A 55918-nucleotide genomic window follows, 5' to 3' on the forward strand; every position below is an offset into this window, starting at 1 on the left:
TTTTCACCTTTGCCGCACCCTGCAGACGTCGCTGCAGGCGCTGGCGATCGCGCAGCGTCAGCGCATCAAGCCGGGCCCAGAGTGGTGCTAAAGGTGATTCAATGGATGATGACATAAGGATGGATTACCTGTTAGTGCAGCACGGCGAAAACACGCGCGGCGCCGGGACGCTTTCCCGGCAGATTCAATCAATTACCGGACGCCATGATAGCATATTCTCAGCCTGCTGGCTGAGCCGCTCCGGCTGGCTTATTCAATTAATTCGAACATTGGCCTCGAATTATTACGCTTTTACGCTGCCGGTGAACGCCGTAGAGTATGACGCATTGAGCGGGAAGCCCGCCGCATAACCACAGGAACCTATTATGAGCCACGTATTAATTCTGAAGTCCAGTATCCTTGCCGGTTATTCACAGTCAGGTCAGCTGGCTGATTTTTACGCTGAAGAAGCGCGCGCCAACGGCGACAGCGTAACCGTACGCGACCTGGCTGCCGATCCGGTACCGGTACTGGATGGTGAACTGGTGGGTGCTCTGCGTCCTTCAGATGCGCCACTTTCTCCACGTCAGCAGGAGGCGCTGGCGCTCTCTGATGCGCTGATCGCTGAGCTGCAGGCGCATGACACCATTGTTATTGCGGCACCGATGTACAATTTCAACATCCCGACGCAGCTGAAAAACTACTTTGACCTGATTGCCCGCGCGGGCGTGACTTTCCGCTACACCGAAGCGGGTCCGGAAGGTCTGGTTAAAGGCAAACGTGCGGTGATCCTGAGCAGCCGTGGCGGTATCCACAAAGATACCCCAACCGATCTGCTGACGCCGTATGTGAAGCTGTTCCTCGGCTTTATCGGTATCACTGACGTTGAGTTTGTCTTCGCGGAAGGTATCGCCTACGGTCCGGAAGTGGCAACCAAAGCGACCACTGATGCGAAAGATGCGATTAAACAGCGCGTCTCTGCCTGATTAATAAAAAAAGATATTCTGCTTCATTTTACCGGGCCTGAGCGCCCGGTTTTTTATTTTAACGTCAATATATCTTTGCTTCCCGGCGGCTGCCCGCTTTTTTAATTTACACTGCAGTATCACTCTCTCATTCTGCTTTACGATTTCAACCCTGTTATTGACAACCCGCGCCCGCATTTTAATTAAAGCGCAGCACCGCCCGACTTTTAATAAAAATCGAAATACGAAAGTTTTCTCACCAGTAACGTGGCACGATTAATCCGCAATCAAATCCAGCCGTGCAGGCTGTAACTACATTTGAACTTTTACTCAAATAATAATTTTTTTACCAGGAGAATAATATGGCCTTACTGTTATGCTATATCCATGTAAGCGATACGCTGCCCGGACAAACTGCAACCGTTAACTCTTTTTCGGGTGTGAGCGACAAGATTAAAATGTTTGAGATGCCCATTAAAAGAACGGGTAACTATGACGCACAGTTGAATGCCAATGTTAAAAACACACGCGAAATCGCTGTAATTGAAGCTAAAAAGAAGGTTTCGCAGCTGACATCAGCTTTTGAAAAACTTCATAGTACGGGCAACCGCACGCCATCTTCTTCCGTAACACGCCCTATCGCTGCACCGGTTATAGCGACGGCTGTAGCAGCGCCAGTTGCGAGAGTACAGGATATCTCTATCGCCCGACCGAGTGTGTCAGCATCTTCTCTGGCAGAAGCAAAACCTGACCCTGTCACTACTCAGGCAAAAACTACAGCCGGGCATAAAGGCGCGCCCTCATTGCTAACCCAAATTAAGCATCAATTTGCGCAGTTCTGGTCATCGATAAAAAGTTATATTTCGTCACTGACAGATACATTCCGGCAGCAACATAGCGAAAAAATAGCACACTTTGAAAATACCGCCAGAACCAAATCTGAAGGCTGTAAATCAATGACTGAAATAATAAACGCATATGACAATAGTCCTTCCAATGCTCTCTTTCTTTATAACGCAGCAAAACAGGAGCTAATATTTAATGCTATAAGTGACATCATTGATCAGGCAGAAAAAGAAAATAAAGAAATCGATCTGCGTAAGCTATGCGATCAGGCTAATCGCTATGCGGTTAATTCAGGCGCTAACGCCAGATTTTTCACGCTATCAAAAAATAACACTATCGGGCACAATATAAAATATGGCGTACCGACTATGCAGCAGCGCGTCAGTCGGGTAGAGGAAGACATTGGAAGTAAAAACGCAACCTCCGCAACCTTACGTCGTAATTCGCAGAGCTTAAGTGGGCGCCAGCGTGCTAACTCAGTACAGTCAATAACCCGGAGGATGGTTAATGACGCCTATTCAAAACTGTTTAATGATATACACAATGACAAAAGAAATATTTATGGTACACGCCACAGCTTCGACCGTAACGAAATGCGTGCCGCGCTGCTTGAAGGGCAGCCGGCGCTGGCAGTCTTACGTACCAGCAGTGCAGCGTAATGCCTGACAGCAGCAGATCCTTCGCAAGCCACACCCGGTGGCGGGAAAGCGCTGAGCCTCCCGCCACCGGTTACTTCTGCAGCCACTGGCCGTTGATGCCGCGCACATATTCCCCTGCGCTGGCCCGGCTCACCAGCTTCTCTCCGGCAATCCGCGCGACGTCGCTGGTTGTGAGTTTGTTTTCTCCGGCAATGCGCTGATACGCCATCCGGCGGCCCTCATTGATACGACTCACCAGCGCCAGCGTGACCTCATCCTGCTGCCGTGCAGCAACATAGCCGCTCAGCGTTTCCCCGACCCGCCCTTGCTGCCGCGCCTCATCAAGCGTCAGCGCATGGGCAGACCCGGCCAGCAAAACCAGCAGCAGCGCAACGGCGCGTATTGTTCGGTTGCGGGCCATCAGAACAGCCCGCTCTGATTCTGCAGCAGCGCCTCGACATCTTTATCCACCTTGATGTGGATCTCATGTTCAATTTTCACGTTCATATTTATCGTAATCGGCGCATCAGGAGCGGCCACTTCAATCCGCGGTACGCATCCTGCCAGCACAACGCTGCCTGCCAGCAGCGCACCTCTTAACCTCATCATCAGGGATCCCTCTTTGATGGCAGGGTGGCGTTCTGCTCCACCCAGGATTGTAAATTATCGCCAAAGCGCAGGCTGCGCCATAGCTGGAACAGATTCTCCTGATGACGATAGTTGAGATTGATTGTCTGGCGCCGGTTGCTGAACTGGCTGACGCCGGTGACCTGCGACTGCATCACCAGATTACCGGTATTATCCAGATCGAGTGTGGCCCAGGAGCGCGAAATCTCCAGATAACGCAGCCAGCTCAGCGCTGCCCCGGCGGCGACATTGTCTTTTACAATCGCGTCTGCCGTATCCTTATCCAGCCGAAACGTGAGCGGCCCGCTGTTAGCGATCCAGCCATTTCTGATCAGCCACTGCGGATTACTGAGCCAGAGCGGCAGCTCACCGTTAACCTTACCCGACATAGCAAACTGTTTGGGCTTGAGTGCCGTCACCAGCCGGCTGAGATCGATCTGGCGCAGCGAAATCCTGGCCGCTTCGCGCTGCGGCATGCGCAGCGCCGGCATACTGACGTGCCCGCCCAGTAAATCGAGCGTCACGTTACTCAGGGTAAGCGGCTGTCTCTCCTGCCAGGGATAGTAACCCTGCAGATCGGCCGTGATATTCTGCAGCGCAAACTGATTGTTAACCTCGCGGATACGCAGCGAAACCGGTCCGCGCCGTCCCAGCTGCCACTGCTGAGCGCGGTAGCGAAACGGCAGCGCAAAATCGATGCCGTTGATGTCACTGTCCGGCAGCTGCAGGCTGCCCTGCTGAACCGCAAAGAAGCCGCCTGCCTGAAATGCCTGGCTGGCTCCGGCTGAAAACGCGACCTGCGCCCGCAGCTCACCGCTGCGGATACGCATTTTTAAGTCGCTGCTGAGCAGCGGCTGGAACACGCGCAGCGACTGTGCCGGCCACCAGGCCTCCCCGCGTAGCCGCTCACCATCCCAGCGCCCGTGCACGCGCAGCGGGCCGATATCTTCAGCGCGCAGTTCACCGCGCCATAAAAACCGTGCCGGATCGCGACCTTTCACATCAAACGTCAGCCCTGCAGGCGGCAGCCAGCCGCCGTAGCTGAAGTGCGTTTGCCCCGCATCAAGACGAAAACTGCCTGCAAAACCGGGCTGCGTGCTATCCCGCTGCCAGCGCAGCGGCGCAGTGAGCCGGATACGCGGCCGGTCAATCTGCACCGGCCCCCACGCCAGCTGATTCAGGCCGGTATTGAGCGTATCCAGCGTAATACGCTGATCCAGCCAGCTGCCGGTGCCTGTAACATCCCACTCTGCGTTAAACGGCTGCAGTTTGCCGTCGCCCCAGTAGCGCCAGCGCCAGCTGCCGCTGTCTGGCCAGAACGCGGCAGCGCGGCCATCCAGATGCAGCGTAAAGTGACCATAGTCGCGCTTATGCGCCGTCAGAATCGCCTGCAGCCGGCCATCAATGCCCTGCGCTGAAAGTGAAACACCCGCCAGGGGCCAGCGCGCTTCATCCACTTCAGGGAGATCCAGCAGCTGGCCGCGCAGGCGCAGCAGTGCGCCTGGCTGGAACGTCAGCGTCGGCGCGCTGAGTGCACCGCGCAGCTCGCCGGGCAGGCTGCCATAGAGCTGCAGCCCGGCAAATTTACTCTCGCCGGTAATGCGCAGCGGCAGCGCGTTATCCGTTACGCGCAGCGGTCCCGGCCCTACGCTCAATACCACATTACCTTTACCGCCGCGCCCCTGCGTCAGCAGATTCAGCCGCCCCTGCACGCGCAGATTGTCCATCCCCTGCTGCCATCCGGTCAGGGTCAGCCCCACGCCGCCTGACAGCATCTGACTGGCCAGAGGCCAGCGCCAGCGCCCGTCGGCGATCTGAAACGTATCGCGGTCGCTCTGCCACGGCAGCTCAAGCAGCGGTGTCTCATCGCCCTGCTCCTGAACGATCAGCTTACCCTGCTGCTGCTGCCACTGCAGATCCAGCGTCAGCGGCTGCGGCCACTGAGCCACGCTTAGCTCACTCTGCAGTGCGCCGGTTACTGGCAAGCCATCCGCAAATGTGGGCAGCGCTACGCTGCCATGTAACGTCAGCGGTTGTGTCAGAAAAGGATGTTGTAACTTAAGAGAGTCGACCGTCAGCGTCTGGCCCTGCAGGCGTGCGTTCAGGCTGAGATTATCGCCGCGATAGCGCAGCTGCTGCTGTTCCGGTGCAAGCGTGAGATCGAGTTCACCGGCATAGTGCTGCCACGGCAGGACGGCCAGCCTGCGGATATGTACATCGGCCCCCGGCAGGCGCTGCTGCCAGTCGGCCAGCGTACGCGGTACGGCAGAAGCTGGCTGCGGCGGCAGCGACTGCCAGCAGGCGCTGTTAAGCGTGACGCGCTGTGCGCTAAGCTGCCAGCGCTGCTGTGAGCGGCCCAGCGCCACCTGCTCAACCTTAGCCAGCGTACAGCTGCCCGTCAGGTAACGCAGCTGCGGCAACGTCACTGCGCCCTGCTGCCAGCCCGGCCTGCCCTCAATTTCGATGCGCGTCTCATCCGGCAGCCAGATACCGGCCAGCCGTGGCAGCCACTGCGTCAGCGTCAGCAGCAGGCCCAGCAGCAGCAGAATCAGCGCCAGCAAGGCGGCAAGTAGTCGGCGAAGGCCACGCGTCATGGCGGGTAACTATCCTGTTGTTTATATTTTCCTGCCGAAATGATGGCACGTAATCATTCGCAAATGAAGGTGTTAGCCTGGCCTGCTGCGTGAAGAAAAGCAAAGTCGCGCAGAAACCGTTATCCTTTAATGATACCGACATGGCATTTTTCAGGAGCGAAACAATGAAAGTTGCGGTTTACAGCACCAAGCACTATGACCAGAAATATTTTGAACAGGTCAACGCCCGTTTTGGATTTGAGCTGGTGTTCTTTGATTTCCTGCTCAGCGAGGATACGGCAAAAAATGCTGCCGGCTGTGACGCGGTCTGTATTTTCGTAAATGACGACTGCGGCAGAGCGGTACTGGAAGAGCTGGCGGCATTGGGCATTAAGTATATTGCCCTGCGCTGTGCCGGATTCAATAACGTCGATCTGCAGGCGGCTGCTGAGCTGGGCATGGAGGTCGTACGCGTGCCCGCCTACTCCCCGGAAGCGGTGGCGGAACACACGGTGGGTATGATGTTGGCGCTGAATCGCCGCATTCATCGCGCTTATCAGCGCACCCGTGACGCAAACTTTTCGCTTGATGGCCTGACCGGCTTCAACATGCACAATAAAACCGCAGGCGTGGTCGGTACGGGGAAAATCGGTGTGGCTACGCTGCGGATCCTGAAAGGATTTGGCATGAAGCTGCTGGCCTGTGATCCCTACCCGAGCGACGCTGCGCTTGAGCTGGGTGCAGAATATGTCGATCTGAAAACGCTGTTTGCCCGCTCGGATGTGATTACGCTGCACTGCCCGATGACGCCGGAAAATCATCATATGCTTAACGCGCAGGCGTTCAGCGAAATGAAAGATGGCGTGATGATCATCAATACCAGCCGCGGCGGCCTGATCGATTCGCAGGCGGCTATTGAAGCGCTAAAACAGCAGAAGATCGGGTCGCTGGGAATGGACGTCTATGAAAATGAACGCGATCTGTTTTTTGAGGACAAATCGAACGACGTTATTCAGGACGACATTTTCCGCCGCCTCTCTGCCTGCCACAACGTGCTGTTTACCGGACATCAGGCGTTTCTGACCGCAGAAGCCCTGACCGCCATCTCAGAAACCACGCTGGGTAATCTGCAGCAGCTCGATCAAGGCGAAGCGTGCCCGAACCGGGTTAAGCCCTGAAATGGTGCGCCCGCATCAGCGGGCGCACGTGCCACCCATGAGCGCCTGTTCATCGCAGCGGCGGCCGTTTGACAGCTGACACATGCCGATACGTGAACCATCCAGCTGGCGGGAAAATGCCAGCGTGCCCCCGGCACCGCTGCAGCTGCTTTCTGCCATCGCGGACATTACGACGTGCGGCTGGACGTGAGCCGCGGTCGCCTGCTGCGGCGGTTCGTTATCAGGGGTACTGCTGCAGGCGGAGAGCAGCAGTGCTGCACCAGCCAGCAGTAAAGAGGCAGCTTTCATTAGTCGGACTCCGGGGACAGGGGACGAAAAGTGCTCACAGCATATGACAGCCTCTGCTGCGAATCGAGTGCGGACATAGCTTTTTACAAAATTTCAGACCTTTCATTGCAAGCAGAATTATCCTGAAGAGAAGATTTTTGCCGGTTATCTTCTAAAATAATCCGTTATTTCAATTGCTCAGGGGAAATTATGTTAACCGATATGCTGTTACGCATCGCGCTGGCCGGCGTTCTCGGCGGGCTTATCGGACTTGAGCGTCAGATGCGGGCAAAAGAGGCGGGTCTGCGTACCCATATTCTGGTGGGGATCGGCAGCGCCCTGTTTATGCTGGTCTCGAAATATGGCTTTGCCGATATGCTCAGCAGCGACCATGTGGGTCTTGATCCCAGCCGCATCGCGGCGCAGGTCGTCAGCGGTATGGGCTTTCTCGGGGCCGGTACCATCATTATTCAGAAGCAGATCGTAAAAGGCCTGACTACCGCAGCGGGCCTCTGGGTTACCGCCGCCATCGGTCTGGTTATCGGTAGCGGCATGTATGAAATTGGCATTTATGGCACGCTGCTGGCGCTGGTCGTGCTGGAGGTTTTTCGCCGCCTCAGCCACTGGCTGATTGGCCGCCATCATACGCTGATCGTGCATCTGAAAGCCAAAAGCGTCCCGCTGGTGTTACTGGTGCTGCAGCGTGAAGGGATCCGCTACGGGCATATCGCGGTGGTCAACCGTGACGAAGAGAGCGGCCTGTGTGAACTCAGCGTAGAGGTCACACTCTCCCGCCGGGCACCGCGCCACAGCCTTTATGAGAAGGTCATGGATATTAAAGGGGTGCAGTCACTGGAGATGGTATAGAGGCGCAGACAGAGCAAAATTATTAGCCACGGATGCGGCAACAGATTAAAAGCGTTCACGCGAGGCTGGTATTCGCGCGCGCAATCCGTACCATACGCATCCATAACTACAGGTTTATGACCGCCAATGCGGGTTTCAGCCGCCTGTTCTGTTCGCCGGCACTCTCAAGCGTGAAAATAATGTCAGAAAATCAAGACGTAACAAAAAAAGAGCAATACAACTTCAATAAACTGCAGAAGCGCCTGCGCCGCAACGTCGGCGAAGCGATTGCTGACTTCAACATGATTGAAGAAGGCGACCGCATCATGGTCTGTCTCTCAGGCGGTAAAGACAGCTATACCATGCTGGAGATCCTGCGCAGCCTGCAGCAGAGCGCGCCGGTGAATTTTTCGCTGGTGGCGGTCAATCTCGATCAGAAGCAGCCCGGCTTCCCGGCGCATATTCTGCCCGCTTATCTTGAGACGCTGGGCGTGGAGTATAAAATTGTCACCGAAGATACTTACTCTATTGTTAAAGAGAAGATCCCGGAAGGCAAAACCACCTGCTCACTCTGCTCGCGTCTGCGTCGCGGTATTCTCTATCGCACCGCCAGCGAACTGGGCTGTACTAAAATTGCGCTCGGCCATCATCGCGACGATATCCTGCAGACGCTGTTTCTTAATATGTTCTACGGCGGCAAAATGAAAGGCATGCCGCCCAAGCTGATGAGTGATGACGGCAAGCATATTGTTATCCGCCCTCTCGCCTACTGCCGTGAAAAAGATATTATCCGCTTTGCTGAAGCGCGCCAGTACCCGATTATCCCCTGCAACCTGTGCGGTTCGCAGCCCAACCTGCAGCGTCAGGTGGTGGCCGATATGCTGCGCGACTGGGATAAACGTTTTCCGGGCCGCATTGAAACCATGTTCAGCGCCATGCAGAACATTGTGCCTTCGCATATGGCGGATATCAGCCTGTTCGATTTCAAAGGCATCCGCCATGGCGATGAAGTGGTTGATGGTGGTGATATTGGCTTCGATCGCGAAACTCTGCCGATGCAGCCCGCGGGCTGGCAGCCGGATGAGGATGCAGCAGCCACCGCGGAGCTGCGGCTGGATGTATTAGAGATAAAGTAGTTCTGCTGAGAACTACAAAGGCGCGTATCCCGGCGGGAACGCGCCTTTTTTTATTGATGCGGCGGCGGATCGCTGATGGGTGGCACATCGGGATCGTGCGGCGGCTCCGGCTCCGGAATGGGCTGCGGCTGCGGAACAGGCTCCGGAATCGGCACCGGGTCGGTTGGGATCGGTTCACTGGCGTGGATAGCTTGCATCGCTTTCTCCTGTTGCGGAACGTACTTTAAGCGTAGGAAAGCTTTGCTGAACAAGCCAGCATAAAAAAAACCGGCCCTGGGGCCGGTGTCAGAGGAATTAACTGTGCTATGCAGTAATTCGCAAACAGGAAGTAAGACAATATGGAGTACAACGCCCATCGCCTGACGTTGCATTCACCTGCGAAAGAGAGTGTGCCGCGATTTTCCGCAGGGTGAGTTGATATCGATCAGCTTTTCCCGCTTTTGCTACAGCCATTTGCGTTTTTTCAGCCATACCGCCACGCCCCCGACCATCAGCAGCAGGATCAGACAAAACAGCAGAAAACCGTGCTGCCAGTTACCGCCCGGAATGCCACCGAGGTTGACGCCAAACAGTCCGGTAAGAAAGGTCGCAGGCAGAAAAATCATCGCCATCAGTGACATGGTATACGTCCGGCGGTTCATCGACTCCGCCAGCAGCGAGGCGACCTCGTCAGCGAGGATGCCGGTGCGCGCCACGCCGGCGTTGAGATCGTCCAGGCCGCGGCCCAGACGGTCCGCCACGTCCTGCATGCGTCGCCGGTCGTCGTCACTCATCCACGGGAGTTTCTCGCTGGCCAGTCGCGCATAGACATCACGCTGCGGTGCCATATAGCGGCGCATGACGATCAGCTGCTTGCGCAGCAGCGCCAGCTCGCCTCTGGCCGGCACCTGCTGATCCATCAGCGCATCTTCCAGCTCAATAATCTTGTCATGCATATCTTCAATGAATTCGCTGGCGTGATCGGTCAGCGCGTCGCAGACATCCACCAGCCAGCTGCCGCCGTCTGCCGGGCCATTACCATGCTGCAGCTCATTGAGCACTTCATCTATCGCGTTGACTTTGCGGCGGCGCGTAGAGACGATCAGTTTGTCATTGATGAATACGCGCATCGCCACCAGCTGATCGGGACGCGAGTCGGCGTTGTGGTTCACGCTGCGCAGCACAATCATAAAGCCGTCGCCAAGCCGCGTGACGCGCGGCCGCATACTGTCGCCTGCCAGCGCATCGCGCACGGCATCGGGGATCAGCGGCGTATTCTGCAGCCACTCCGCGCTCTGGCGCTGCGCGTAATTCAGATGCAGCCAGCAGTGGCGCTCGCAGTGGATGATATCGTCATCTTTAATCGCGATAACGCCACCTTTGCCATCAAACTGACAGGCAATAATGGCATCTGATACCTGTAATGCTTTCCCTTCAATAACGTTCACGTCCCCACTCCACGCTCTCAATCAACAGGCTACAGTCTAGCGCCGCGCCTTTCAGTTGCAATCGCGCCGGTGTATGCAAACGTGACGCAAGGTACTCAGTGCTTTTCAATCCACAACTCGCGGCTGTAAGCCACATCTTCCGGGTTGGTGATGGGATAGCCTTTTACCCACGGTTTTATCAGGCGGCCGTTTGTATATTGATATAGCGGTGCGATGGGTGCCTGGTCGGCAATGATCTGCTCCGCTTTGTTGTAATCTGCATTGCGCGCCTGCACGCTGGTTTCGGTACTCGCTTTCGCCAGTAGCGCGTCATACTCCGCGCTGTTAAAACGCGCAATATTCCCGCTGTGGCTGGCCGTCAGCAGACTGAGAAAGGTAGAGGGTTCGTTATAATCACCGACCCACGAGGCGCGGATCACATCAAAATTTCCGCTGTTGCGGCTGTCGATATAGGTTTTCCACTCCTGGTTTTGCAGCGTAACCTCTGCGCCCAGAGTCTTTTTCCACATCGAGGCGACGGCGATAGCAATTTTCTGATGGCTTTCTGAGGTGTTATAGAGCAGCGTCAGATGCAGCGGCTTAGCTGGACCGTAGCCCGCTGCCGCGAGCAGCGCTTTCGCCTGCGCATTCAGCTCCTGCTGGCTATGCTGCTGCAGATAGCTCTGCTGTGACGTAAAACCGGCCGTCACATCGGGAGTGAAATGCCACGCCGGCTTCTCGCCGGTCCCCAGCACCTTCTCCGCAATAATGCGGCGATCGATACTCCACGAAAGCGCTTTACGCACGCGCACATCAGCCGTCGGTCCTTTCTGCGTATTAAAGGCGTAGTAGTAGGTCCCGAGCTGGTCAGGGGTATAGACCTCACCCGGCAGACTCTTTTTCAATAGCGCAAACATATTTTTCGGGAATGATTCGGTGATATCGATATCCCCGGCGCGGTAGCGCTTGGTGGCGCTGGACTCTTCATTGATGGGCAGAAAGGTCACCTGCGTCAGCACTGAATGCTTGTCGTCCCAGTAATGTTTATTGCGCACCAGAACAATCTTTTCGTTTACGACCCGCGTTTGTAACTGATAGGCGCCATTTCCCACCAGCTTGCCCGGTGCGGTCCACGCGTCACCTTCAGCCTGGATAACTTTTTGCGGCACGGGAAACAGCGCGGCGTTGGCCATCATGGCTGGCAGCCACGGCACCGGTCGTGACAGCGTCACTTTCAGATGGGTGGCATCGGTGGCCGTTACGCCCAGTTTCTCCGGACTCATGCTGCCTTTGGTAATCGCTTCCGCATTTTCAATACCGCTCAGCGCCGCAAACCAGGCAAAAGGCGAACTGTTTTTCGGATCGACCAGACGCTGCCAGCTGTAGACAAAATCCTGCGCAGTGACCGGGCTGCCATCTGACCAGCGCGCATCTTTGCGCAGCGTAAACAGCCAGATTTTATTGTCATTACTGTTCCAGCTCTCAGCGACGCCGGGCACAATCTGGCCTTTTGCATCCTGACTGGTGAGGCCTTCAAACAGGTCGCGCATGACCTGAATTTCCGGCAATCCCACGGCTTTCATGGGATCAAGCGAGGCGGGTTCATCTTTGATGTGGCGAACAATTGTCTGCTGGCTGGCGAGCTGCGCGCCCGCCGGTATCTCAGCAGCAGTAGCCGGAAAAAACGTGCTGCTGACGATCAGCGCCAGCGCCGTGGGGAAAAACAGAGGCTTCATCATCACTCCTTAACAGAAAAAAGGGCGACCTGAAGTGCGTAATGTCGCCAGCAACTCCGGCAACTGTAACGCAAATTGCTGATTGGTATGTAGCTATTTCCCGGTTTGCTGTTTACCGTTAATGTAGTGCCGGACAGGCGCGCGCCCCGCTCGTTTGCAGAGCCGCTCACAGGAGAGCCTGATATGTCATTTCATCACCCGCGAACGCAGCGCGGTCAGCTTGATGCGGTCTGGCAGCAGTATGGTCGCTCGGCGCTCGGCGCCCCGCTGCTCTGGTTTCCGGCGCAGTCAGCCGATGAAGAGAGCGGACTGATCATCGCCGGCACTCACGGCGATGAGAACGCCGCAATCGCCACGCTTTCCGCCGCGTTGCGGACGCTGCCAGCCTCCCTGCGCCGCCATCATGTCATTCTGGCCGTGAATCCGGACGGCTGTCAGCTCGGGCTGCGCGCCAACGCGCGCGGCGTCGATCTCAACCGTAACTTTCCCGCCGCTAACTGGCAGCGGGGCGATACGCACTACCGCTGGAACAGCGCCGCTGACGCACGCGATGTGGTGCTCTCTACTGGTGAGAAGCCCGCCTCCGAACCCGAAACCAGCGCGCTGTGCCAGCTGATCCATCAGCTGCAGCCGCGCTGGGTGGTCTCATGGCATGAACCGCTGGCCTGTATCGACGATCCCCATCACAGCGCGCTGGCGCGCTGGCTGGGTGAGCAGACCGCATTGCCGGTGGTAAGCAGCGTGGGATACGCCACGCCGGGTTCTTTTGGGAGCTGGTGCGCCGATCTGGGGCTACTCTGCATTACGGCGGAAATGCCGCCGATTTCCGTTGATGAGGCGACCGAACGCTATCTTGAGGCGATGATTAATCTGCTGCGCTGGCAGGCGCCGCATTAAGTGTGCCATAGCTGAATGAGAGCGCGGGATCGACATCTGCTGCCAGCCAGGTCGGGCCATCCAGATCGGTGAAGGCGGCCTGTGAAACCAGCGGCAGCGCGGCCCGGATAGCGCGCGAGGTACAGAGCATACAGCCCAGCATCAGCGTAAATCCCTGCTCACGCGCGGTAGCGGCCAGCGCCAGCGCCTCTGTCAGGCCGCCGGTTTTATCCAGCTTGATATTGATCATCTCGTAGCGCCCCGCCAGTTCCGCCAGGCTGTCGCGCGTATGGCAACTCTCATCTGCGCAGATCGGCAGCGGATGGACAAAATTTGCCAGCGCAGCATCCTGCCCGGCGGGCAGCGGCTGCTCCAGCATCGCAATATTGAGATCCGCCAGCAGCTGACAGCGTGCCGCCAGCCCTTCCGCTTCCCAGGATTCATTTGCGTCGATAATCAGGGTCGCTTCCGGCACCGCGCTGCGGATCGCTACCAGCCGCTCACTGATCAGATGATTATCCATTTTCACTTTGAGCAGCTTTGCACCATGCTGCCACAGCGCCAGCGCGCTGCTGGCCATCGCTTCCGGCGTATCGATACTGATGGTGCGCGCCGTGGCTACCTGCCCGGCCAGAGGGCGATCGCACAGCGCGGCCAGCGTCTGCCCATGCTGCTGGCGTTCCAGATCCCAGAGCGCACAATCAATGGCATTGCGCGCCGCACCCGCCGGCATCGCCTGCTGCAGCGCGCTTCGGGTTAAGCCCTGCTGCAGCGCGGGCAGCTGAGCGGCAATCTGCGCCAGCACTGAGGCCTCGCTCTCACCATAACGGGCATACGGGGTCGCTTCTCCGGTGCCTTTAATACCATTCTCTTCAATTTCCACCACCACAACCTGCGCTTCCGTCCGGCTGCCGCGCGAGATAACGAACGGCGAATGCAGTGGCCAGGCTTCAGGATAACTCTTCACTGTTCTCATTTTTACACCTTAAAATTGTGCGCCTGATGTGAAGCTGAGCGATTATTGTAAGAAAGGTAATCGTAAACCCCTAAAAATTATGGCATAAACTTTAACGGTTTTCGTAAAGTCGCGCGCTGCGCTGACTTTTCATTTAAAAAGGAGATTGTATGTCACAGAACGTTCACTTTCAGGGTAATCCTGTTCCGGTTGCCGGCCACTTCCCGCAGGCAGGCGAGCAGGCGCAGCCTTTTACGCTGGTCACTAAAGATCTGGCTGATGTTTCGCTGGCAGACTATGCCGGAAAGCGCAAAGTGCTGAACATCTTCCCGAGTATCGATACCGGCGTCTGCGCCGCCTCGGTTCGCAAGTTTAACGAGCGCTCCGGTGATACCAGCAACACCGTAGTGCTCTGCATTTCAGCTGACCTGCCGTTTGCCCAGTCACGCTTCTGCGGCGCGGAGAACGTCGCCAATGTGGTCACGCTTTCCGCTATGCGCGGCTCTGAGTTCAAAGAGAATTATGGCGTCGCTATCTCTGACGGCCCGCTAAAAGGCCTGACCGCCCGTGCAGTAGTGGTGCTTGATGAGAATGACAAGGTGCTTTACAGCCAGCTGGTCAATGAGATCACCGAAGAGCCCGATTACGATGCAGCGCTGGCCGCGCTGAAGTAAGTTGCTCATAAAAAAACCGTCCTTACGGGACGGTTTTTACTGTTCAGAACAGGCCAGCGCAGCTACTCGCTCTCTCCGCGCTTCTGCCCTAATCCATATTCACGCAGTTTATTGGCAATCGCCGTGTGCGATACGCCCAGACGTTTGGCCAGCTTACGCGTGCTGGGATAGGAGAGATAGAGCCGGGTCAGTACCGAACGCTCAAAGCGGCCGGTGATCTCATCCAGCGATCCCTCCAGCGCCTCTTCACCCAGCGACACATCCAGCGCCTGCTCCGGCAGCACGATATCCTGCGGACGCAGCTCATAACCTTCCAGCTGCGTCATGGCCCGATAGAGCGTGTTTTTCAGCTGCCGGACATTGCCCGGCCAGCTGTAGCGCGTCAGGAACGGCAGCAGCTGCGGTGACAGGCGCGGGCGCGGCAGCCCCTGCTCATCGGCAAAACGCGCCACAAACATCTCTGTCAGCGGCAGAATATCAAGCGGACGCTCGCGCAGCGGCGGCAGATTCAGCGTCAGCACGTTGAGCCGGTAAAAGAGATCCTCGCGGAACTCCCCACGCTGTACCATCTCAATCAGGTTCTTTTGCGTGGCGCAGATCACCCGGACATCAACATGCACTTCATGATCTTCGCCTACGCGGCGAAAGGTCCCGTCGTTGAGAAAACGCAGCAGCTTGGTCTGCATACGCGGCGACATCTCACCGATTTCGTCCAGCAGCACCGAGCCGCCGCTGGCCTGCTCAAAAAAGCCCTTTTTCCCCTCCAGCGCGTTGGGATAGGCGCCGGCCGCGTGGCCAAACAGCTCGCTCTCCGCCACGTCGTCCGGAATCGAACCGCAGTTGAGCGCGAGAAACGGTTTTTTACCGCGTGCGCTGCGCAGGTGGCAGGCGCGCGCCAGCATATCTTTGCCGGTGCCGGTATCGCCCACAATCAGCAGCGGCGCATCGTGCATCGCCAGTTTACGCGCCTGCTCAATGACCTGACGCATTTTAGGCGTCACCGCCACGATATGGTCAAACTCGGACTCATCCGTGACGCTGAGATTCTGCAGCTGACGTCCCATACGCGCCGTGGACTTCAGCGTAATCATTGCGCCCACCGGGTTATCGCCCTGCTCATCGCTGTCTGCAAGGTAGATGGGTCGCGCTTCCAGCAGAAAGTCACGCCCCTGAATCACCACATGCTGGGTCTGCGCCTCTACCCGTTCGCTCTCCAGCCAGCGCTGAAAATTAACGCCGCCAATCAGTGACGCCACGCTGTGATTGCGGATTTTCTGCTCATCCAGCGCAAACAGATGCTGCGCCGCCGGATTGGCCAGCTCAATTTTGCCTTTAAGATCGATAGAGAAGACCGGCTCCGGCATCGCCACCAGCAGCGCGCTGAGCGCGCGATGTTCGCGCTCAGAGGGCAGATATGCCACGGTACGCACGTCGGTGACGCCGGGCGTGCGCCGGATCTCTGCCATCAAATTGCTGAAAGCGTCAAACTCCAGCGCAGAAAAGCTGAGATAGATGCGGCCCTGCGGGGCAATTTCGATGCCGCGTAAATCGATATTGCGGGCGACCAGCAGGTCGAGCAGTTCACGCGCCAGACCGATTCGGTCATGACAAAAAACTTCCAAACGCATGGCAGTAAGCCTTAGTCAGGTTTTGATTTCAGAGATAATACGCTAACTTGCAGCACCCCAGAAGGGCTGTGTCATGAAAAGTTGACAGTGCAGCACAGATTCCCCTTTTCGCCGGGTCAGACAGAGCTGCTTATGCCGGGAAGAAACGAAAAAGGCAACGTTTACGTTGCCTTTTAGCATGGGAGCAGAATGAAAGTGACAGGAACGTTGATTATTTAGCACTCTGCTCTGAGGCGGAGCTGCCTTTTGCCAGCGAGGTTTTAAGCTGGCTCACCAGGTCGCGGCGGAAGTCGCCAAGGCGGGGTTTATCCTCTTCCAGCCACGGCAGCGGACGGCACAGCTCCATCGCTTTTATGCCCAGCCGCGCGGTCAGCAACCCGGCACCGATACCCTGTGCGGCACGGGCTGAAAGACGCGCCGCGATATCCTGCGACATCCAGTCCATCCCCACTTCGCGCACCAGTTCGGACGCGCCGGCAAAGGCCATATTGAGCAGCACCAGACGAAACAGACGGATACGGCTGAAATAACCCAGTTCGATGCCGTAAATCGCGGCGATACGATTCACCAGCCGCAGATTACGCCAGGCGATAAACGCCATATCCACCAGCGCCAGCGGGCTGACGGCAATCATCAGGGTCGATTCCGCGGCGTGGCGGCTGATTTCACTGCGCGCCTGGCGATCGAGTACCGGCTGCACCAGCTGTGCGTAGAGCGTGACAATCTCGCGATCGTTATGCGTCTCATGCAGCGCAGCATACCAGCGCTGCAGCGCCGGATGCGCCTGATCGAGCCGCGCCTGCTGCGCAAGATTTTCACAAAAGGCGCGTGCTTTGCCGATGCCGTGACTCTGCAGCAGGTCACGCGCCACATCGCGCGATTCTGCGCGCTGGCGCAGCCGCCACAGACGCCGCCACTCCGCAATCAGTGCGCCGGCGCCAGCCAGCACAATCAGCCCGCCTGCCGCCCCGCTGCCCAGGGCAAACCAGTCGCGCGCCTGCCACGCATCGTGCATAAACTGTACGCCCTGAGCCAGCACGCTCACGGTGAACACCGCCACGCCCGCAGCGGCTATTTTACGCCACAGGCTGCGTTTAGGTCGCAGCGCCGCCTCCACCATCTTTTCACCGGCGCCTTCAGGCAGCGGATCTGCCCCGGTCGCTGCAACAAAATCGGCGGTTTTTACGTCAAAAGTCTGCGCAGCACGCAGCGGTGGCTGCGCATCGCTGCTGAGCGGACGGGCAAAATCGATTCGCGCTTTTAACGGCGTCTCATCACTCATCGCAATTTATCTCCCAGTAAAAATTCCAGCGCGGCATCCATGCGGATATGCGGCAGAGGCCGATCTATATCCAGCGATTGCGGCCGGAATTGCTCAAACTGAAACCCCTGCTGCTGCCAGAAGCTGTTCCCCGGCAAACGGGGCGGCACCTCACCCGGATAAACGGTGAGCGGCTCACCATCTGTCAGCCGCTCACCGCGCAGTGCCGGCAGCTTCTCGCCCCGGTGATCCACCAGGCCGCTTTCGGTAGCCTGTATGGCGGCCAGTCCGAGGCAATCCATGCTGATACCTTCAAATGCGGCGTTCTGCCAGGCATCCTGTACCAGCTGCTGCAGCAACGACACCATATTGGCGTGCTGATCGGCGGTGATGTGATCGGCTTTCGTCGCGGCAAACAGCAGCTTGTCTATCACCGGGGAGAAGAGGCGCCGGAACAGGGTCCGCTGACCGTAATGAAAACTCTGCATGAGCTGAGTCAGCGCCAGACGCATATCATTAAACGCCTGCGGCCCGCTGTTCAGCGGCTGCAGACAGTCCACCAGCACAATTTGCCGGTCAAAACGCAGAAAATAATTTTTATAGAAGCCTTTCACCACGTGCGAACAGTAGTAGTTATACCGCTGCTGCAGTACGGCAAAATTACTGCCGGCCGGCGCCTGTGCCAGTTTGCTCACAGCCTGCTCATCCGCATCGGGCCACGGGAAAAACTGCAGCGCCGGTGCGCCCGCCATCTCGCCCGGCAGCACAAAGCGGCCCGGCTGAATAAAGTGCAGCCCCTGGCTTTTGCAGTGGTGCAGATAATCTGTCCAGGCGGCGGCAATCTCTGCCAGCTGGTTTTCATTAGCGGGTGCCAGCGGATCGAGGTTATGGCAGAGCTCACGCCAGCGGGCTGACCATTTCTCTCTGTCGCCCTGCAGCAGCCCGCGCATCTGCCGCGACCAGCTGACATAATCCTGCGCCAGCATGGGCAGATCGAGCAGCCATTCACCGGGATAGTCAACGATCTCAAGATAGAGCGTGGCGGTATCTTTGAAGTGACGCAGCAGTGAGTTATCAGGCCGGTAGCGCAGCGCGAGGCACATTTCGCTGACGCCGCGCGTTGGGGTGGGCCATGCGGGTGGCGCGCCGTAGAGCTGAGCCAGCCCTTCATCATAGGTAAAGCGCGGCGTACCGAGCTCGCGCTGCGGCACGCGCTTGACGCCAAGTAAACGCTCTTCGCGTACCACTGAAAACAGCGGCAGGCGCGCGCCGTGATGGACGTTCAGCAGCTGATTGACCAGCGAGGTAATAAACGCGGTCTTGCCGCTGCGGCTCAGTCCGGTGACCGCCAGGCGCAGATGACGATCCACGCCGCGGTTCATCAACGCGACAAGTTCATTTTGCAGTTTTTTCATCGTTCTCCCTGATGAATCGCGCTGACAGACGGCGAAACGCCCTGCTCAGCAGCGGTTCCAGGGCGGCCGCCAGCAACAGGCGCAGCGGACGGCGCGCCACCGATTTAACAGCCCAGCCGGCGAGCCCGCCGGGACCATATGTTACCGCACTGATAATGATGAATTTTCCGGCCGACTTCAACGCAGGTGTTGCGCGACGGCGCAGAGCAGTCATTCGCTGAGTGTGCATAAAGCCCCTTATGAGTTGAGATGCGGACCCGCGAGGGTCCGGGGATCAGAGCTGACGAAAACGGCTGCGCACGCTGAAGGTTTCAGAGGTCACGTAACGCTCTACATCACGAACGCTGCGCTCATCCTGGCTCAGGGTCAGCGCCAGCTCATCCAGCAGTTCACGGGCCGTTGGCTGCTTCTGATCCGGCAGCGTGGCCGGTTTCTCATCCAGCACATAGCCGAGAATAAAATAGGCGGTCACGGTGATCATAAACAGGCCAAAGAACAGTGACAGCACGACGATGACGCGCAGCAGACGCACCGGTATGTCGAGATATTCCGCTACGCCGGCACACACGCCGCGTACTTTGCCCTGCTGCGGAATGCGCCAGAGTTTGCGATCGCCTGTCATGGCTGCCTCCAGTTTGGATGCTCCGCATCAAGAATCGCTTCCAGCGCCTGAACGCGTTCGCGCATACGTTGCGCCTCCTGCGTCAGCTGCTGCAGCCGCTGCATATCATTATTCGACAGTTCACCTGCGCTGCGCCGGTTGCTGTAATGCAGCCATAACCAGATGGGTGCGACAAATAGCACAAAAATCGTCAGGGGTATGGCAAGAAAAAGTGCGCTCATTGACTCTCCTTAATCATCTACACCGTTTCAGCCGGGCCCGAAAACGGGCCCGGACGCGATCACTCACCGCGGTTCATTCTGGCTTTCAGTGCGGCAAGCTGCTGGCTGATTTCATCATCAGCTTTCAGCTCAGCAAACTGCTGATCCAGCGTTTTTGATTTACCAAAGCGCTGGCTTTCCGCTTCAGCTTCCATATGGTCGATACGACGTTCAAAGGACTCAAAGCGCGCCATCGCATCATCAATTTTGCCGCTGTCGAGCTGACGACGAACATCGCGTGATGAGGAAGCCGCCTGATGGCGCAGCGTCAGCGCCTGCTGGCGGGCGCGGGTTTCACCGAGCTTATTTTCCAGCTCGCCGATCTCGCCTTTCATTCGCTCCAGCGTCTCATCCACCTGCGTTGATTCCTGCTGCAGCAGGCTAATCAGATCGGTGAGTTTCTGTTTTTCAATCAGCGCAGAGCGTGCCAGATCCTCTTTCTCTTTGCTGATAGCCAGCTCCGCTTTTTCCTGCCACTCCGACTGCTGGACCTCAGCCTGTTCAATACGGCGCAGCAGCTGCTTTTTCTCAGCCAGCGCGCGCGCTGAAGTTGAACGTACCTCAACCAGCGTGTCTTCCATTTCCTGAATCATCAGGCGTACCAGTTTCTGCGGATCTTCTGCGCGCTCAAGCAGCGAGTTAATGTTAGCGTTTACGATGTCAGCGAAACGAGAAAAAATACCCATAATGATGTTCCTCAATATTGTCATGTATATGGTCGGGACGCCTGTAGTGCTTACAAGATGCGTGCCAACTTTTAAGTTACTGATTTTATTAAGTGCGCTGGGTTTACATTCCTGCTGCGAAAGGCCAGGATGAGTAAATTACACAACTGTTGGTGAAATTCATCATGGCTAATGGCAACGATAACCTGCTAGGCGAGTCGAATAATTTTCTTGAGATGCTGGAGCAGGTGTCTCAGCTGGCACCGCTGGAAAAACCGGTGCTGGTCATTGGTGAGCGCGGCACCGGTAAAGAGCTGATCGCCAGCCGGCTGCACTATCTGTCTGAACGCTGGCAGGGCCCTTTTATCTCGCTTAACTGTGCAGCGCTTAATGAGAGCCTGCTCGACTCGGAACTCTTCGGGCATGAGGCGGGCGCTTTTACCGGCGCGCAGAAGCGTCATCTTGGCCGCTTTGAGCGCGCCGACGGCGGCACGCTGTTTCTTGATGAGCTGGCGACCGCACCGATGCTGGTTCAGGAGAAGCTACTGCGCGTAATCGAATATGGCCAGCTGGAGCGCGTTGGCGGTAATCACGCGCTGCAGGTTAGTGTACGCCTGGTCTGCGCCACCAATGAAGATCTGCCCGCGCTTGCTGCTGCCGGAAAATTCCGGGCGGACCTGCTGGATCGTCTCGCCTTTGATGTGGTGCAGCTGCCGCCGCTGCGCCAGCGACGCAGCGATATTCTGCTTATGGCGGAGCATTTTGCTATTCAGATGTGTCGCGAGCTGCGTCTGCCGCTGTTTCCCGGCTTCAGCGAACGTGCGCAGCGGGAGCTGCTGGCTTACCACTGGCCCGGCAACGTGCGCGAACTGAAGAATGTCGTGGAGCGTTCCGTGTATCGTCACCGCAGCACCGAAGAGCCGCTGGACACGATCATCATCAATCCGTTTGCTTCACGTGCCACAGATTCAGCAGAGCCGCAGCGCCCTGCCGAATCTGCAGTCCTGCCCGCGCTGCCGCTCGATTTGCGCCAGTGGCAGTATCAGCAGGAGCGCGCGCTGCTGGAAGTGAGCCTGCAACAGGCAAAGTTTAACCAGCGGCGCGCGGCCGGGCTGCTGGGTGTGACCTATCATCAGCTGCGGGCAATGATGAAAAAGCATGATATTCAGGTACGGGATGAGAGTGAGTAGTAAGGTGGCAGCAAGGCGGCAAGTGAAGCGGAGACCGGGAGCATACATCAGTATGTAACCGGTTCTGCTGAACGCGGCCAGTGCAGCTGCCGCAGACCAGACAGCCTTTTTTCAAACTGACTGGTGTGGCAGCAAGGCGGCAAGTGAAGCCGCGACCGGGAGCATACATCAGTATGTAACCGGTTCTGCTGAACGCGGCCAGTGCAGCTGCCGCAGACCAGACAGCCTTTTTTCAAACTGACTGGTGTGGCAGCAAGGCGGCAAGTGAAGCCGCGACCGGGAGCATACATCAGTATGTGACCGGTTCTGCTGAACGCAGCCAACGCCGCTGCCGCGCCAGTCAGGAAGAAAAAAAAAAGCCCGCACAGGGCGGGCAACATAATACTGGAAGCAATGTGAGCAATGTCGTGCTCTTCTCCGGCAGAGCCACCGGTGAAGCGCAAGTGAATAATAATCATTCCTATTATCATCTGTAAAGCTTTATTGAGAATTTTTCTCATTCCCACACAGTTACTGCGCCTGCTTTCTGGACGATATGGCTGTTATTGCTGCTGGCGTGCGGGGGAGTTTGGGAACTCTTACCGGTTTGCGATACACTCTGGCTATTGCCTCAGAATCGTTGAGTTCTATGCTAAAAATTCTCTTCTCGCTGCTGCTGAGTTTCAGCGCTTTGAGCGCGTCTGCTGCGCCTGCGGAATCGATCCGTCAGACCGGCTTTGTCTATTGTGTAAACGGCAGCGTTAACACTTTTAACCCGCAGATGGTCAGCAGCGGCCTGGTGGTTGATACCCTGGCCGCGCAGCTCTACGACAGACTGCTGGACGTTGACCCTTACACTTATCGTTTAATACCCGATCTGGCGCAGAGCTGGGAAGTGCGCGATAACGGCGCAACCTACCGGTTTCATCTGCGGCGGAATGTCTCTTTCCAGCATACCGCCAGCTTTACGCCCCGCCGCACGCTGAACGCCGATGATGTGGTATTCAGTTTTGCGCGGATGTTTGACCGGCATCATCCGTGGCATAATGTTAACGGCGGCAGCTATCCCTATTTTGACAGCCTGCAGTTTGCCGACTCCGTCCAGAGCGTCAAAAAGCTGGATCGCTATACCGTGGAGATCCGCCTGAACGCGCCTGACGCCTCTTTTTTATGGCATATCGCTACCCACTACGCGCCGGTACTGTCACAGGAGTATGCCGCGCAGCTGGATGCCAAAGGGCAGCAGGAGAAGCTGGATCGGGAACCGGTGGGCACCGGTCCCTATCAGCTGAGCGAGTATCGTACCGGGCAGTATCTGCGCCTGGCGCGTAATCCCTGGTACTGGAAGGGCGTACCGCGCCTGCAGCAGGTGGTGATTGACCTGGGCGTTGGCGGCACCGGCCGTCTGTCAAAACTGCTGACCGGCGAGTGTGACGTACTGGCTTATCCGGCGGCGAGCCAGCTCTCGATCCTGCGCGACGATCCGCGTTTGCGCATGACGCTGCGCCCCGGCATGAATATCGCTTATCTGGCGTTTAACACCCGCAAAGCGCCGCTGGACCGGCCTGAAGTGCGGCACGCGCTGGCGCTGGCAATCAATAATGAGCGCCTGATGGAGTCCATTTATTACGGCACGGCGGAAACTGCAGCGTCTATCCTGCCGCGCGCCTCGTGGGCCTATGACAGCGACGCCCGCGTAACGGAATATAATCCGGACAAATCGCGCGCGGCGCTGAAAGCCCTCGGCATCGAAAACCTGACGCTGCGTCTGGTGGTGCCAACCACCTCCATGTCCTGGAACCCCAGCCCGCTTAAAACCGCCGAGCTGCTGCAGGCGGATCTGGCGCAGGTCGGCGTTAACGTTATTATCACCCCGGTTGAGGGCCGCTTTCAGGAAGCGCAGCTGATGGCGATGAACCACGATTTAACCCTGAGCGGCTGGGCCACCGACAGCAACGATCCTGATAGCTTCTTCCGTCCGCTGCTCAGCTGTGCGGCGATCCGTTCCCAGACCAACTATGCTCACTGGTGTTCCCCGGCGTTCGATGAGTCTCTGCAGCGCGCCCTGCTCTCTCAGCAGCTCTCCGCGCGGATTGAAAGCTATGACCGTGCACAGCAGCTGCTTGCTCAGGAGCTGCCGGTATTGCCGCTCGCCTCTTCACTGCGCGTGCAGGCGTACCGGCACGATATTCAGGGGCTGGTACTGAGTCCGTTTGGCAACGCCTCTTTCGCCGGCGTACATCGTGATGAGCAGAGCGGAGAGTAACCGATGATTATCTATTTACTGCGCCGTTTGCTGCTGCTGGTGATCACCCTGTTTCTGCTGTCGCTGGTGAGCTTCAGCCTGAGCTATTTCACCCCAAACGCGCCGCTCGAAGGCGCGTCGCTTCTCGATGCGTGGTGGTTCTGGACCCAGGGTTTGCTGCAGTTTGATTTTGGCGTCTCCAGCATTAACGGGCTGCCGGTTGATCTGCAGCTGCGTGAAGTCTTCCCCGCCACGCTGGAGCTGTGCGTGCTCGCGTTTATGCTCGCGCTGCTGGCCGGTATTCCGCTCGGTATCTGTGCCGGGGTCATGCGTAAAAAATGGCCGGACAGAGCGATCAGCGCGCTGGCGCTGCTGGGCTTTTCCATGCCGGTATTCTGGCTGGCGCTGCTGTTTACCCTGTTTTTTTCACTAACGCTCGGCTGGCTGCCGGTATCGGGTCGATTCGACCTGCTTTATCCGGTGCAGAATGTCACCGGGTTTGCGCTGATCGACGCCTGGCTGAGTCCGTCGCGCTGGCGTCATGAGATGCTGCTGAGCGCGCTGTCACATATGGTGCTGCCGGTGATCGTGCTCGCCGTGGCACCCACCACCGAAGTGATCCGGCTGCTGCGCATCAGTACCAGTGAAGTGATGGATAAAAATTATGTTAAAGCGGCGGCTACCCGCGGCCTGTCGCGCTTCACCGTAATCCGCCGTCACGTGCTGCATAACGCCCTGCCACCGGTGATCCCGCGGCTGGGACTGCAATTTTCGACCATGCTGACGCTGGCGATGATCACCGAAGTCGTTTTCAACTGGCCGGGTCTGGGACGCTGGCTGATTAACGCCATCCGCCAGCAGGATTATGCGGCCATTTCCGCCGGCGTAATGGTGGCGGGCGGGCTGGTGATTATCGTCAGCGTTCTCTCTGATATTCTTGGCGCCGCCCTGAACCCGCTAAAGCACAAGGAGTGGTATGCCCATCGATAACGTTTACGCCGAGAAGCGGCTGCCAAGCACGCTGCGCCTCAGCTGGCATCACTTCTACCGCGATACGGGCGCGATGATCGGCCTGTATGGCTTTGGCACGCTGCTGCTGCTCTGCCTGTTTGGCCGGCTGATCGCGCCGTATGGCATCGATCAGCAGTTTCTGGGCTATCAGCTGCTGCCGCCCTCCTGGTCACGCTACGGCGACGTCTCATTTTTCCTCGGCACTGACGACCTGGGCCGTGATGTGCTGAGCCGCCTGCTGAGCGGCGTGGCACCGACGGTGGGTTCCGCGCTGGTGGTGACGCTGCTGGCCGCGCTGGCCGCGCTGCTGCTGGGTATTCTGGCGGGCATGACGCGCGGCGTGCGTTCCGCCGTGATGAACCACGTGCTGGATACGCTGCTGTCAATTCCGTCACTGCTGCTGGCGATTATCGTGGTTGCTTTTCTCGGGCCGCAGCTGGCGCACGCCATGCTGGCGGTGCTGCTGGCGCTGATCCCGCGGCTGGTACGGGAGATCTACACCGCCGTGCACGATGAGCTGGAGAAAGAGTATGTTGTGGCGCTGCGTCTGGACGGCGCCCGCAATCTCAGCATTCTCTGGAACGCGGTGCTGCCCAATATCCTGCCGCTGCTGATTGGTGAGTTTACCCGCTCACTGTCGATGGCAATCCTGGATATCGCCGCGCTGGGCTTCCTGGACCTGGGCGCACAGCTTCCTTCGCCGGAATGGGGAGCGATGCTGGGAGATGCGCTGGAGCTGATCTATGTTGCGCCCTGGACGGTGATGCTGCCGGGTGCGGCGCTGATGATAAGCGTCCTGATTGTTAACCTGCTGGGCGACGGTATCCGTCGCGCGGTTGAGGCGGGAGCTGAATAATGCCGCTACTGGATATCCGCAACCTGACGATTGAGTTTATGACGCCCGAAGGGCCGGTCAAGGCGGTGGACCGCATTAACCTGACGCTGAGCGAGGGAGAGATCCGCGGGCTGGTGGGGGAATCAGGCTCCGGAAAAAGCCTGGTGGCTAAAGCGATCTGCGGCGTAACGAAAGATAACTGGCGCGTTACCGCCGATCGTATGGTGTTTGACGACATCGATCTGCAGCGTCTTTCGCCGCGCGAACGGCGTAAAATCATGGGGCACAATGTCTCGATGATTTTTCAGGAGCCGCAATCCTGTCTCGATCCCTCGGAGAGCGTCGGCCGCCAGCTGATGCAGGCGATCCCACGCTGGACGCATAAGGGCCGCTGGTATCAGCGCCTGTGGTTCTGGCGCAAAGCACGCGCTATTGAATTACTGCATCGGGTAGGTATTCGCGATCACAAAGATATTATGCGCAGCTTTCCCTACGAACTTACCGAGGGCGAGTGTCAGAAAGTGATGATAGCGATTGCGCTGGCAAATCAGCCGCGCCTGCTGATTGCCGATGAGCCGACTAACGCCATGGAGCCTACCACCCAGGCGCAGATATTTCGCCTGCTGAGCCGCCTGAACCAGAATAACAACACCACGATTCTGCTGATCAGCCACGATCTGCGCACCATGAGCAAATGGGCTGACCGCATTAACGTGATGTATTGCGGACAGACGGTGGAGACCGCGCAGAGCGAAGAGCTGATGAGCACGCCGCACCACCCCTACACGCAGGCGCTGATCCGCGCGATGCCCGATTTTGGCAGCGCGCTACCGCACAAAAGCCGTCTGAACACGCTCTCCGGCGCGATTCCGTCGCTGGAGCATCTGCCGATTGGCTGCCGGCTTGGCCCGCGCTGCCCCTACGCGCAGCGCAAATGCGTTGAAACGCCGCGCCTGACCGGCAGTAAATCGCATCTGTTTGCCTGTCACTTTCCGCTTAACCGGGAGCGTCAGTAATGGAAACCCTGCTGGAAGTACGCAACCTGAGCAAAACCTATCGCTATCGCACCGGGCTGTTTCGTCGCCAGCACGTCGAGGCGGTAAAAAATGTCAGTTTTACGCTGCGTGAAAAGCAGACGCTGGCAATCATTGGCGAGAACGGCTCCGGCAAATCCACGCTGGCCAAGATGCTGAGCGGCATGGTTGCTCCGAGTGCCGGTGAAATGCTGATTGACGATCATCCGCTGAGCTATGGCGACTACGGCTATCGCAGCCAGCGCATCCGGATGATTTTTCAGGACCCGTCGACCTCGCTGAATCCGCGCCAGCGCGTCAGTCAGATCCTCGACCTGCCGCTGCGTCTGAACACGGAGCTGGATGATGAGGCGCGCGAGCAGCGTATTATCAGCACGCTGCGTCAGGTCGGGCTGCTGCGCGACCATGCAGGATACTATCCGCATATGCTGGCGCCGGGCCAGAAGCAGCGCCTGGCGCTGGCGCGGGCGCTGATCCTGCAGCCCAAGGTGATCGTGGCCGATGAGGCGCTCGCCTCGCTGGATATGACCATGCGCTCTCAGCTGGTTAACCTGATGCTGGAGCTGCAGGAGAAACATGGCATCGCCTATATCTACGTCACGCAGCATCTTGGCATGATGAAACATATCAGCGATCAGGTGCTGGTGATGCATCAGGGTGAAGTAGTTGAGCGCGGCGGCACCGCAGATGTTTTAGCCTCGCCGCTGCATGAGCTGACCAAAAGGCTCATCGCCAGCCACTTTGGTGAAGCGCTGACCGCTGAAGCCTGGCGGCGCGCGCTCTGAATGCCGCCCGTCTCGCGGAAAACGCGGTGCGGTTTACCGTATTTGACACAGACGTGCTAGAATCCGCACGTCGATTAACGTCGGTCGTATACTTTTTAATCATCGCGACCGCCAACAACAATGACCATAAGGATTACAGCTATGGGTTTTCTTTCCGGTAAGCGCATTCTGATTACTGGCGTTGCCAGTAAACTCTCCATCGCCTACGGTATTGCGCAGGCGATGCATAAGCAGGGCGCAGAACTGGCTTTCACCTACCAGAACGACAAACTGAAAGGTCGTGTGGAAGAGTTCGCTAAAGAATTGGGTTCAGACATTGTTCTGCCTTGCGATGTGGCAGAAGATGAGAGCATCACTGCCCTGTTCACTGAGCTGGCAAAAACCTGGCCAAAATTTGACGGTTTCGTGCACTCTATCGGCTTTGCCCCGGGCGATCAGCTGGATGGTGACTACGTCAATGCCGTGACCCGCGAAGGTTTTAAAATCGCGCACGACATCAGCGCTTACAGCTTCGTGGCAATGGCCAAAGAGTGCCGCGCGATGCTGAACCCGAATGCAGCCCTGCTGACCCTCTCTTATCTGGGCGCAGAGCGTGCTATTCCAAACTACAACGTTATGGGTCTGGCGAAAGCGTCGCTGGAAGCTAACGTACGCTACATGGCTAACGCAATGGGTCCGGAAGGCGTGCGCGTCAACGCCGTATCTGCGGGTCCAATCCGTACCCTGGCTGCCTCCGGCATCAAAGATTTCCGTAAAATGCTCTCCCACTGTGAAGCGGTTACCCCGATTCGCCGTACGGTGACCATTGAAGACGTAGGTAACTCTGCGGCCTTCCTGTGCTCCGACCTGGCAGGTGGTATCACCGGTGAAGTTGTTCACGTTGATGGCGGCTTTAGCATCGCTGCAATGAACGAGCTGGAACTGAAATAAGTTCTGCAGGGGCGAGCCTGACTCGCCCCACTCCCTCTCTGACCGCACTATATACCCATTCGATATTAATTATTCCCCTTCATTCTTTTGCCTGCGCCTGACCATCAGCGACGATAAGCCTGCCCCCGAGTGGCGACACGCTTTTCAGAATTTCCCGTCGTACGCTCAGCCCGAATTTAGCGAAAGGATGGATTATGGAACAACGCCGTTTTACCGGCCATAACCTCTGGCTGTATGAAAGCCAGGCTCGCCCATACACCTCCACCACCGCCCCGCTGGTCCCCGAGGCCGCCCTGGTTAACGATCGATTCCTGCTCGGCCTGCAGCAGGAAGCAACGGTTTTACAGCCGCTGTTTCGCCATTTTCAGCCGGCGCTGCTGGCGGCTCGCGATGTAAGCCAGCTGCTGTTTCCTGACAGCCTGACGGCATCGCACACGCATACGCTGACACTCTACGACCGGCTGAGCGCGGCCCTGACGGTCGCCCAGGTAGCGGGCGTTCAGCGCCTGTGCAATCACTACTCAGCGCGCCTCAACCCGCTCCCCGGTCCCGACTCTTCCCGCGAGAGCAACAATCGCCTGACGCAGATGACGCAGTATGCTCGTCAGCTGGCGATGCAGCCGGCGCTGATTAACGCTCACAGCCTCGGCGCGCTGGAGGCGGTGGGACTGACAGAGCCCGATATCATTACGCTGACCCAGATTATCGGTTTCACAGGATTCCAGGCGCGGATGGTGGCTGGCGTGCAGGCGCTGCTGGCACAGCCGGTACGCTGGATCCCCGGCGCATCAGTGCCGCCCGACGCCTGCGCCACGCTGTTTGCTGAAGATAATCTCTGCTCGCCCGGGCTGAAGCCGCTGGAGCGACGCTACGCCAGCCCGCAGCAGCTGAGCGCGCAGGCTGACTGTCTGAACGATAGCGATCTGGAGCCGCTGAGCTGGCTGCTGATGTATGATGCGCCGGTTCTGAGCGGCCTGCAGCGCCTGAAACAGCAGCTGATGCCGGTTAACCCTGAGGCGGAGGCGCTGGCGCTGGCGGTCAGCGCGCGTATTCACGGCTGTCGTCAGCGTTTTACACGCTACGCCGGTGAGTGGCGGGAAGCGTTGCTGGCTGACGCTGCGCATAATCGCGACGCGGTGGCTGCGCTGAGCGGGCAGCTGACGCGTCAGCCCGATCGGTTTAGTGCCGCCCACCTGCAGCCGCTGATCAACAGCGGCTGGGATCATACCGCCCTGTTTACGCTGTTGCAGAGAGTGGCGCTGGCCAGCTGGGAAGACCGGCTTACTATGGCGCTGGCAGAGACGCGTCAGTCATGAAGATGGCGGCGCGCCTCATCAAAAAAGTGCTGCGCCAGCGGTGAGGCACGTCCCGGCTCTGCGATTACCAGCGCAGCCTGTCGTCCCATTGGTGCCATATCGATCGGGCGGCGTGCCAGATTCTGCAGCAGCTCTGGCAGCAGATGCCCGCACGGTGAAACCATCACGCCGAGGCCAACCTGCGCGCTCTGCAGCAGCTGCATAATGGATGCGCTCTCAACTATTACACGCGGCAGCAGGCCGGTTTCGCGCAGCTGCCCGTCCAGATAGCGCCGGAAATAGCGCGTGGGTTCAGCCAGACAGAGCGGCTGCGCTGCCAGGGTATGCAGTGAGAGCCGCTGCTGCTTCAGCAGCGCCGGAAAGTGCTGCGGGTTAAAAATCGCTTCCACCCCGCCGTCGTTCAGCAATGCCGTCTGAAAATGCAGCTCGCGCAGAGCGGTGAGCTCAAAAAAGCCGATCCCGCCGTCGACGGTATGGCTGTTTAGCGCTTCCAGTAGCTGATCGGCGCTCATCGCCGCGACGCGGTAGTCCAGCTGAGGATAGCGCGTCTCGACCGCTTTAAGCAGCGCCGGCAGCGCCACGCTGCACTGCGGCATCACGCCCAGCCGCAGCGTGCCGTTTACGCCATGTTTGAGAGATTCAACCTCCAGCTTCAGTCCCTGATAGACGGAAACAATTTCCCGCGCCCAGGTCAGCACCCGCTCACCTTCCGGGGTAAAGCCGTCAAAGTTATTACTGCGGTTAATCAGCGATAACCCCAGCTCACGCTCGAGGTTTTTGAGCCGCATTGAGAGCGTGGGCTGGCTGACAAAACTCGCTTCTGCCGCCCGACCAAAATGGCGCTCCCGCTCAAGATTACACAGGTAAATTAATTGTTTTATGTCTATTTTGATTACCTATCAATGACTTATGAACTATAAAACATCTGATAAAATTATTATGTACTAACCTGCGTAATAAATAAAAAATTGCTCAGATACAGAGTGCGGATCATCAGGTAGCTCAGCATGAATGTCAAAATGAAACATCTCTGTTCCGCACCTCGCACGTTACCTTCTCATTACGATGACATCATTCAGCGGCTCACCTTCGATCAACTCACCCTCTTCTTTCACCAGGCTATTGCGATACACCTTCCCCGGTCCTGAATAGCCGTTCTACTGATACGCAATCCTGTTTCCAGGCTTTACCGCTGCAGCTGAGACCTGCTCCCCATTGATTAATACACCGTGATGTGGCAGATGCCTGGCTTATTAATTCCAGCAAAAAACCGCCTGGGGGCGGTTAAAAAAACGGTGTGAATTGCTGCTCTTTGGCTGAATTACAATCTGCCAATGGCCGCTACTCCTTGCTGGATAATTCGTTAGCCGATTTTCTCCAGAGAAGCCCGGCTCTTTCTACTGAGGTGCGACACGAACTGGTATAACTTCATTCATGCTTTTCGGACGCATAGGAAATGTTTCTGACTCTATGGCTCCCTTTATAGCGTCGACTGCTGCAGCACAGAGCTTTTGGTTTCCTTCAAGCACCATGACATCCGTAGGCTGCTGGCCTACTGGCTGTGTAACTTGCAGGGTGCAGATCTTGCCTCGGTATAGATCAGTATCAAAGAGGCGATATTGTATGGCAGAAGTGAACTGGCATACCCACAGAAGTGTATCTCTGTCTGCTTTCGCCTGAGGAATTTGCGACTCACATTGATTCTTCAACTCGACCGCAGTTGGAAATTTAGAAGATTGCTTCGCCTTTAGTCTGGCCTGAGATTGCGGATTAGACTGACAACCAGCCAGCAGTACGACAAGAGCTAAAAAAAACGATTTTTTCATCATGGCTTCCATGCGGGTAATTTGGTCTCTTATATCACCCAAATTACCCGCATGGAAAGTTGCACCTAACCAGGGCTAACATTCCCTGAATGCATCGTGCTGCGAGGCTCTGTTTTCGTCAATCCTGCTGATGGATCTCAATTTGCCGTTGCATTTATTCAGTGAATCCAGCAGCAGGAAGTTAAGCAGGATGCTGTCACCCCAGGTCGTCAGTTTCGGAAGAGCCGGCACCGGGCAATTACTGAGCAGGCTTGCCGGTATCGGCAGCTGCGGCTCCTTTTCTGTGCAGGGATTGATGACAGGGTGAACAGAACAAGCCCGGTTAAACTTCTCACTGCCACCTGAGGAACTTCCCTGATCCTTCCCGCCGCTAAATGCCCGATGCAGCTTTAGTTGATCATAATGAGAAGGCCGCGATTACGGCTATTCGCGTGTAAAAGATGCTCGCTGTCTAACGGATAGATTTGAAATCGCTTTGAGTGGCGGGGGTGAAAACGAAAAAGGCACTGCCGATGCAGTGCCTTTAATGTTGCAAAATGAGGGCTGGACCGCCGTCGGGGATTTTAACCCCGCTCTCTGCCCTAAGTAGCCAGCGCTCTGTCCAATGAGCTAACGGCGGATAACTGCGGTGCCAGACGTTTTCAGATTGCTGTTAAAGCAGCTGGTGAGCCTCACCCAACGGCAAACTGATACTGCCCGCGAAGGCAATTTAACGTATGACCTGATTATAACATATTGGTTACCCGACGATGCCGGGACAGAGCAAACAGAGGGGCAAGCGCGGTCTGGCCAGCTGTCAGCTGGCTCTGCCTGAGCCGGTAAGCGATACGGGCTGGGGGATAACTCATAAGCATTAATGATAAATAAACATTTACTTATAGGATTATTCTGATACATTAGGTGTGCAAAGATTGCACACAGCAAAAGGACTATAAAAATGAAAAAAGTCGCCACGCTTCTGGTTTTAACTGCAGCATTTGTTTTTTCAACGGCAGCGGTTGCCTGTCCTAAAGGGACCCACCCTCACGGCGGTACCGGCTCGCACCATGCTGGCGGTACGTGTTACTGATTCCTGTAAGTGCGTTTACAGGATAAAGAGCCAGCGTTGTTCTCAGCCAGCCCACCGACAGGTGGGTTTTTTTATGCACTCTGCGCTTCATAACCGGTAAGCGCTGCGCACAAAAAAGCTGCCCGCAGGCAGCTTCAGGGTAATGCCCTACCCGGCGCTTATCTCCGGCACTCGCAATGGCTTAGCTCTTGAAAGGGCAGCGTTACTATCGCAAATATCCGCCCGACGCTTTTAACAATGATTGCGATCCTCACTATTAGCAGGCTTACAAATCAGCTTACCCCGAGCGCCTGTTTGACTTCATTCGCAATTTTTTCAACCTGCGGGCCATAGATCACCTGCACATCATGTTCCGTCACGCGGTTAACGCCGTTAGCTCCGGTGGAAAGCAGCGTCTGATCAACTACCTCATTCATTGCCTTGACGCGTACCCGCAGGCGGGTAAAGCAGCAATCGACTTCCTCTATATTCGCTTCGCCGCCCAGACCGCTGATAATGACTCTGGTACGCTCGTCTGCCGTGACCTGCGGCGCTTTCTGCTCATCTTCACTCTCGCGTCCCGGCGTCTCTACCCCCATACGCGTGATGACCAGGCGAAACAGATAGTAATAAAGCGGCGCGTAACAGGCACCCAGCACCAGCGTCCACCACCAGTGGGTCTTACTGCCGCCGAGAATGCCGAATACCACCAGATCGATAGCGCCGCCCTGCACGTTGCCAATCATCAGGTGCAGCATCGACATCAGCATAAACGAGAGGCCGGTCAGCAGCGCATGCAGCACATAAAGTACCGGTGAGACAAAGATAAAACAGAACTCCAGCGGCTCAGTAATACCGGTGGTAAATGAGGTCAGCGCCCCCGCCAGCACCAGCGCTTTTACCCGCTGCTTATGCTCCGGACGGGCCGTATGGTAGATCGCCAGGGCGGCGGCCGGCAGACCAAACATCATGACCGGGATTTTGCCCTGCGCCAGAAACTGCGTGGCGGTGCGTACGGTGTCATCCGGAATCGCCCCCGGATGCGTCAGCGAACTGTTAAAGATATTGAGCGCGCCGACGACGCTCTGTCCCTCGACGGTGGCTATCCCGCCAATCGGAGTAAAGCGCACCGTCTCGTTCAGAATATGGTGCAGGCCGGTCGGGATCAGCAGCCGTTCGCACGCTCCCAGCAGAAAGGCGCCATATTGCCCGCTTTTACCAATCATCTCTCCGACCCAGGCAATACCGGCTCCGATAGTTGGCCAGATGAGCGCCAGCAGCACGCCCGCCAGCGGCAGCACAACCACGGTAATAATCGGCACAAAGCGGCGTCCGCCAAAAAAGCTGATCGCCACCGGAAGCTGCTGAGTATAAAAGCGGTTGTGCAGTACTACCGTAAGCAGCCCGGCAATCACCCCGCCCAGTACGCTCATGTTGTAGGTAAAAATGCCCAGCATCTGGATATATTCTGCCGACAGCATCATCGCGCTGGTTTGATCCATCCCCGCCTGCTGCAGCGCCTGCGGCGTGGTGGTTGCGGTGGTCAGCCCTTTGGCTGCCAGGGTGGCGCTGATGCCTGTGTTCATCATCAGATAACCAATGACGGCGGCAAAAGCGGCCGTGGGTTTCTCCGCTTTCGCCAGCCCGATTGCGCTGGCAACGGCAAAGAACAGCGGCAGGTTGGCAAAAAGTGCACCGGCAACCTTACGGATAAAGCCGATGATCAGCTGTGGCACCTGCATCTGTGCAAAGGCTTCACCGGTGATCGCCGGGTTCTGCAGCGCGGCGGCCAGTCCGAGAAATATGCCAGCGGCGGCGATAACCGAGATAGGCATCATCAGCGCTTTACCAAACGCGTGGATCTGGCTGGTGAGTTGTTTCATGACGCGCTCCTTCACACGGTGAAAGAGCAATTATTAGCCACTATTACGCTGCTTACGCAGCCGCGTGTCTCTCAGAGCTGAGGTAATTTGAAGTAGATCACAGTTTGCCGCCATGGCGATAAACGCCGCCTATCGCTCAATTAAGTCAATCAATTAGACAACCTCTGTTCTCAGTCGCACACTTCTTTTCAACACAAGACATATTCTGATAACAACTCATAAACAATAAGCCTGCGACTACCATGAAATTTAAACGTAAAATTCAGCCTTACCGCGCTGCTGCTGGCGGCTGGGGTTCACTGGAAGCGACCACCCGTTTCGTATTTGACAGCAAAGCTGCCCTGAAAAATATGCGTAATCTGATGCGCATGAACAAAGCGCGCGGCTTCGACTGCCCCGGCTGTGCCTGGGGCGATGATAATAAAAGTACGTTTAGCTTCTGTGAGAACGGCGCCAAAGCGGTGACCTGGGAAGCGACGCGACGCGTGGTCGAGCCTGAGTTTTTTGCTCAGCACAGCGTCAGCACGCTCTATCAGCAGAGCGATTATTTTCTCGAGTATCAGGGGCGTCTGACGCACCCGATGCGCTATAACAGCACCACCGATCACTATGAACCCATCAGCTGGGATGCGGCGTTTGCGCTGATTGCTCAGCACCTGAAAGCGATGGACCATCCCGATCAGCTGGAACTCTACACTTCCGGGCGCGCCAGCAATGAAGCCTCCTGGCTCTATCAGCTGTTTGGTCGTGTGATGGGCACCAATAACTTCCCTGACTGTTCCAACATGTGCCATGAAGCCAGCGGCAGCGGCCTGAAACGCAGCATCGGTGTCGGAAAAGGCACCATTCGTCTCGACGATTTCGATCACGCTAACGCCATTTTTGTGCTCGGGCAAAACCCGGGGACCAACCATCCGCGCATGCTGCACAGCCTGCGTCACGCTGCCGATCACGGCGCTAAAATTGTGACATTTAATACCCTGCGTGAACGTGGTCTGGAGCGCTTTGCCGATCCGCAAAAGCCGCTGGAAGTGGTCACATCCAAAGCCGGCACCATCAGTTCCGCCTACTATCAGCCCAACCTCGGTGGCGATATGGCCGCCCTGCGCGGCATGGTGAAAGCGCTGCTGGAAGTGGAGCGCGCGCGCCTTGCTGCCGGTGAGCCGGGCATTTTCGATCGGACGTTTATCGCCGCAAACACGCAGGGCGTTGAGGCCTATCTGGACGCGGTAGATAACACCTCGTGGCAGCAGATTGTGCAGCAGTCGGGCCTGAGCGAAGCGCAGATCCGCGAAGCGGCGGCCATTTATCAGAGCGCGGAACGGGTGATTATCACCTGGGCGATGGGGATCACGCAGCATAAGCACTCCGTCGACACCGTACGCGAAATCGTCAACCTGCAGCTGCTGTTTGGTCAGCTGGGTAAAAAAGGTGCCGGCCTCTGCCCGGTACGTGGCCACAGCAACGTGCAGGGCAACCGCACCATGGGTATCGATGAAAAGCCTTCTAAGCCTTTCCTTGATGCCATGGGCGCCCATTTTGGTTTTGAACCCCCGCGTAATGCCGGTCACAACACCGTTGAAGCGCTGGGCGCCATGCTGCGTGATGAAGTGAAAGTGCTGATTGCTCTCGGCGGCAATCTGGCGGCGGCAGCGCCCGACTCTCCGGTTACGGAAGCCGCGCTGCAGCACTGTGGTCTGACGGTGCATATCAGCACCAAGCTCAACCGCAGTCATCTGGTGCCGGGTCATGAAGGGCTGATCCTGCCTACGCTGGGCCGCACCGAGCGCGATCGTCAGGCTGGTGGTAATCAGTTCATTACCGTTGAGGACTCATTCAGTATGGTTCACGCTTCAGAAGGCGTGGGCATCCCGCTGGCGGAGACGCAGCGTTCAGAAACCGCCATTGTGGCAGGTATCGCCCACGCGACGCTGGGCAGCGATCATATCGACTGGCTCGGCATGGCGGCGGACTACAATATTATCCGCGATCATATCGCCGCAACGATCCCGGGCTTTGCTGATTTCAATACAAAGTGCGACCAGCCTGGCGGTTTTTATCTCGGCAACGCGGCGGCAGAGCTGCGCTTTAATACGCCATCGCAGCGTGCTGAATTCAGCGCGTCCGCCCTGCCCGACTCGCTGTTTCCTCAGCTCGGCAGCGACGTGACCGTGCCGTTTACGCTACAGACGCTGCGTTCACACGATCAGTACAACACCACGATTTACGGTCTCGACGATCGCTATCGCGGCGTCTATGGTCAGCGTGAAGTGGTGTTTATTCATCCTGAGGATATGGCGGCGCTGGGCTTTACCGAAGGCCAGCAGGTGGATATTGAAACTCTCTGGAATGATGGCCTGACCCGTCGCGTCAGCGGCTTTAAACTGGTGCCTTACAACATTCCGCGCGGGAATCTCGCAGCCTACTATCCGGAAACCAACCCGCTGGTACCGCTCTCAAGCTACGGCGATATCAGCGGAACGCCGACCTCTAAATCGGTGCCGGTGAAGCTCACGCTTAGCGCCGCCCTGCCCACGCAGCGTATCGCCTGATTACGCGTTATTCTCTGAAACAAAAGCCGCGCTCTGCGGCTTTTTAACCCGTTTTAACCTTGCCGCGCGCCCCTGATTCGCGTAAAACTGTCCACCGCTCTTAGGCCACGAAACTGACTAAATTATGTTCCAGGATAACCCGCTGCTCGCGCAGCTGAAAGAGAAGCTTCACGCGCAGACTCCGCGCGCCGAAGGCGTTGTGAAAGGCACAGAAAAAGGCTTTGGCTTCCTTGAAGTTGATGCTCAGAAAAGCTACTTCATTCCGCCACCGCAAATGAAGAAAGTGATGCACGGCGATCGTATCACCGCGGTGATCCACACCGATAAAGATCGTGAAAGTGCAGAGCCGGATACCCTGATTGAGCCGTTTCTGACGCGCTTCGTCGGCCGGGTGCAGAAAAAAGACGATCGTCTCGCCATCGTGCCGGATCATCCGCTGCTGAAAGATGCCATTCAGTGTCGCGCCGTGCGCGGTCTGACGCACGATTTCCAGAACGGTGACTGGGCTGTGGCTGAAATGCGTCGCCATCCGCTGAAAGGCGATCGCGGCTTTTATGCTGAGCTGACTGAATTTATCGTTACCGCAGACGACCACCTGGCGCCGTGGTGGGTCACGCTGTCGCGCCATAACCTGGAGCGCGAAGCGCCAGAGAGTGAATGCGGCGGAATGCTGGATGAGCAGCTGACGCGTGAAGATCTCACCGCGCTGAACTTTGTCACCATCGACAGCGCCAGTACGCAGGATATGGACGATGCGCTCTATGCGGAAGCGCAGGCGGATGGCAGCCTGCTGCTGACCATCGCTATTGCCGATCCGACCGCTTACGTAGCGGAAGGCAGCGAGCTTGATAAGCTGGCCGCCCGGCGCGCGTTTACCAACTACCTTCCCGGCTTTAACATTCCTATGCTGCCGCGCGAGCTCTCCGATAATATCTGTTCGCTGCGCCCGCATGAGAAACGTCCGGTACTCGCCTGCCGGGTGACGGTCCAGCCGGATGGCGCACTCGCTGACGACGTGCATTTCTTTGCAGCCTGGATTGAATCCAAAGCCAAACTGGTTTACGACAACGTCTCAGACTGGCTGGAAAACAGCGGCAGCTGGCAGCCGGAAAATGAGGCGATTGCTGAGCAGATCCGTCTGCTGCATCGTCTCTGCCTGGCGCGCAGTGAATGGCGTCAGACCCATGCGCTGGTATTCAAAGATCGCCCCGATTTCCGCTTCCTGCTGGGAGAGAAAGGCGAAGTGCTGGATATTATCGCTGAACATCGTCGTATCGCTAACCGCATGGTTGAAGAGGCGATGATTCTGGCCAACATCTGCGCGGCGAACGTGCTGCAGAAAAAACTGGGTTTTGGCATCTACAACCTGCACACCGGCTTCGATCTGGCCAACGCTGAACAGGTAGCCGGCGTGCTGGCTGGTCACGGCATTACCGTCGATCCGCAGGCCATTACGACACTGGAAGGGTTCCGTCAGATGCGTCGCGAACTCGACGCGCAGCCGACTCAGTATCTCGACAGCCGCATTCGCCGTTTCCAGAGCTTTGCTGAGATTGGCACCGAACCCGGCCCGCACTTTGGTCTGGGTCTGGATGCCTATGCAACGTGGACCTCACCGATCCGTAAGTTTGGCGATATGATCAACCATCGCCTGCTGAAAGCTATTGTGCGCGGTGAGAGCATTGCCCGTCCGCAGAGTGACGTTACGGTTATCATGGGTGAGCGTCGCCGTCTTAACCGGATGGCTGAGCGCGATGTGGGTGACTGGCTTTATGCGCGTTTCCTGACGCCTTTCGCCGGCAGCGAGCGCAAATTCAGCGCCGAGATCATTGATGTATCGCGCGGTGGTATGCGCGTACGCCTGCAGGAAAACGGTGCGGTGGCCTTTATTCCGGCGCCGTTTATTCATGCGGTACGCGATGAGCTGGTCTGCTCGCAGGAGAGCGGCACGGTGCAGATTAAAGGTGAAGTGGTGTATCGCGTCACCGATATCATTGATGTCACCATCGCCGAAGTGCGCATGGAGACCCGCAGCGTGGTTGCCCGCCCGGCAGCCTGACGGCGCTCATAGTGCGGGATAACAGCTGTTATCCCGCCTCTTCTTTTCTGCTCTGCTTTAAAATTTGTATCGCGCTTCACACTTCTGCTTTTACTACCTTTCGTTAACATTTTTTTACCTTACTTTTAACTCGTTGTATTTCGCTTGCCTGTTTTTCCGGCCTCTACAAGGAGTTAACTCATGAACAACGTCAAAACCGGCATCGTCTGGTTAGCAGTGGCGTTAATCGGTGCTGGCGCATTTGCCATGCTTGCGCTCAGCCGCGGCGAACATGTCAATGCGGTCTGGCTGGTTATTGCATCGGTCGCCTGCTACAGCATCGCCTACCGTTTCTATAGCCTGTTTATCGCCCGCCGCATCTTCGAACTTGACGATCGCCGCCGTACGCCGGCAGAGCGCCTCAGCGATGGCCTGGATTATGTTCCGACCAACAAATGGGTGCTGTTTGGTCATCACTTTGCCGCCATTGCCGGTGCAGGACCGCTGGTCGGACCGATTCTGGCGGCACAGATGGGCTTTCTGCCGGGCACTATCTGGATCCTGGTGGGGGTGATGCTCGCCGGCGCGGTGCAGGACTTCCTGATCCTGTTTATCTCTACCCGTCGGGACGGACGCTCGCTGGGTGAAATGGCGCGCCAGGAGCTGGGCTCTTTTGCCGGCGTGGTGACGATGCTCGGTGCGCTGGGCGTGATGATCATTATTCTCTCTGCGCTGGCGCTGGTGGTGGTTAAAGCACTCGCTAACAGCCCGTGGGGACTCTTCACCATCGCAGCCACCATTCCCATTGCGCTGTTTATGGGCGTCTATATGCGCTTTCTGCGTCCGGGAAAAATTGCTGAGGTTTCCCTTATCGGTTTTGTACTGATGATGGCAGCGATTATCTATGGAGGCGATGTGGCCGCCGATCCTTACTGGGGCCCCTTCTTTACCCTTAAAGGCACAGAGCTGACGTGGGTGCTGGTGATCTACGGTTTCGTCGCCTCTTCGCTGCCGGTCTGGCTGCTGCTGGCACCGCGCGACTACCTCTCCACCTTCCTGAAGATTGGCGTTATTGTCGGGCTGGCAATAGGAATTCTGTTTGCTATGCCGGAGCTGAAAATGCCGGCGGTCACAAAATTCATTGATGGCACCGGCCCGGTGTTCTCCGGTGCGCTCTTCCCGTTTTTGTTTATCACTATTGCCTGCGGGGCTATCTCCGGGTTTCATGCGCTGGTCTCCAGCGGCACCACGCCTAAACTGGTAGAGCGCGAAAGCCATATCCGGTTTATCGGTTACGGCGCCATGCTGATGGAGTCGTTCGTGGCTATTATGGCGCTGATCTGCGCCTCGGTACTGGACCCGGGCGTCTACTTCGCCATGAACTCCCCGGCTGCGCTGATTGGAACCACCGTCGAGAACGCGTCGCAGGTGATTAATGGCTGGGGCTTTGTTGTCACGCCGGAGATGCTGAGCGGCATTGCACGTGACGTCGGTGAAAGTACGGTGCTCTCACGCGCCGGTGGCGCACCCACCTTCGCCGTGGGTATGGCACACATCATCACCGAGGTATTCAACAGTCGCGCGATGATGGCGTTCTGGTATCACTTTGCCATTCTGTTTGAGGCCTTATTTATCCTGACCGCCGTGGATGCCGGCACCCGCGCCTGCCGTTTTATGGTGCAGGACTTAGTGGGTACCGTGGTTCCGGCAATGGGCAGCAACCGCTCCTGGCTGGGGAATATGGCCGGCACCACCGTTGCCGTTGCCGGCTGGGGCTTTTTTGTCTATCAGGGGGTGGTCGATCCGCTGGGCGGGATCAATACGCTGTGGCCGCTGTTCGGCATTGGTAACCAGATGCTCGCCTCAATGGCGCTGATCCTCGGGACAGTGGTGCTGTTTAAGATGAAAAAACAGCGCTACGCGTGGGTCACTATTCTCCCTACCGCATGGTTATTTATCACCTCGATGACCGCGGGCTGGCAGAAGATTTTTCATGAAAAACCCGCCATCGGCTTTCTGGCTCAGGCGCGCAAATTTCAGCAGGGCATCGACAATGGCATCGTGATCGCCCCGGCCAAAAGCGTGGCGGATATGCAGACCATTATCTTCAGCAATCAGATCAACGCGGCGCTGTGCGGCTTCTTTATGCTGGTTGCAGTCACCATGCTGGTTGCCGCCTTCTTTGTTATTCGTCGTGCGCTCCGCAGCACGTCACCGACCGTGCGCGAAGCAGAGGTTTCACTGCGTAAGGAGGTACGCCATGTCTGAGTCCATCTATCGCTGGACGCCTCCCGGCGCAGGCTGGCAGATAAAGCGCTGCTTACTGATAGTGAGTGCCGCTGATACCCCGCCGCTCTCCCGCTGGCAGCAAATCTGGCGCGGATTGCAGCAGAGCTTTCGTTTAATGGTTGGCGTGCACGATTATCAAACTTATCTGAAGCATATGCGCCTCCATCATCCTGAAACGCCGCCCATGGATGAGCGCACTTTTCACCGGCACTGTCTCAATGCCCGCTTTCCGAGCCAGGCTGGAAACCCCGGCAGATGTCCCTGCTGATGATTATAAGCCCCGTTTTCGGGGCTTTTTCGTGCCATTCTTTAATAAAAACAAAAATATATTCGGTTTGCATCTTGTGCTTACGCAGGAGGTTGAATACTGTTGCTAAAATAATGAGATAGAGTCTTAGAGACATGGCCGGAGGAAGTTTAAATGACCGATGAACAGGGGCAAACCTTGCTGTATGCCTTGTTTGGCACCACCAGCCCCCATTGGCGGTTAACCTCTGACAGTGACGCACTGCATTTTGCCGAAGATGAAAATGCCAATACCAATCTGGCCGTTTCGCTTACTCCGGCGCAGGCCAGTCTGTTACGGGCGATGACGGTGATCACCTCCAGCATTAATCTTACTCTGCCGCTGCACGGAACCCCGGTGCCAATGCACTTTGTCGGACGTAAAGTGAACCAGTCTACCTGGGCCGGCACCGCCTCTGCATGGGGTGATACGTCGTCGGTTGCCCGCGATCTCACCCAGGGACTCTCTTTCGCCGAACAGGTGGTATCTGAAGCTAACTCGGTTATCGTTATCCTCGACCAGCGCGGTAACATTCAGCGCTTTAATCGTTTGAGTGAAGAGTATACCGGCCTGAAAGAGCAGGAAGTTATCGGTCGTAACGTCTTTCAGCTATTTATGACCCGGCAGGAGGCGCAGGCTTCACGCCGTAATATCACCGGTTTTTTCCGCGACGGAAATTCGTATGAAGTTGAGCGCTGGGTCAAAACCAAAAAGGGTCAGCGACTGTTTCTGTTCCGTAATAAGTTCGTTCACAGCGGCAGCGGGAAAAATGAAATTTTCCTCATCTGTTCCGGTACGGATATCACCGAAGAGCGACGGGCACAGGAGCGGCTTCGGGTGCTGGCAAATACCGATACGGTCACGGGTTTGCCTAATCGTAACGCTATTCACCAGCAAATTAGCCTGGCACTGGAGCTGGCGAACGGTTCTCAGACCGGCGTGGTCTACCTCGATCTCGACAATTTTAAAAAGGTAAATGACGCTTACGGTCATATGTTCGGCGATCAGCTGCTGCAGGCGGTATCGCTGGCTATCCTCAGCTGCCTGGGCAAAGATCAGACGCTGGCGCGTCTTGGCGGCGATGAATTTGTGGTGCTGGCTGAGCATACCAGTCAGGCGGCGCTGGAGGCGATGTCGTCGCGTATCCTTGAGCGGCTGCGGCAGCCCTTTCGCATCGGGCTTATTGAGGTTTACAGCGGCTGTTCTATCGGGATCTCACTGGCTCCCCTGCATGGCGAAGATCGCGAAAGCCTGATCCGCAATGCGGATACGGCCATGTATCATGCCAAAGAGAATGGCCGCGGCAAGTTCTGCATCTTCACCAGCGAAATGAACAAGCGGGTCTTTGAATACCTCTGGCTCGATACCAATCTGCGTAAAGCGCTGGAGCAGGATCACCTGGTGGTCTATTACCAGCCTAAGGTCGATCGCGACGGCGAGGTGCGCAGCGCCGAAGCGCTGGTACGCTGGAACTCTCCGGAACGCGGCATGGTCTCGCCCGGCGACTTTATCCCCTATGCCGAAGAGTCCGGTCTCATTGTCCCGCTGGGCCGCTGGGTCATGCTTAATGTGCTGCAGCAGATTATAAAGTGGCGCAGTGAAGGCATTTTTCTGCGCGTTGCCGTCAACGTCTCCGCGAAACAGCTTATCGATCAGAGCATCTACAGCGATTTGAAAAATGCGCTGGGCGAAGCGGGGCTGACGGAATCCCCGATCGATATTGAATTAACTGAAAGCTGCCTGATTGAGAATGAAGCGGGTGCGCTTAAGCTCATGAAACAGTTTCAGGAGCTTGGGGCGCAGGTACATCTTGATGACTTTGGCACCGGCTACTCCTCCCTTTCTCAGCTGGCACGGGTACCCATTGATGCCATTAAGCTGGATCAGAGTTTTGTCCGGGATATCAACAAACAACCGGTTTCGCAATCTTTAGTGCGCGCGATTGTGGCGGTTGCCAAAGCCCTTGAGCTGCAGGTGATTGCAGAGGGTATTGAAACCAAAGCGGAAGAGAAATTTGTTCTCACTAACGGTGTGGATGGGCGCCAGGGCTATTTTTACGCCAAACCAATGCCCGCAGAACAGCTCGGGCATTGGCTGAAGCATCCTGCCCGTGTTTAACGCTGCGCGGAAGTGTTATCCGGCTTTACGTAATGAAGCACTGTGGCGATTTTGTAACTGCACCAGGCGCTCCATATAGGCGATATCCTTGGGTTCAAGCGTAAAGGCATAATCTACCCAGTCCTCCGTAATATCCATCAGTTCAGCACGTGACAGCTGCAGTACGCGCTGGCGCGCTTTCAGCATGGCACGCACGCCATTCAGCTTCGGCCGTAAGGTATCGATAAAGGTGCGCGTCGCGCGGTACGCTTCACCCGGCTGGAACACTTTATCGACCAGGCCGCGCGTCTCATACCACTCTGCACTGTGCGACTCCCCTTCACAGATCAGCTCTTCTGCCAGCTTCATACCGGAACGACGCGCGACCAGCGAATAGCCACCCATTCCCGGGAACAGATTAAACGCAATCTCCGGGAAACCGAGACGCGCGCTGTTCTGTGCCAGAATGAAATGGTGCGCCAGCGCGGCCTCAAAGCCTCCGCCCAGAGCGCTGCCTTCAATCATCGCCAGCGTTACCGCGCCAGTATCAAACCCGCGAGCCGCCGAGTGAATGCAGTCGACGCAGGCCCGGGCATAGGCACGCAGCGCTTCGCGACGGTTGTTGCGAATGCACTCAACAAAAAAGCGCAGATCGCCACCGGCGTTGAACATCTGTGGGACTAAAGAGCCGGTTACCCAGAAATCGATCGGCAGTCCGGAGCGCTGAGCCGTATAGCTCAGGTTCATGATCTCCTCGATTAATTCATGGTTGAAGCTTGGGCGTGGCTGAGCCCGCAACATCATCCACATGGTGCGACGCCCTTCCTCGTAGTAAGCAACAAGTTGGGTGGTCTGTCCCGCTTCGGTAAACAGGCGGCAGGTTGGTTGGTTAATAACGGTCATAGTCTCATCCTCTAATATTTATGTGATGCGTTTAACGCCACATCAGCGTAATGCAGAGTGAGGCCAGACCAAATGAGAGATTGATTTATAAAGCAAAATCCAGAAGTATCCCTGAACAGGGGGGTGAAAAATCATTAGCGCCATTTCAGGATAGAGCAGAGCGAAAGCCAGAGTACATGAGATCGCCTAACGCGTTGTGAATAAAGACGATTTAGCATACTGCACGCGCGTGAATCACGCATCGTTAGCCAGGAATTTACTGATGCTGCGATAAAAAAAGCGCCCGCAGGCGCCTGAGGCTGTAAGAACAGCCTTATTGTCCATACCACGCGTTTTTACCGTGTTTGCGCAGGTAGTGCAGATCCAGCAGATTTTGCGAGATAGGCGGGAGTTCAGCTCGCAGCTGTTCGGTATGCAGCGCCATATAGGCGACCTCCTCCAGGACCACCGCACTGTGTACTGCCGCCGCCGCATCGCTGCCCCATGCGAAAGGCCCGTGAGAGTTAACCAGCGCTGCGGGAATTGCGGTGGGCTGAATATTACGATGGGCAAAAGTTTCGATGATGACCTGTCCGGTATTCCACTCATACTCCTGCTCGATCTCCATGCGCAGCATGGCGCGGGTGCAGGGGATCGTGCCGTAGAAATCATCCGCGTGGGTCGTGCCCCAGGCGGGTATGTCGCGTCCTGCCTGTGCCCAGATGGTTGCATGCCGCGAATGCGTATGAACGATACCGCCAATATCGGGCCACGCCTGATAAAGCGCACGATGCGTGGCCGTGTCCGATGAGGGTCGTAGCGCGCCTTCGATCACCGCACCACTCTCCAGATCTACCACTACCATGTCATCCCGCTGCATCTTTTCATATCGCACCCCTGAAGGCTTGATCACCAGTACACCCTGCTCTCTGTCAATGGCGCTGACGTTGCCCCAGGTGAACGTGACCAGGTTGTAGCGCGGTAAATCGAGATTTGCTTCCAGTACCTGCTGCTTTAGCGCTTCCAGCATCATTGTTCTCCACCAGTCTGTGATAGAGAGATTGTGCGCAGAGAGGGGATCGGATGTTATGGAAAGAATGGCTGAATGCTCAGTGGAAAGTCGCTGTCTCGTCATAAATGCGGCGCAGATTCAGCGTTTTCTGTCTGACGACTGCGCCGCAGCGTTTAAAATTAAACAGGACCATTCGGTTTCAGGATATTTACGCTGGCAGACAGCATAAACCCGGCGGCCTGGCCCAACTTTTCCATCCGGGAATAAAGAACTTTGCCGTCGGGCATCTATACTTATTGCTGTTGCCTCTGAGCCAATCATCAAGGAGATATCTATGACTACAACAGTGAAACGTGTATCCGTTGCCGTGCTGGCAGCAACATTAGTTGTTGCGCTGAGCGGCTGTTCAAACTGGTCTAAACGCGATCGCAACACGGCAATTGGTGCCGGTGCCGGTGCTATTGGTGGTTCAGTCCTGACCAACGGCAGTGGCCTGGGTACCGTGGGCGGCGCGGCGGTGGGCGGTATTATCGGCCATCAAATCGACCGTTAATTTTTTGCAGGCTACACAGCAGACACCTTTTTGTCCGGGCCACAATGCGTGGCCCGCTTTCATTAACCGCCCGCCAGCTTAACCTTCATGCCTTTGGCTTCGAGCAGCGTTTTGAGCAGGTCACGTTTATCCCCCTGAATCTCAATCACGCCCTCTTTTACCGCCCCCCCGCAGCCGCACTTTTTCTTCAGTTCTGCGGCAAGAGTAGCCAGCGCGCTGTCGTCCAGATCGATACCGGTGATCAGACAGACGCCCTTGCCTTTACGTCCGCTGGTCTGACGCTGAATGCGTACAATACCGTCGCCGCGCGGTCGCTGTGGCTTCTCCTCTGCCGGCACAATACGCCCGCTGTCGGTGGAGTAAACCAGTGGATTGTCCTGCGCCATTACGCCTCCTGTAACGATGTAATAATCTGCTGCAGCGTGGCAGCCGGATCGGCTGACTGCGTAACCGGACGGCCGATAACCATATAATCAACCCCGGCCTGCTTCGCCTGCAGGGGCGTCATAATACGGCGCTGATCGCCAGCGTCGCTGCCTGCCGGTCGAATACCGGGCGTGACCAGCGCAAATTCGCTGCCGAACGCCTGTTTGAATGCAGCCGCTTCATGGGCTGAGCAGACGACACCATCCAGGCCACACTGTTGCGTGAGGCGCGCCAGCCGCTCTGCCTGTTGCGCCGGTGACAGGGTGATGCCCAGTCCGCGCAGATCCTCTTCATCCATGCTGGTCAGCACGGTTACAGCAATCAGCAGCGGTGCATCTTTTCCAAAAGGCAGCAGCGCCTCGCGTGCAGCCTGCATCATGCGTGCTCCCCCGCTGGCGTGCACGTTCACCATCCAGACGCCCAGCTCTGCGGCAGCGGCTACGGCATGTGCGGTGGTGTTGGGGATATCGTGAAATTTCAGATCGAGAAAGAGATCGAATCCGCGTGCCTGCAATGTCCGGACCACTGACGGACCAAACAGCGTGAACATCTCTTTGCCTACTTTGAGGCGACACTGAGCAGGATCAATACGGTCCACAAATCGCAGTGCGTCATCCAGATTACTGTAGTCGAGCGCCACCAGAATGGGTGAAGGGGTTACAGACATAACGTTTCCTCATAAGCAGGCACAGGGGCAACAAACGGCCTGCATTCTACCTGCCATGCTGCGGCAGAACAATCTTACGCCCGGGATACGTGACCTGTTGAGCCATATGCCGGTGTCTGATGCGCGATAAGGCGATTATTAAAAAAGTACGTTGTAACTATTTTTCCTGTTTTTTTTAAAAATAGCTGTTACTGCCCGTCAAGTCCTCTGATCGGTTTTATTGAAGACCATGCCCGGCAGGATGGGCAGTGCCAGTAAAGTGCGTAGGCGGTAAAACCGCATTTATGGCAACGATAGCGCGGTTTGGTGCGGATCTGTTCACCAACCATATCGCGCAGAACCATCAGACTCTCTTTTGCCCGGCCATCTTCCGCTTCATGCAGGTGAAAGTCCATTAGCCGGTGGAAGACGCGCATGGTCGGATGACGCTGCAGCTGGCGATTAATATAGAGCTGTGCCGCTTCCGGCCCCTGCTGCTGCTCCAGAATATCTGACAGATAGAGCTCAGCGGCGGCACCGGTATTCTCTTCGGTACAGCGCTGCAGATAACCGGCCCACACCTCTGGCTGCGCCAGCCGCTGATAGCAGGTTTCCAGCATCGGCAGCGTTTCGCTGACCAGTTCTTTATCCTGATCCAGCACCCGCTGCAGACGCTGTGCTGCTTTCGCATACTCCCCCTGCTCCATCAGGATGCGTCCCATCATGATGGAAACGCGCGCGCTCTGATGATCGGCCGATTCACCTTTTTTCAGCAGCGACATTGCGCGATCGAGATCGTCACTGCTCATCGCCTGCAGCGCCAGCTCACAATAGAAGTGCGCAATCTCGCCTTTTTGCTTCTCTTTTCCCAGTTTTACCAGCTTCTCAGCAACGTCGATCGCTTTCTGCCAGTCGCTGGTTGCCTGATGAATCAGCAGCAGCTGCTGCAGAGCGGCAATGCGAAAATCGGTTTCATCCGTTAGCTGACTGAACATATCTTCTGCGCGATCGTAGAGGCCCGCCGCCATATAGTCGCGGCCAAGCTGCTGAATCGCCAGCAGTCGCTGGTCGTAGGTAAGCGAGGCGCTTTCCATCAGCGACTGGTGAATACGTATAGCGCGATCTACCTCGCCGCGTGAGCGAAACAGATTACCGAGCGTCAGGTGCGCCTCAACCGTACCACTGTCTTCTTTCAGCATGTCGAGGAATAGATCGACGGCTTTATCCTGCTGATTTGAAAGCAGAAAGTTTACCCCGGCCACATACTCTCGTGACAGGCGGTTCGCTTCCTGTTGCTTATTCTGGTACGCGCTGCGTCGTCCCATATACCAGCCGTAGGCCGCTGCGACCGGGAGAAGCAGAAACAGCAATTCATGCATTGAACATTAATCCCGACGACCTGTAGTCGATACGGTGGTGGCTGCCGAAGCGTGTTCGTTTTGCGCCTGCATACGCTTCAGTTTACGCTGAGCATGTGCCAGTGAAACGCGGATGCGTAACCAGAATAGTCCGCAGATTGCCCAGCCCAGTAAAAAACCGGCGCCAAACAGCACCGCAAGCAGCGTGGAGATACGAAATTCACCCTGCGCCAGCAGATAGTTGAACGTCACCACCTGATCATTGTGAGCACCCAGCGTCACTGAAATGATAAAAATGACCAGTACCACCAGAAAAATCAGCAAATATTTCACAATGCGTCCTGTCGTAGAGTTTCCAATAGAGTATGCCAAAAAAGCGCGTACCATGCTGCTTTCACGTTATCAGTTAGCTGGCTTTGCGCAAGCGTAATCAGCTATATGGGGGCAGTTCGGCTGATTACAATCCGTCGTCGCGCGCTTTGACTTCGCGCTGCTCATCAGGCGGAAGCGTAAGCGGACCGCAAAAGCGCTGCGCCAGCCAGGTCGCGACGGTCACCAGCAGCCAGGAGATAAGGGTTGCGACAATCAGGTCGCGCGGCCAGTGCATACCCAGCACCAGCCGGCTGCCCATCACCATAATGGCCCAGCTGAACAGCACCACCAGCGTCACCACCCGGCGACGCGGCCAGAGCAGGCCCATTGCCAGCAGCGCCCAGCTGGCAGCAAACATAGTATGGCCGGAAGGAAAAGCAAATCCTGTTTCAAATGCCCAGTGCTGCTTTAACCAGCGGGGAATTTGCGTATCGCTGGCCAGCAGCCCATTAACCATCTCGCCCCGCTGTTGCCGTTTCAGCTGATAAAATTCATCGTTGCTGATGCCATGCTGCTGCTCCAGCCAGACCACATAGGGTCGCGGCTCCTGCACCTGCTCTTTAATCCATGACTTCGTGTACTGCCCGGCGAGAATCGCGCCATTCATGATAATCAGCAGCAGGATAGCAGGCTTAAGGCGGAAGCGCAGACACCACAGCATCCAGGCGCTCAGCACGCTGCTGGTGATAATCCCCCACGGGCTGGTGACGGTTTCCGTCATCCAGAACAAAAAGCGCAGCACTCCCCCGCTTTCACCCGGCTGCCATTGCCAGCCCGACAGCCAGACGCAGAGTGGCATCGCAATTAATAAAAAGGCACCCAGAGTCGTGCGCTGCGCTATTTTCAACATACTTTGGCTTTTCCTGCGGGTTATAATGCGTTTGCTGAATAACTTTAGCTGAAAAAAGAATAACATACCTAAAGCGGCTTGGATAATCGTGCTTTATCACTACAATCTTTCTGACTGATTAGCGGGCCTGCTTGTGGATATGGCACAATAGACACAATTTTCGGGTCAGTCGGCCCGTGCGTTATCAAGATGATAGCGCATCCTCTGAAGGTTCTGGAGAATCACATGCAGCTTAAACGGGTAGCAGAAGCTAAACTGCCCACGCCATGGGGAGATTTCCTGATGGTAGGTTTTGAAGAACTGGCAACCGGCCACGATCATGTGGCGCTGGTTTACGGTGATATCAGCGATCATACGCCGGTGCTGGCGCGTGTCCACTCTGAGTGTCTGACCGGTGATGCGCTGTTCAGTCTGCGCTGCGACTGCGGCTTTCAGCTTGAAGCGGCGTTAACAGCGATTGCTGAAGAGGGGCGCGGGGTGCTGCTGTATCACCGTCAGGAAGGCCGTAATATCGGTTTACTGAACAAAATCCGCGCCTATGCGCTGCAGGATAAAGGCTATGACACCGTCGAGGCGAACCATCAGCTGGGCTTTGCCGCTGATGAGCGTGATTTCACCCTGTGCGCTGATATGTTCAAATTACTGGGTATCGATGAAGTGCGCCTGCTGACAAATAATCCGCGCAAGGTTGAGATCCTCAGCGAAGCGGGCATTAATATTGTTGAGCGCGTGCCGCTGATCGTCGGGCGCAATCCAAAAAATGCCCACTATCTCGATACCAAAGCGGAAAAGATGGGGCATCTGCTGCCGAAATCCTGAGAGAAAAGAAGCCGGGCAAGCCCGGCTTTTTTTTAGTTCAGCATATTGCGGATAACATAGTGCAGTATGCCGTCATTGCGGTAGTAAGTCAGTTCCGTTGCCGTATCGATACGGCAGCGTGCGGCCACCTGCTCCTCACTGCCGTCTGCGCGGGTCAGAGTAACATTGACCGTGCAGCCCGGCGTCAGCTGCGCCAGGTCAGCAATATCTATCCGCTCCTCACCGGTTAACTGCAGCGTCTTACGGGTAACGCCCGCCGGGAACTCCAGCGGCAGGATCCCCATACCAATCAGGTTTGAACGGTGAATACGCTCAAAAGACTCAGCGATCACGACGCGTACTCCCTGCAGGCGCGGTCCTTTAGCAGCCCAGTCGCGGCTGGAACCTGAACCGTACTCTTTCCCGGCCACCACGGCGAGCGGCACGCCCTCTTCTTTATATTTCATTGCGGCATCATAAATAGCCAGCGTTTCATTACCCGGAAAATGCCGGGTGTAGCCGCCTTCCGTACCGGGCACCATTTCATTGCGGATACGAATATTGGCAAAGGTACCGCGCATCATTACTTCATGGTTACCACGGCGCGACCCGTAGGAGTTAAAGTCGTTACGCTCTATGCCTTTCGCCAGCAGATAGCGTCCCGCCGGACTCTCAGCCTTAATACTCCCCGCAGGCGAAATGTGGTCAGTGGTGACTGAGTCACCCAGCATCGCCAGAATACGGGCGCCGCGAATATCTTCAACCGGCTTTGGCGTTTTCTCCATGTCATCAAAGAAAGGTGAAAGGCGGATATAGGTCGATCCTTCATCCCAGTCGTAGGTTGCCGCTTCACTCACGGAGATTTGCTGCCAGTCCGGCGTCCCGTCAAACACTTCCGCATACTCTTTGCGGAACATGCTGCTGTTAACCAGCTGCACCGAGGCGGCGATCTCTTCCGGTGATGGCCAGATATCTTTGAGATAAACATCTTTGCCGGTCTGATCCTGACCGATAGGCTCGCTCTGCAGATTGATGTTCATATTGCCGGCCAGCGCATAGGCCACCACCAGCGGGGGTGAAGCCAGCCAGTTAGTTTTAATCAGCGGATGTATACGGCCTTCAAAATTACGGTTCCCGGAGAGCACGGCGCCAACGGTCAGATCGCCCTCTTTTATAACGCTTTCGATCTCATCCGGCAGTGGCCCTGAGTTACCAATACAGGTTGTACAGCCATACCCCACCAGGTTGAAACCGAGTTTGTCCAGGTAAGGCGTGAGACGGGCTGTGGCCAGATAGTCAGATACCACTTTTGATCCGGGGGCCAGGGAAGCTTTTACCCACGGCTGGCGCTTCAGCCCGCGCTCAACCGCTTTTTTTGCCAGCAGGCCGGCGGCCATCAGCACGCTGGGGTTTGACGTATTGGTACAGGAAGTAATCGCGGCAATAACTACCGCACCATCATCAAGCTGATGCGACTGGCGGGTTTCACTGTCGCGGTAACTGACCGCTTTATGCGGCTTTTGTGCGTGGTTGATCTCCAGCTCATTACTGGCGGCAAACGCGGCGGGCACATCGCCCAGCGCCACCCGATCCTGCGGGCGCTTAGGTCCTGCGATACTCGATTCGACGTCAGCCATATCCAGCGCCAGCGTGCTGGTAAAGATCGGCTCGTCGCCCGCATTTCGCCACAGGCCCTGCTGCTTCGCATACGCTTCCGTCAATTTAACCTGCTGCTCATCGCGCCCGGTCAGCGTCATATAGCTCAGGGTGACGTCATCAATCGGGAAGAAACCGCAGGTGGCACCATATTCGGGTGCCATGTTAGCGATCGTTGCGCGATCGGCCAGCGGCAGATCGGCCAGCCCGTCACCGTAGAATTCGACAAATTTGCCGACAACGCCATGCTTACGCAGCATCTGGGTAACGGTCAGCACCAGATCGGTCGCGGTAATGCCCGGACGCAGTTTGCCAGTCAGCTTAAAGCCAACCACATCGGGAATAAGCATTGAAACCGGCTGACCCAGCATAGCCGCTTCCGCTTCGATGCCGCCAACGCCCCAGCCCAGCACGCCCAGCGCATTGATCATCGTGGTATGCGAGTCGGTACCCACCAGCGTATCAGGCCAGGCAACGTTTTTGCCCTCCAGCTCTTCATGCCAGACGGATTTACCCAGATATTCCAGATTAACCTGATGACAGATGCCGGTACCCGGCGGCACCACGCGGAACCGGTTGAACGCTTTCTGTCCCCAGCGCAGGAAAACGTAGCGCTCGTGATTACGTTCCATCTCCAGCCTGACGTTTTCGCCAAAGGCGTCATCGTTACCGAAGCGATCGACGGTTACGGAGTGGTCAATAACCAGATCCACCGGGGACAAAGGGTTAACTTTTGCCACATCTCCGCCCAGTCGTGCGACTGCTTCGCGCATAGCGGCAAGATCGACTACGGCGGGTACGCCGGTAAAATCCTGCATCAGCACGCGTGCCGGACGATATGCAATCTCCCGGTCAGCGTGGGCGGTTTGCTGCCAGTCTGCCAGCGCCTGAATATCTTCAAGGGTAACGGACTCGTCATCCTGCCAGCGCAGCAGGTTTTCCAGCAGCACTTTCATCGATTTCGGTAAGCGATCAATATTGCCGGTATGCTGTGCGGCTTTAGCCAGACTGTAATAATGATAGGTGTGTGCCCCGACCGCCAGCGTATCCTGACTTTGCTCGCGTAATGTTAACGACATGTCTCCTCCTTTAATTCCTTAGGCTAAACCTCAGAGAGTGCAAGGTTTAGCTTAAAGATAGACCACATTTTCGTTAACGTTTTGATAACAACCCGAAAGGGCACTGGGTGCTACAAACAAAAATGCCCCGACCTGAGTCGGGGCATTTCCATAAATTCGGTGATAAGAAGCGTCGGTTACATAAGAGCCCAAGCTGCCGCTGCCCAGAAGGCAAATGAGAAAGCATAAACGCTAAGCCATGAAAAAGTGGTTGTATTCATTCGTCACTCCTTCCCGGTTCTCGGGCTAAATTTTCTTTAATCTTCAGTAATCTACTGTCGACGCTTATTTGCAGTGTAAGGTCATGGGCTTTTTGCTGGCCCGCCGGAATAACCGGAAAAAATCAAAGCAACATCAGATGCTAAAAATAAGTGCAGCAACAATTATTTGAGTTTTGGATCCATAAAAGATTCGATAAAGCTGCGCTGCTTGTCACTCAGATCCCAGGAAGCAGGAATCGCTACAGACTGCTCAGCAGCAGGAGCTTCTTTTGCTTTGCACGCAGGTGTATTTGGCTGCCGTGCAGTGACCGGATATTTACGACTGAGTGAGTTTGCCCACATGGCTTAGCCCCATAAACGCCAAATCATTAATGCCACCACTACCCAGAACAGCGCTGAAGCAGCGAAGACAGCCAACCAGGCTTTGCGACGGGTGTTACCGGTACGCTGAACCTTGGTGCTCTTAGCCCGGAAGTCGGGTTGTACAGTTATTCTCGTAGCCATAGTTTTTGATAATCACTCTCAACAAAACGATTGATAACAACGATTAAGATTTAGGATGAATCCTAAACTTCTTAAGTCCAAAAATCCAGTTATTTTTATTGAGCACAACGATTAACGCTATTAATCAAAGCTTCGAAAACTGATTAGCCTTATTGAAACACAGACCTCAGAACTATTAAAAAAACGGCGACTGAAATTTGGGTTAAACAACAATTAGTACCACTTTAAATTTGAGTTAAATAAGAAACCTCAGTAATAAAGCCCTTCTTCATCAGGTGTTAACTGGAGTATGGGAATAATCCTGGCAGTGTGCAAAGAAGTGAACCGAAAAATGTGTACTGTTTCTCAATTAATTAATAACAATGAAAAAACCTGTGATGCATGTTTTATTTACAGAAAAATGTCAGCTTTTGTTGAACTACTGATGGCGCTAAGCGAGGGGAAACCTGAAGGTGCCCACTGGACACCCCGGTAAATTCATGATTTGGCGAATTATTTGAAAGGGAGTTTGATATCGCGGAACATCGCTTCAATGTCGTCATTGGAGCGCAGAGCAACAGCGGTGTCTACCACATCACGCGTGAGATGCGGTGCAAATCGCTGAATAAAATCATACATATAGCTGCGCAGGAAGGTGCTGCGGCGGAAGCCTATTTTGGTCGTACTATTGGTGAAAATCTCTGAAGCTTCAATGCGAACCAGATCCGGATCGGCTACCGGGTCAACCGCCATACTGGCAATCACACCCACACCTAAGCCAAGCCGTACATAAGTTTTAATTACATCTGCGTCAGTTGCGGTAAACACGATACGCGGGGTCAGACCTGCACGATTAAACGCTGTATCGAGCTCGGAGCGGCCGGTAAAACCAAAGGTGTAGGTTACCAGTGGGAAATCGGCCAGCTCCTCTATAGTCACGTTGTCTTTGCCTGCCAGCGGATGGTCGGGCGTTACCACAATCGCACGATTCCAGTGGTAACAGGGCAGCATGATGAGATCGTCGTAGAGGTGCAGGGCTTCAGTAGCAATGGCAAAGTCAGCGTTGCCCTTGGATACCGCTTCAGCAATCTGCGTAGGGGAGCCCTGATGCATATGCAGTGAAACGCGAGGGTAGCGCTCGATAAATCCTTTGATTACGCCCGGCAGCGCATAGCGCGCCTGCGTATGCGTGGTGGCGACATAAAGCGATCCCTTGTCAGGCCAGGTGTGTTCGCCCGCTACGGATTTAATCGCATCAACTTTTGATAATACTTCACGTGCTATGCGGATAATCTCTTCACCGGCTGGCGTAACCTGCGTCAGATGTTTGCCGCTGCGGGCAAATATCTGCACCCCCAGCTCATCTTCAAGCATACGTACCTGTTTGCTGATGCCAGGCTGTGAGGTATAGAGACCTTCAGCGGTCGATGAGACGTTGAGATTGTGATTGACCACTTCCACGATATAGCGCAACTGCTGCAGTTTCATAGTTATATCTTCCCGTTAGCGACTAACGTGCGTGCCGGCAGCCGCCCATGATGCAGATGTGAGGAACAGAGCGAATTGAGAATAGAAAAACTATAACAACTATATCAGTTTTTAACCGAATAAAGAACGTTAGGTTATAAGGCGGGGAAAGTAAACGG

The 55918-nt window shown here is 56.2% G+C and carries 54 protein-coding genes and 1 tRNA gene (1 of these 55 only partly in view); 23 read left to right on the forward strand and 32 right to left on the reverse strand.

Translation table 11 applies throughout. The features are described 5' to 3' along the window. Window positions 1–115, reverse strand: partial view of an ATP-dependent RNA helicase HrpA gene (gene hrpA, locus F3J39_RS04590; protein ID WP_166713863.1) — the beginning only. Its footprint begins 3782 nt before the window's first position; only the first 115 of its 3897 coding nucleotides appear in the window; its start codon is at window positions 113–115; the stop codon falls past the left edge of the window. Here hrpA and F3J39_RS04595 point away from each other — a divergent pair. The 3 genes from F3J39_RS04595 (at window position 102) to F3J39_RS04605 (ending at window position 2449) form a co-directional block, all read left to right on the forward strand. Beyond that, complete coding sequence (locus F3J39_RS04595; RefSeq protein WP_166713864.1) at window positions 102–350, forward strand: hypothetical protein; 249 nt, start codon at window positions 102–104, stop codon at window positions 348–350. The genes hrpA and F3J39_RS04595 overlap by 14 nt on opposite strands. Window positions 351–365: 15 nt before the next feature. Then, complete coding sequence (gene azoR / locus F3J39_RS04600) at window positions 366–965, forward strand: FMN-dependent NADH-azoreductase (RefSeq protein WP_145339056.1); 600 nt, start codon at window positions 366–368, stop codon at window positions 963–965. A 341-nt stretch (window positions 966–1306) separates the two neighbouring features. Then, on the forward strand, window positions 1307–2449 hold the full coding sequence (locus F3J39_RS04605) for a hypothetical protein (RefSeq protein WP_166713865.1): 1143 nt from the start codon (window positions 1307–1309) through the stop codon (window positions 2447–2449). A 70-nt stretch (window positions 2450–2519) separates the two neighbouring features. On the opposite strand, the gene F3J39_RS04610 is transcribed toward F3J39_RS04605, so the two are convergent. From F3J39_RS04610 to F3J39_RS04620, 3 genes are read right to left on the reverse strand one after another with little or no spacing between them, the layout of a single operon-like run. Continuing rightward, on the reverse strand, window positions 2520–2849 hold the full coding sequence (locus tag F3J39_RS04610; RefSeq protein WP_039384472.1) for a YdbL family protein: 330 nt from the start codon (window positions 2847–2849) through the stop codon (window positions 2520–2522). Then, window positions 2849–3037: a YnbE family lipoprotein gene (locus tag F3J39_RS04615; protein ID WP_104085001.1), complete on the reverse strand. Its 189-nt coding sequence runs from the start codon at window positions 3035–3037 to the stop codon at window positions 2849–2851. The genes F3J39_RS04610 and F3J39_RS04615 overlap by 1 nt, the downstream gene beginning before the upstream one ends. Next, window positions 3037–5649 carry a YdbH family protein gene (locus tag F3J39_RS04620; protein WP_166713866.1) on the reverse strand — a complete coding sequence of 871 codons (2613 nt, stop codon included), beginning with the start codon at window positions 5647–5649 and terminating at the stop codon, window positions 3037–3039. The genes F3J39_RS04615 and F3J39_RS04620 overlap by 1 nt, the downstream gene beginning before the upstream one ends. 164 nt (window positions 5650–5813) lie before the next feature. Here F3J39_RS04620 and F3J39_RS04625 point away from each other — a divergent pair, with 164 nt between their 5' ends. After that, on the forward strand, window positions 5814–6806 hold the full coding sequence (locus F3J39_RS04625) for a 2-hydroxyacid dehydrogenase (RefSeq protein ID WP_104085003.1): 993 nt from the start codon (window positions 5814–5816) through the stop codon (window positions 6804–6806). A 15-nt stretch (window positions 6807–6821) separates the two neighbouring features. On the opposite strand, the gene F3J39_RS04630 is transcribed toward F3J39_RS04625, so the two are convergent. Beyond that, the gene (locus tag F3J39_RS04630) at window positions 6822–7094 is read right to left on the reverse strand and encodes a DUF333 domain-containing protein (protein WP_039384475.1); all 273 of its coding nucleotides are present in this window, start codon (window positions 7092–7094) and stop codon (window positions 6822–6824) included. Window positions 7095–7283: 189 nt separating this feature from the next. Between F3J39_RS04630 and F3J39_RS04635 the strand changes: the two genes are divergently transcribed. Continuing rightward, window positions 7284–7940, forward strand: coding sequence for an MgtC/SapB family protein (locus tag F3J39_RS04635; RefSeq protein ID WP_039384476.1), 657 nt, complete (start codon window positions 7284–7286; stop codon window positions 7938–7940). Between the two features lie 179 nt (window positions 7941–8119). Then, window positions 8120–9055 (forward strand): tRNA 2-thiocytidine(32) synthetase TtcA, encoded by a 936-nt coding sequence (gene ttcA, locus F3J39_RS04640; RefSeq protein ID WP_039385949.1) that lies wholly within the window; start codon window positions 8120–8122, stop codon window positions 9053–9055. A gap of 50 nt (window positions 9056–9105) precedes the next feature. On the opposite strand, the gene F3J39_RS04645 is transcribed toward ttcA, so the two are convergent. The 3 genes from F3J39_RS04645 to F3J39_RS04655 form a co-directional block, all read right to left on the reverse strand. Next, entirely contained in the window at window positions 9106–9252 is a 147-nt protein-coding gene (locus F3J39_RS04645; RefSeq protein WP_166713867.1) for a hypothetical protein, read from the reverse strand. Window positions 9253–9498: 246 nt separating this feature from the next. Continuing rightward, complete coding sequence (gene zntB / locus F3J39_RS04650; protein WP_039384477.1) at window positions 9499–10482, reverse strand: zinc transporter ZntB; 984 nt, start codon at window positions 10480–10482, stop codon at window positions 9499–9501. Window positions 10483–10577: 95 nt separating this feature from the next. Further along, the gene (locus F3J39_RS04655) at window positions 10578–12197 is read right to left on the reverse strand and encodes a peptide ABC transporter substrate-binding protein (RefSeq protein WP_166713868.1); all 1620 of its coding nucleotides are present in this window, start codon (window positions 12195–12197) and stop codon (window positions 10578–10580) included. A gap of 183 nt (window positions 12198–12380) precedes the next feature. On the opposite strand from F3J39_RS04655, the gene mpaA reads away from it, so the two are divergent. Next, a complete protein-coding gene (gene mpaA / locus F3J39_RS04660; RefSeq protein WP_166713869.1) occupies window positions 12381–13094 on the forward strand; it encodes a murein tripeptide amidase MpaA in 714 nt (237 codons plus the stop codon). Here mpaA and ycjG read toward each other — a convergent pair. Continuing rightward, a complete protein-coding gene (gene ycjG / locus F3J39_RS04665) occupies window positions 13063–14049 on the reverse strand; it encodes an L-Ala-D/L-Glu epimerase (RefSeq protein WP_039384480.1) in 987 nt (328 codons plus the stop codon). The genes mpaA and ycjG overlap by 32 nt on opposite strands. A 149-nt stretch (window positions 14050–14198) precedes the next feature. On the opposite strand from ycjG, the gene tpx reads away from it, so the two are divergent. Next, window positions 14199–14702, forward strand: a complete 504-nt coding sequence (tpx, locus tag F3J39_RS04670; RefSeq protein ID WP_039384481.1) for a thiol peroxidase — start codon at window positions 14199–14201, stop codon at window positions 14700–14702. Window positions 14703–14764: 62 nt separating this feature from the next. Here tpx and tyrR read toward each other — a convergent pair whose 3' ends face one another. From tyrR to pspA, 7 genes are all read right to left on the reverse strand, one after another. Further along, window positions 14765–16330, reverse strand: a complete 1566-nt coding sequence (gene tyrR / locus F3J39_RS04675; RefSeq protein ID WP_104085005.1) for a transcriptional regulator TyrR — start codon at window positions 16328–16330, stop codon at window positions 14765–14767. A 211-nt stretch (window positions 16331–16541) separates the two neighbouring features. After that, on the reverse strand, window positions 16542–17612 hold the full coding sequence (locus F3J39_RS04680) for a TIGR01620 family protein (protein WP_039384483.1): 1071 nt from the start codon (window positions 17610–17612) through the stop codon (window positions 16542–16544). Next, a complete protein-coding gene (locus F3J39_RS04685; protein ID WP_039384484.1) occupies window positions 17609–19006 on the reverse strand; it encodes a YcjX family protein in 1398 nt (465 codons plus the stop codon). Before F3J39_RS04685 ends, F3J39_RS04680 begins: the two co-directional genes overlap by 4 nt. Beyond that, window positions 18987–19235, reverse strand: a complete 249-nt coding sequence (pspD, locus tag F3J39_RS04690) for a phage shock protein PspD (RefSeq protein ID WP_039384485.1) — start codon at window positions 19233–19235, stop codon at window positions 18987–18989. Before pspD ends, F3J39_RS04685 begins: the two co-directional genes overlap by 20 nt. Before the next feature lie 45 nt (window positions 19236–19280). Beyond that, a complete protein-coding gene (gene pspC, locus F3J39_RS04695; protein WP_039384486.1) occupies window positions 19281–19628 on the reverse strand; it encodes an envelope stress response membrane protein PspC in 348 nt (115 codons plus the stop codon). After that, window positions 19625–19849, reverse strand: a complete 225-nt coding sequence (gene pspB / locus F3J39_RS04700; protein WP_039384488.1) for an envelope stress response membrane protein PspB — start codon at window positions 19847–19849, stop codon at window positions 19625–19627. Before pspB ends, pspC begins: the two co-directional genes overlap by 4 nt. Window positions 19850–19908: 59 nt before the next feature. Next, on the reverse strand, window positions 19909–20574 hold the full coding sequence (pspA, locus tag F3J39_RS04705; protein ID WP_071668851.1) for a phage shock protein PspA: 666 nt from the start codon (window positions 20572–20574) through the stop codon (window positions 19909–19911). A 164-nt stretch (window positions 20575–20738) separates the two neighbouring features. Between pspA and pspF the strand changes: the two genes are divergently transcribed. Beyond that, window positions 20739–21743 carry a phage shock protein operon transcriptional activator gene (gene pspF / locus F3J39_RS04710; RefSeq protein WP_166713870.1) on the forward strand — a complete coding sequence of 335 codons (1005 nt, stop codon included), beginning with the start codon at window positions 20739–20741 and terminating at the stop codon, window positions 21741–21743. Window positions 21744–21790: 47 nt separating this feature from the next. Here pspF and F3J39_RS04715 read toward each other — a convergent pair whose 3' ends face one another. Next, window positions 21791–22243: a hypothetical protein gene (locus tag F3J39_RS04715; protein ID WP_166713729.1), complete on the reverse strand. Its 453-nt coding sequence runs from the start codon at window positions 22241–22243 to the stop codon at window positions 21791–21793. Between the two features lie 128 nt (window positions 22244–22371). Here F3J39_RS04715 and sapA point away from each other — a divergent pair, with 128 nt between their 5' ends. The 7 genes from sapA (at window position 22372) to F3J39_RS04750 (ending at window position 29878) form a co-directional block, all read left to right on the forward strand. Next, a complete protein-coding gene (gene sapA, locus F3J39_RS04720) occupies window positions 22372–23988 on the forward strand; it encodes an ABC transporter substrate-binding protein SapA (protein ID WP_104085009.1) in 1617 nt (538 codons plus the stop codon). A 3-nt stretch (window positions 23989–23991) separates the two neighbouring features. After that, a complete protein-coding gene (gene sapB, locus F3J39_RS04725) occupies window positions 23992–24957 on the forward strand; it encodes a putrescine export ABC transporter permease SapB (RefSeq protein ID WP_039384506.1) in 966 nt (321 codons plus the stop codon). Then, complete coding sequence (gene sapC, locus F3J39_RS04730; RefSeq protein WP_039384510.1) at window positions 24944–25834, forward strand: putrescine export ABC transporter permease SapC; 891 nt, start codon at window positions 24944–24946, stop codon at window positions 25832–25834. Before sapB ends, sapC begins: the two co-directional genes overlap by 14 nt. Further along, window positions 25834–26829 carry a putrescine export ABC transporter ATP-binding protein SapD gene (gene sapD, locus F3J39_RS04735; RefSeq protein ID WP_039384513.1) on the forward strand — a complete coding sequence of 332 codons (996 nt, stop codon included), beginning with the start codon at window positions 25834–25836 and terminating at the stop codon, window positions 26827–26829. Before sapC ends, sapD begins: the two co-directional genes overlap by 1 nt. After that, entirely contained in the window at window positions 26829–27632 is an 804-nt protein-coding gene (sapF, locus tag F3J39_RS04740) for a putrescine export ABC transporter ATP-binding protein SapF (protein ID WP_039384515.1), read from the forward strand. Before sapD ends, sapF begins: the two co-directional genes overlap by 1 nt. Before the next feature lie 141 nt (window positions 27633–27773). Next, complete coding sequence (gene fabI, locus F3J39_RS04745; protein ID WP_039384517.1) at window positions 27774–28562, forward strand: enoyl-ACP reductase FabI; 789 nt, start codon at window positions 27774–27776, stop codon at window positions 28560–28562. A 194-nt stretch (window positions 28563–28756) separates the two neighbouring features. Then, on the forward strand, window positions 28757–29878 hold the full coding sequence (locus tag F3J39_RS04750; RefSeq protein WP_166713871.1) for an oxidoreductase: 1122 nt from the start codon (window positions 28757–28759) through the stop codon (window positions 29876–29878). Here F3J39_RS04750 and F3J39_RS04755 read toward each other — a convergent pair. From F3J39_RS04755 to F3J39_RS04770, 4 genes are all read right to left on the reverse strand, one after another. Continuing rightward, window positions 29869–30765 (reverse strand): LysR family transcriptional regulator, encoded by an 897-nt coding sequence (locus F3J39_RS04755; RefSeq protein WP_039384523.1) that lies wholly within the window; start codon window positions 30763–30765, stop codon window positions 29869–29871. The two genes, F3J39_RS04750 and F3J39_RS04755, sit on opposite strands and share 10 nt — an antisense overlap. A gap of 510 nt (window positions 30766–31275) precedes the next feature. Then, window positions 31276–31707 carry a cell envelope integrity TolA C-terminal domain-containing protein gene (locus tag F3J39_RS04760; RefSeq protein WP_223811752.1) on the reverse strand — a complete coding sequence of 144 codons (432 nt, stop codon included), beginning with the start codon at window positions 31705–31707 and terminating at the stop codon, window positions 31276–31278. Between the two features lie 541 nt (window positions 31708–32248). Continuing rightward, a tRNA-Lys gene (locus F3J39_RS04765) sits at window positions 32249–32323 on the reverse strand. Window positions 32324–33045: 722 nt separating this feature from the next. Further along, window positions 33046–34635 (reverse strand): PTS transporter subunit EIIC, encoded by a 1590-nt coding sequence (locus F3J39_RS04770; RefSeq protein ID WP_166713872.1) that lies wholly within the window; start codon window positions 34633–34635, stop codon window positions 33046–33048. A gap of 242 nt (window positions 34636–34877) precedes the next feature. Here F3J39_RS04770 and F3J39_RS04775 point away from each other — a divergent pair, with 242 nt between their 5' ends. The 5 genes from F3J39_RS04775 (at window position 34878) to pdeR (ending at window position 43918) form a co-directional block, all read left to right on the forward strand. After that, the gene (locus F3J39_RS04775; RefSeq protein WP_039384537.1) at window positions 34878–37187 is read left to right on the forward strand and encodes an FdhF/YdeP family oxidoreductase; all 2310 of its coding nucleotides are present in this window, start codon (window positions 34878–34880) and stop codon (window positions 37185–37187) included. 124 nt (window positions 37188–37311) lie between these two features. Beyond that, a complete protein-coding gene (locus F3J39_RS04780; protein WP_145339047.1) occupies window positions 37312–39246 on the forward strand; it encodes an exoribonuclease II in 1935 nt (644 codons plus the stop codon). A 180-nt stretch (window positions 39247–39426) separates the two neighbouring features. Further along, window positions 39427–41493, forward strand: a complete 2067-nt coding sequence (locus F3J39_RS04785; RefSeq protein ID WP_094110939.1) for a carbon starvation CstA family protein — start codon at window positions 39427–39429, stop codon at window positions 41491–41493. Further along, window positions 41486–41782: a CstA-like transporter-associated (seleno)protein gene (locus F3J39_RS04790; protein ID WP_039384547.1), complete on the forward strand. Its 297-nt coding sequence runs from the start codon at window positions 41486–41488 to the stop codon at window positions 41780–41782. The genes F3J39_RS04785 and F3J39_RS04790 overlap by 8 nt, the downstream gene beginning before the upstream one ends. 153 nt (window positions 41783–41935) lie before the next feature. After that, the gene (pdeR, locus tag F3J39_RS04795) at window positions 41936–43918 is read left to right on the forward strand and encodes a cyclic di-GMP phosphodiesterase (protein WP_039384551.1); all 1983 of its coding nucleotides are present in this window, start codon (window positions 41936–41938) and stop codon (window positions 43916–43918) included. A gap of 15 nt (window positions 43919–43933) precedes the next feature. On the opposite strand, the gene F3J39_RS04800 is transcribed toward pdeR, so the two are convergent. Then, entirely contained in the window at window positions 43934–44800 is an 867-nt protein-coding gene (locus F3J39_RS04800) for a crotonase/enoyl-CoA hydratase family protein (RefSeq protein ID WP_039384553.1), read from the reverse strand. Between the two features lie 313 nt (window positions 44801–45113). After that, window positions 45114–45809, reverse strand: a complete 696-nt coding sequence (araD, locus tag F3J39_RS04805) for an L-ribulose-5-phosphate 4-epimerase (RefSeq protein ID WP_094110959.1) — start codon at window positions 45807–45809, stop codon at window positions 45114–45116. 316 nt (window positions 45810–46125) lie between these two features. On the opposite strand from araD, the gene osmB reads away from it, so the two are divergent. Beyond that, a complete protein-coding gene (gene osmB / locus F3J39_RS04810) occupies window positions 46126–46344 on the forward strand; it encodes an osmotically-inducible lipoprotein OsmB (RefSeq protein WP_039384556.1) in 219 nt (72 codons plus the stop codon). Between the two features lie 62 nt (window positions 46345–46406). Here the strand turns inward: osmB and yciH are convergent, their stop codons facing one another. The 5 genes from yciH to pgpB all read right to left on the reverse strand — a co-directional run bounded on the left by yciH (window position 46407) and on the right by pgpB (window position 49996). After that, on the reverse strand, window positions 46407–46730 hold the full coding sequence (gene yciH / locus F3J39_RS04815; protein ID WP_039384559.1) for a stress response translation initiation inhibitor YciH: 324 nt from the start codon (window positions 46728–46730) through the stop codon (window positions 46407–46409). Then, the gene (gene pyrF, locus F3J39_RS04820) at window positions 46730–47437 is read right to left on the reverse strand and encodes an orotidine-5'-phosphate decarboxylase (protein WP_039384561.1); all 708 of its coding nucleotides are present in this window, start codon (window positions 47435–47437) and stop codon (window positions 46730–46732) included. Before pyrF ends, yciH begins: the two co-directional genes overlap by 1 nt. Window positions 47438–47625: 188 nt before the next feature. Continuing rightward, window positions 47626–48795: a lipopolysaccharide assembly protein LapB gene (gene lapB, locus F3J39_RS04825; protein WP_039384563.1), complete on the reverse strand. Its 1170-nt coding sequence runs from the start codon at window positions 48793–48795 to the stop codon at window positions 47626–47628. Between the two features lie 6 nt (window positions 48796–48801). Next, window positions 48802–49107 (reverse strand): LapA family protein, encoded by a 306-nt coding sequence (locus tag F3J39_RS04830; protein ID WP_039384565.1) that lies wholly within the window; start codon window positions 49105–49107, stop codon window positions 48802–48804. A 124-nt stretch (window positions 49108–49231) separates the two neighbouring features. Beyond that, a complete protein-coding gene (pgpB, locus tag F3J39_RS04835; RefSeq protein ID WP_166713873.1) occupies window positions 49232–49996 on the reverse strand; it encodes a phosphatidylglycerophosphatase B in 765 nt (254 codons plus the stop codon). 225 nt (window positions 49997–50221) lie between these two features. Here pgpB and ribA point away from each other — a divergent pair, with 225 nt between their 5' ends. Further along, entirely contained in the window at window positions 50222–50815 is a 594-nt protein-coding gene (gene ribA / locus F3J39_RS04840; RefSeq protein WP_039384570.1) for a GTP cyclohydrolase II, read from the forward strand. A 32-nt stretch (window positions 50816–50847) separates the two neighbouring features. On the opposite strand, the gene acnA is transcribed toward ribA, so the two are convergent. From acnA to cysB, 4 genes are all read right to left on the reverse strand, one after another. Beyond that, window positions 50848–53529 (reverse strand): aconitate hydratase AcnA, encoded by a 2682-nt coding sequence (gene acnA, locus F3J39_RS04845; protein WP_166713874.1) that lies wholly within the window; start codon window positions 53527–53529, stop codon window positions 50848–50850. Window positions 53530–53951: 422 nt separating this feature from the next. After that, window positions 53952–54131: a hypothetical protein gene (locus F3J39_RS04850; protein WP_039384574.1), complete on the reverse strand. Its 180-nt coding sequence runs from the start codon at window positions 54129–54131 to the stop codon at window positions 53952–53954. A gap of 3 nt (window positions 54132–54134) precedes the next feature. Next, complete coding sequence (locus tag F3J39_RS04855) at window positions 54135–54293, reverse strand: YmiA family putative membrane protein (RefSeq protein WP_071668859.1); 159 nt, start codon at window positions 54291–54293, stop codon at window positions 54135–54137. A gap of 492 nt (window positions 54294–54785) precedes the next feature. Continuing rightward, complete coding sequence (cysB, locus tag F3J39_RS04860; RefSeq protein ID WP_039384577.1) at window positions 54786–55760, reverse strand: HTH-type transcriptional regulator CysB; 975 nt, start codon at window positions 55758–55760, stop codon at window positions 54786–54788. Window positions 55761–55918: the final 158 nt, after the last annotated feature.

It is taken from the genome of Pantoea sp. Acro-807 (assembly GCF_011752675.1).
GTDB classification, from domain to species: Bacteria; Pseudomonadota; Gammaproteobacteria; order Enterobacterales; family Enterobacteriaceae; genus Pantoea; species Pantoea eucrina.

Excerpts from the sequence above, each read along its gene's own strand:
- F3J39_RS04595 (WP_166713864.1), top strand. The coding sequence starts at position 102 with ATGGATGATGACATAAGGATGGATTACCTGTTAGTGCAGCACGGCGAA.
- azoR (WP_145339056.1), top strand. The coding sequence starts at position 366 with ATGAGCCACGTATTAATTCTGAAGTCCAGTATCCTTGCCGGTTATTCA.
- F3J39_RS04605 (WP_166713865.1), top strand. The coding sequence starts at position 1,307 with ATGGCCTTACTGTTATGCTATATCCATGTAAGCGATACGCTGCCCGGA.
- F3J39_RS04610 (WP_039384472.1), bottom strand. The coding sequence starts at position 2,849 with ATGGCCCGCAACCGAACAATACGCGCCGTTGCGCTGCTGCTGGTTTTG.
- F3J39_RS04615 (WP_104085001.1), bottom strand. The coding sequence starts at position 3,037 with ATGATGAGGTTAAGAGGTGCGCTGCTGGCAGGCAGCGTTGTGCTGGCA.
- F3J39_RS04620 (WP_166713866.1), bottom strand. The coding sequence starts at position 5,649 with ATGACGCGTGGCCTTCGCCGACTACTTGCCGCCTTGCTGGCGCTGATT.
- F3J39_RS04625 (WP_104085003.1), top strand. The coding sequence starts at position 5,814 with ATGAAAGTTGCGGTTTACAGCACCAAGCACTATGACCAGAAATATTTT.
- F3J39_RS04630 (WP_039384475.1), bottom strand. The coding sequence starts at position 7,094 with ATGAAAGCTGCCTCTTTACTGCTGGCTGGTGCAGCACTGCTGCTCTCC.
- F3J39_RS04635 (WP_039384476.1), top strand. The coding sequence starts at position 7,284 with ATGTTAACCGATATGCTGTTACGCATCGCGCTGGCCGGCGTTCTCGGC.
- ttcA (WP_039385949.1), top strand. The coding sequence starts at position 8,120 with ATGTCAGAAAATCAAGACGTAACAAAAAAAGAGCAATACAACTTCAAT.
- F3J39_RS04645 (WP_166713867.1), bottom strand. The coding sequence starts at position 9,252 with ATGCAAGCTATCCACGCCAGTGAACCGATCCCAACCGACCCGGTGCCG.
- F3J39_RS04655 (WP_166713868.1), bottom strand. The coding sequence starts at position 12,197 with ATGAAGCCTCTGTTTTTCCCCACGGCGCTGGCGCTGATCGTCAGCAGC.
- mpaA (WP_166713869.1), top strand. The coding sequence starts at position 12,381 with ATGTCATTTCATCACCCGCGAACGCAGCGCGGTCAGCTTGATGCGGTC.
- ycjG (WP_039384480.1), bottom strand. The coding sequence starts at position 14,049 with ATGAGAACAGTGAAGAGTTATCCTGAAGCCTGGCCACTGCATTCGCCG.
- tpx (WP_039384481.1), top strand. The coding sequence starts at position 14,199 with ATGTCACAGAACGTTCACTTTCAGGGTAATCCTGTTCCGGTTGCCGGC.
- tyrR (WP_104085005.1), bottom strand. The coding sequence starts at position 16,330 with ATGCGTTTGGAAGTTTTTTGTCATGACCGAATCGGTCTGGCGCGTGAA.
- F3J39_RS04680 (WP_039384483.1), bottom strand. The coding sequence starts at position 17,612 with ATGAGTGATGAGACGCCGTTAAAAGCGCGAATCGATTTTGCCCGTCCG.
- F3J39_RS04685 (WP_039384484.1), bottom strand. The coding sequence starts at position 19,006 with ATGAAAAAACTGCAAAATGAACTTGTCGCGTTGATGAACCGCGGCGTG.
- pspD (WP_039384485.1), bottom strand. The coding sequence starts at position 19,235 with ATGCACACTCAGCGAATGACTGCTCTGCGCCGTCGCGCAACACCTGCG.
- pspC (WP_039384486.1), bottom strand. The coding sequence starts at position 19,628 with ATGACAGGCGATCGCAAACTCTGGCGCATTCCGCAGCAGGGCAAAGTA.
- pspB (WP_039384488.1), bottom strand. The coding sequence starts at position 19,849 with ATGAGCGCACTTTTTCTTGCCATACCCCTGACGATTTTTGTGCTATTT.
- pspA (WP_071668851.1), bottom strand. The coding sequence starts at position 20,574 with ATGGGTATTTTTTCTCGTTTCGCTGACATCGTAAACGCTAACATTAAC.
- pspF (WP_166713870.1), top strand. The coding sequence starts at position 20,739 with ATGGCTAATGGCAACGATAACCTGCTAGGCGAGTCGAATAATTTTCTT.
- F3J39_RS04715 (WP_166713729.1), bottom strand. The coding sequence starts at position 22,243 with ATGAGAAAAATTCTCAATAAAGCTTTACAGATGATAATAGGAATGATT.
- sapA (WP_104085009.1), top strand. The coding sequence starts at position 22,372 with ATGCTAAAAATTCTCTTCTCGCTGCTGCTGAGTTTCAGCGCTTTGAGC.
- sapB (WP_039384506.1), top strand. The coding sequence starts at position 23,992 with ATGATTATCTATTTACTGCGCCGTTTGCTGCTGCTGGTGATCACCCTG.
- sapC (WP_039384510.1), top strand. The coding sequence starts at position 24,944 with ATGCCCATCGATAACGTTTACGCCGAGAAGCGGCTGCCAAGCACGCTG.
- sapD (WP_039384513.1), top strand. The coding sequence starts at position 25,834 with ATGCCGCTACTGGATATCCGCAACCTGACGATTGAGTTTATGACGCCC.
- sapF (WP_039384515.1), top strand. The coding sequence starts at position 26,829 with ATGGAAACCCTGCTGGAAGTACGCAACCTGAGCAAAACCTATCGCTAT.
- fabI (WP_039384517.1), top strand. The coding sequence starts at position 27,774 with ATGGGTTTTCTTTCCGGTAAGCGCATTCTGATTACTGGCGTTGCCAGT.
- F3J39_RS04750 (WP_166713871.1), top strand. The coding sequence starts at position 28,757 with ATGGAACAACGCCGTTTTACCGGCCATAACCTCTGGCTGTATGAAAGC.
- F3J39_RS04760 (WP_223811752.1), bottom strand. The coding sequence starts at position 31,707 with ATGATGAAAAAATCGTTTTTTTTAGCTCTTGTCGTACTGCTGGCTGGT.
- F3J39_RS04770 (WP_166713872.1), bottom strand. The coding sequence starts at position 34,635 with ATGAAACAACTCACCAGCCAGATCCACGCGTTTGGTAAAGCGCTGATG.
- F3J39_RS04775 (WP_039384537.1), top strand. The coding sequence starts at position 34,878 with ATGAAATTTAAACGTAAAATTCAGCCTTACCGCGCTGCTGCTGGCGGC.
- F3J39_RS04780 (WP_145339047.1), top strand. The coding sequence starts at position 37,312 with ATGTTCCAGGATAACCCGCTGCTCGCGCAGCTGAAAGAGAAGCTTCAC.
- F3J39_RS04785 (WP_094110939.1), top strand. The coding sequence starts at position 39,427 with ATGAACAACGTCAAAACCGGCATCGTCTGGTTAGCAGTGGCGTTAATC.
- F3J39_RS04790 (WP_039384547.1), top strand. The coding sequence starts at position 41,486 with ATGTCTGAGTCCATCTATCGCTGGACGCCTCCCGGCGCAGGCTGGCAG.
- pdeR (WP_039384551.1), top strand. The coding sequence starts at position 41,936 with ATGACCGATGAACAGGGGCAAACCTTGCTGTATGCCTTGTTTGGCACC.
- F3J39_RS04800 (WP_039384553.1), bottom strand. The coding sequence starts at position 44,800 with ATGACCGTTATTAACCAACCAACCTGCCGCCTGTTTACCGAAGCGGGA.
- araD (WP_094110959.1), bottom strand. The coding sequence starts at position 45,809 with ATGCTGGAAGCGCTAAAGCAGCAGGTACTGGAAGCAAATCTCGATTTA.
- osmB (WP_039384556.1), top strand. The coding sequence starts at position 46,126 with ATGACTACAACAGTGAAACGTGTATCCGTTGCCGTGCTGGCAGCAACA.
- yciH (WP_039384559.1), bottom strand. The coding sequence starts at position 46,730 with ATGGCGCAGGACAATCCACTGGTTTACTCCACCGACAGCGGGCGTATT.
- pyrF (WP_039384561.1), bottom strand. The coding sequence starts at position 47,437 with ATGTCTGTAACCCCTTCACCCATTCTGGTGGCGCTCGACTACAGTAAT.
- lapB (WP_039384563.1), bottom strand. The coding sequence starts at position 48,795 with ATGCATGAATTGCTGTTTCTGCTTCTCCCGGTCGCAGCGGCCTACGGC.
- pgpB (WP_166713873.1), bottom strand. The coding sequence starts at position 49,996 with ATGTTGAAAATAGCGCAGCGCACGACTCTGGGTGCCTTTTTATTAATT.
- ribA (WP_039384570.1), top strand. The coding sequence starts at position 50,222 with ATGCAGCTTAAACGGGTAGCAGAAGCTAAACTGCCCACGCCATGGGGA.
- acnA (WP_166713874.1), bottom strand. The coding sequence starts at position 53,529 with ATGTCGTTAACATTACGCGAGCAAAGTCAGGATACGCTGGCGGTCGGG.
- F3J39_RS04850 (WP_039384574.1), bottom strand. The coding sequence starts at position 54,131 with ATGTGGGCAAACTCACTCAGTCGTAAATATCCGGTCACTGCACGGCAG.
- F3J39_RS04855 (WP_071668859.1), bottom strand. The coding sequence starts at position 54,293 with ATGGCTACGAGAATAACTGTACAACCCGACTTCCGGGCTAAGAGCACC.
- cysB (WP_039384577.1), bottom strand. The coding sequence starts at position 55,760 with ATGAAACTGCAGCAGTTGCGCTATATCGTGGAAGTGGTCAATCACAAT.